Raw genomic sequence first — 57,671 nt, 5'->3', positions numbered from 1 at the left:
GTTCAAGCGCGTCTGCCGCAGCCATCAACCCGGAAGAGCCAGCAGCTAGATAACGCAGAACGCCTTCTGCCCGGATCGTTGCGGCCATGGTCACAGCCCCTTCGCAGATCGGGTCAACTGTGTCCAGCGGCGCCGATGCAGCCTTTGCTTGCGACTGTGCAAGAAGGGCGGCGACATCCGACAGCGGTCGCGCGTCCAGCCCGATCGCGTTTGGGTGCAACTGCTCTGTCACAGGCGTGTTCAAGTGATTCTCCCCCGGTCTATCGGCATCATACCTTTTAGATACCATTAGTCTACCACTTTGTTTACGGCATTAGAAAATACCAATTTTTCGATATCAGGTCACGTTTTGGCCTTCTAAATTTAAAAAAGGTATTATAAAGGTCTCTTCATGACTAGCGGCTCTGACAATCTGATTCTGGCAATAGATGGTGGTGGCACGCGGTGCCGCCTGGCCCTGTTCGATGGCGTTCAAACTTGGCGGGTTGAGGTTGGATCGGCAAACGTATCGACCGATTTCGAAACGTCCTGTGCGGAGCTTGTGAGTGGACTGGCTGTCCTTTGCAAACAGGCTGGTATTGAACTTGCAGAGATTGCACGAGCGCCAGCATACGTGGGCTTGGCGGGCGTCACCGGACAAGCCATTGCTGACCGTTTGGCCGCAGCCCTGCCATTTGCGCGCGTGCGCATAGAAGATGATCGCCCATCTGCTCTGCGTGGCGCGCTGGGGCCGCGTGACGGGTTTGTCGCGCATTGTGGCACCGGATCTTTTATAGCTGCGCAGCGAAGTGGAGCGACCGCCTTTGTCGGAGGATGGGGGCCGGTCTTGGGTGACCAAGCCTCGGCCCAGTGGGTCGGCAAGCGCGTTTTGTCGGAGGTGTTGGAGTGCGCTGATGGCATGCGTGCGGCGTCTGAAATGTCCGAACACTTGCTGCGCCAATTCAATGGGACCTCTGGTGTCGTAAAAGCCGCATCTATGATGACACCCACTGAGTTTGGCGCTTTGGCACCTGTCGTCACGCAGTTTGCAGGGCAGGGGGATACAGGTGCACAATCGATTATGCAGGCGGGCGCCGACTATCTGGCGGATAGGCTTGTGAAGATGGGTTGGAGCCCTGGTGCTGCAATTTGCCTGACGGGCGGAATTGGCCCGTACTATTCCACGTTTCTGCCTGAGGACATGCAGCAAGCCTTGGTGCAGCCATCAGGTGATCCACTGTCAGGCGCGATCGCTTTGGCGCAGGCTTTCAAAGAGGAGATCGAACATGAGCGTTGTTGATTTCCTAAGGCCCGAGGGATGGCTGGGGCAGACCGCCGGGCCACGTTATGTGCAGCTGCGCCAGCGGCTTGAGCAAGGCATCGAAGAAGGTATCCTGCCGCCCAACAGCTCTCTGCCGCCCGAACGTGAGATTGCAGAGTTGACCGACCTGTCGCGTGTCACTGTGCGCAAGGCCATTCAGGAACTGGTGCGCAAAGGGACGATAGAACAGCGGCAGGGTTCAGGCTCATTCGTGCGTGAACCAGTCGCCCGGGTCGAGCAGTCTTTGTCACACCTGACTTCATTTACCGAGGACATGGAGCGGCGTGGTTTTGAGACGACCTCAACCTGGCTGGAACGCGGAATTTTCCTGCCAGCACCGGACGAGATGCTGGCACTGGGTCTATCGGCCAATGATCAAGTTGCGCGAATTCACCGTCTTCGAGCCGCCGGAGGACGCCCGATGGCTCTGGAGCGCGCGGCGCTTCCTTTGGATATCCTGCCCAATCCGACCGAGGTGACCGGGTCGCTTTATGCCGTTCTGGAACGATCGGGCCATCGCCCGGTGCGTGCGATCCAAAAGATCTCGGCCATCAATCTTGAAGCAGCCGAAGCGCGTTTGCTGGACGTTGCCGAAGGAACCGCCGGGCTACGCATCCAGCGCACGTCATATCTGGAAAGCGGGCGTGTCGCAGAACTTACCCGATCCATTTATCGCGGCGATGCCTACGACTTCGTGGCCGAACTGCGCTTGTCAAACTGAAAGGCCGGACCTGATGTCCAACCAACTCACACTCATGCGACAGGAAATCAACGAAATTCCCACCGCCGTTGACCGTCTGCTGACTGACGGTTCCGAGGCGATCAAAGCAGCCGCACTTGAAGTGCGGTCGCGCGATCCGCGCTTTTTGATTTCCGTCGCGCGCGGTTCGTCCGATCATGCCTGCAGTTTTCTGAAATACACTTCTGAACTGCTGCTGGGCCTACCTATGGCCTCGGTGGGTCCAAGCGTCAAATCGATCTACGGTGTGGATATGCGCTGTCCCGATGCGCTGTGTGTCTCGGTTTCCCAATCCGGTCAGAGCCCCGACATCGTACGCCTTACACAATCACTGACCCAGGGCGGTGCCTATTCGGTTGCAATCACCAACGACACCGGCTCGGCCTTGGCGAATGTTGCTTCAGCCGCGTTGCACATTCATGCAGGGCCGGAACTGAGCGTTGCCGCGACCAAAACATTTGTGACTTCACTGGTTGCCGGGCTTTGGTTGCTGGCTGAGATTAAGGACGACGCCGCATTGTTGTCCGCGATCCGAAATCTGCCAAAAGACCTGGAACGAGCCATAACCTGTGATTGGGGAACGGTGATCGACGCGATCAATGGTCAATCGCTGTTCACTTTGGGGCGCGGAACGACTTGGGCGATCTCGAACGAAGCTGCGTTGAAATTCAAGGAAACCTGCCAGATCCATGCCGAAAGCTACTCCTCTGCAGAGGTGCTTCACGGCCCGGTTTCCATTGTGGATCAAGGCTTTCCGGTGCTTGCCTTTTCATCCGGCGACGCAGCTGAGGACAATTTAGCCGAAGTTGCCGATGCTTTGGCAGCCAAGGGCGCAAAGGTATTTGCAACAACGGATCGCGTGAAGGATGCGGTGTCGCTGCCACATGTTCGGACCGCGCATTGGATGACCGATCCTGTCGCCTCTATCGCATCTTTTTATAGTATGGTTGAAATCGTTGCCACCCGCCGTGGTATCAATCCCGACACACCTCGCCATCTTCGGAAAGTGACTGAAACGGTATGAGTGGCTCGATCATCACCTTTGTGGGCGGACCGATCTTTGACGGAAGGACGCTGTTTTCAAACCACGCCGCCCGGTTTGTAGATGGAACGCTTGACGCGATCGTACCTACAGATGATCTGCCATCGGAAACCCGGACCGAGGATCTGGCCGGTGACATTCTTAGCCCCGGTTATGTGGATCTACAGGTGAATGGCGGCGGCGGCGTGATGTTCAACGACGACCCATCGGTCGAGACGTTGCGGCGGATCGCTCGGGCGCATCGCGGGTTGGGTACGGTTTCTATTCTGCCGACCCTGATCACAGGCACGCCGGAAAAAACCACAGCTGCCATTCGAGCCGCGATACAAGCTGTACGCAGCCGGGTTCCGGGCATCGCTGGGCTGCACTTGGAAGGCCCGCATTTGTCAATACGCCGCAAGGGTGCCCATGATGGCGCACTAATCCGCCCGATGGAGAGTGCCGATCTGGACCAATTGTTGACAGCTGCCCGCGACTTACCTGCGCTGATGGTCACATTGGCTCCTGAAAATGTCGCGATTGATCAGGTCGAAGCTTTGACCAAGGCAGGGGTTATCGTCTCGCTGGGTCACACCGACGCCCCGTACGACACATGTGTGGCTTACGCGAAAGCCGGCGCAAGTTGCGCAACGCATCTGTTCAACGCAATGAGCCAGTTTGGCAGCCGCGAACCCGGTTTGGTGGGCGCAGTGCTTTCGACTGGGAACCTGTCTGCCGGGTTGATTGCGGATGCTGTACATGTGCATCCGGAAACGATGCGAGCCGCTTTTAAGGCCAAACGCGGGCCAGGAGAGATTTTTCTGGTGAGCGATGCGATGGCAGTGGCCGGAACGGATCTGAAAGAGTTTTACCTGGAAGGGCGGCTTATCCGGCGCGAAAAGGGCAAGCTGACATTGCAAGACGGCACTTTGGCTGGAGCCGATCTGGACCTGACCACGGCCATTCGAAACCTTACAACAAAGCTGGGTATGCCTTTGTCACAAGCGTTGACGGCAGCAACCCGTGTGCCGTCCAAATTGATTCATAAGGGATCATATGGGCAAAAGCCCTCGCTTTCCGAATTGATACGGATCGCGCCGGACCTCTCGAAAGCTATGCCGGTTCAGCCCCACTCTGCTGTTGCTCCAGCGGGTTCTTAGTTGTTGGCCGAGGCTTTAAGCCGAAGCATCGACGGACAACTGCTTCGTGGACAACAGCCTTGGTCATAAAGGCCGTGCTGAAACTAAGCCTCAACCGAAGTCTAAAGCGTTTCTTGCTGTTTTATATGTTCGATGAACAGTTTCAAAGGCATCATTGATCTGTACTCCCGAGGAAAATACAAGAAAATCCCGGGTGTTAGGCCAAGATGGTCTTCCAGAACAGGTTTCAAGAGGCCAGCATCGATTTCGGCCGCCACATAGGCCCTGAATGTGTACACCAGCCCCAACCCTAGCTTTGCCATATCGACCGAGGCAGGTAAGGTGTTTGTAATCAGATTTCCTTGTACTTGGACGGAATACGAGCCGTCTTTCGAGTTAAAACTCCAAGGCGCAATCTGGCCGGAGGAGTGAAACCTGTATCGGACACAGTTGTGTTCAAGAAGATCGCGCGGTTCTTTGGGCGTGCCGTGGGCGGTGAGGTACGCAGGGCTGGCTGTAACGGCAACGGGCAATGGTCGAGTAAGCCGAACCGCAACCATGTCTGGTGCAACACGGTCCCCTAGACGGAAACCGGCATGCAGTTCTTCGCCCAGAATGTCCGAAAGCGCATCCGTCAAAGACAGTTCCAACTCGATCTCGGGGAACTTGGCGCAAAAGCTGTTCAAGATCGGGCTCACGTACAGATGGTAGGCAAATTCTGGCATTGCCAGCTTAAGGGTGCCACGCGCGGCATGACCCGTCCTGCGCGCGCTTTCAACGGCCTCGGACAATTGGTCAAAGGCCGGGCCTGCGCCGCGTATAAGCGCACGTCCGGCTTCGGTCAGGCTGATCGAGCGTGTCGTTCGGATGAATAGTGCGGTGCCGAGCTGATCCTCCAGTGACTTCAACTGATGGCTCACTGTCGACGGTTTGACGCCAAGCGCTTCGGCTGCAGCTCGCTGCGACCCCTGTTGGGCTATGGCAGTGAAGACTTCGAGCGTCGCGAGCGGTAAGCGCATGGGATCTCCGTTCCAGAATATTATTCGAAATAATACATGAAAGAAGTGAAAGTTGAGGGAATTATCTTTCAAGAACGGAATAGTTAAATTCTCGTCATCACGGCATGGACCCGTAGAAAGCAGTGCTGTCGCCAAACGCCCGAGCGCCAGAGAGGACGAAAATGAAAACCCTGACCAAAACAGTAGCACTCACCATCGCAATCATAGCTGGAGGTAACGCCATGGCCGCCTCGCCGGAAGAGAACATCAAAGTGGTGCAAGATTTCTTTGCCGCCTATGGGGCAAATGATCTGGATGGCATCGCCGCCGTAATGGATGAAGAGGTCAAATGGCACATTCCCGGCCGTCATCCGTTGTCCGGCACTAAATCTGGGCGTGATGAGGTGCTTGCTTTCTTCGCGCAGTTGGGCGCAGCCGGGTTTCAGGCCGAGCCCATTTATTTCGGAGCGGATGAAACACATGTGGTCGATATTCACCGGGGTTGGTCAAATGCAGACGTCAAGCCAAATGTCGATACGACCTGGGCGCTGGTCTACCGTATCGAGGATGGCAAGATCGTCGAAGCGACCAACCTTTCCGCCGATCAGGATTCAGCCAACACGTTCTTCTGGTCGCAGTATAATCTAGCACCGTTGCCGGATCGGTTGGCTAAGTAACCCATGAAATGGCGACGCTCATGAACGACTATCCTGAAATTCGATCGTTTATAACAGATTGGTTCGCGGGGTTTGACCGGCTTGATCCGATTGATGCGTTTTTGCAAGACCTGCATCCTGACGTGGATTGGGACATGCCGGATATTGACGCTGCCCTTATAGGCCATGAACGGGTTCGCGCTTGGTACGCAAAAGTGCTTGCAACCCTGCAAAGCCCGACCGAACACCACGTGAGCAATATTGAGATCACGCCAGACGCGGCACAGTTCGAAGTTTTGTTTCGTGCCCAAACCATTGCAGGTGAGGCCATCGAAGCACGCGTTCAGGAAAACTGGCGGTTTGATGTGCGGCCAAACGGTCGCCCGTTTATCACATCTTATTCAGCGAAACTTCTGCAAGAGACAATCACATGAAAATCCTTGTCCTCACAGCACATCCGGACCTGAACACATCCCGCATAAACCGCGCCTGGTTCGACGCACTTTCGGACGCGAGCGACGTAACCGCACGTGATTTGACAGCCATCGGTGGTGCAGAGATGCGTTTTGACATTGAAACGGAACAAGCTTTGCTACTTTCGCATGACCGGATCGTGTTTCAGTTCCCGTTCTACTGGTATTCTGCACCTCCTGTCTTGAAAGCATGGATGGATCAGGTTCTGAGCTATGGCTTCGCCTACGGACCCGGCGGTAATCGATTGAAAGGGCGTGAGATTCTGATCCTGGTTTCTACGGGTGGCCCCGAGCACAGCTATCACGCAGGCGGTTACAACAACTATTCGATGGCCGAGTTTCTTAAACCTTACCAGCAGACTGCGAACCTTGCGGGTATGACGTATCTGCGCCCGTTTGTTGCCCATGGAATGGCTTTGGCCACCCAGGACCAGATTGAAGCGACCGTACCGGATATGTTGGCCCATCTGACTGACTCGGACCTGGACCCAAAAGTCAAACAGGCACACCTGTTGGAACAGCTTGAGGATGATCCGATCAAAGCTGCGGCCGTCAGTTGATCATGTACCCAGCAATCCCATTCGGGTCCTGCAACCCGCGTTGAATTTGCTGATCGTCTTTATGAGCGTCAGTGCGGGTTCTTTCCCGACGAAAGACATGTAAACTGCCTGCACGTCCATACTTGCCAGAGGGGACCGTGTCCGAGATTGACCCACTGAATCATTGGCTGATTTCCTAAGGGCGGCTGTTGGGGGATGAAACCGCAATCGTCAAAGGATATTGCGAAGGGCTTGTCCGGCTTGGTGTGCCGCTGGCAAGGGCGCGTATTGCGCAGAACTACTCGAACCCATTGCTCAGCGCTTGGGGTATAATCTGGACACCGGACAAAACCCGCCGTTACACGGTACCCACCACCGTGCTGTCGACAAGCGCATGGCATGGCAGCCCTTTTGAATACATCGTCACCCATCGTTGTCCGTTGCGTAAACGGTTATCGGATCTCAACCTTGCGACTGAGCACCCGATCTACTCCGAGCTTGCCGAGGCGGGTGCCACCGATTTTTTGGCCATTCCACTGGAACACGGAAATGGTTCGGTTCAAGGCACTAGTTTTACCTCGAATGCAGAAACAGGGTTTTCTGATGCGCATATCCGATACATTGAAGACTCTCGGTATGCCTTGGCGGCGGCCTTGGAACCCATCGCAATGCGTCAGTCACAAAAAAGCCTGCTGCAAACCTATCTGGGCCATGGTCCCGCTGAAGAGATCGGACAAGGGCACATAAAGCGCGGGGAACACAGAACCGTTTTTGCAGCGATCCTGTTTGCGGATCTCAGAGGGTTTACAGAAAAAGCCCAAGCCTGGCCCGAAGATCAATTGCTGGACATGATGGGCAACTATTTTGAAATGGTGGTTGCACCAATTCAGGATGAAGGGGGCGATGTGCTTAAGTTCATGGGCGACGGTATTCTTGCAGTTTTTGAGGCTGATAACGGCGACGAGGCGGCATGCCAATCCGTCGTCGCAGCCGCAAGTCAGGCATTGGTCAATCTTGATGCCTTTAACAAAACCGCAGGTGGCAGCGGCCGTAAGGAAATTGAATTTGTCATAGGTATCGATTTCGGGCAGGTCACATTTGGCAATATCGGCAGCCCTGACCGGTTGGATTTCACGGTCGTGGGGCAGACCGTCAACGTGGCCAGTCGCGTTCAGGACTTATGCAAGCAACTGGGCGAAAGGACGTTGCTGACCACACGTGTCACAAAGCACCTGAAAAACAGGGGTCAATCCGTCGGTTACCACGCTATCCGGGGATTGAGCGAAGACATTGAAGTTTTCAGAGTTCCCGCTCAGGTGTCCTGATGTCAAAGGCTTTAGACGTGAGTAGGCTATTCTATTAACGCTCGGAAAAGGCGTTGCGCATCGTCTGATGAATGGGTTTCAACATGTATGCGAGCAGAGTGTTTTCACCAGTATTCATTTCCGCCACCACCGTCATTCCAGCCAAAATTGGGCGCTTGTAAGCACCGGTTCCAACAAATTGATCGTTGAGTTGGATTGAAGCGCGAAAATAGGTGTCGCCGGTTTGATCATCTATCAGCGGAACCGGAGACACGGCGGTCACGCGACCCTTAGCTTTCCCGAAACGCCGCGCATCATAGGTATCCACCGTTACGCTCACCGGTTGGTCCAAGGTAACATGTCCAATCTCTCTGTTTGGGATACGTGCTTCAACCATCAGGTCCAGTTGGGACGGCAGCAGTTCGAAAACAGTTTCCCTAGGCGCTATGACTTCGCCTGCATTGGGGAAAGCGACCGATTGCACAATCCCCGCTTTGGGGGCGACAATGCGCAAGCCGTCGAGCTTTTGGTTCACAATCCGCAGTGAAACGTCCAATTCACTGCGCAAGTCGCGGAACTCTTCGACTTTGTTGAGGGTTTCTTCACGCAAGGTCAGGGTCTGTTCTGCAAGATCAGCCTTAGCTATCGTGAGAGCATTGCGCGCCTGTGCCAGGCGGACTTCGCCCTCAGAGGCCGCAGTCCGCAGCGCGTCCAACTGATCAGCGTCCCGAGCCAGGTCGCGGGCCGTCGTCAGCCCTTGATTGTGCAAACGGTGTGCACGGTCCAGTTCGGCTTTTTTTCGCGCGACTCGTTCCAAGGTAAACCTGTGCGACGCTTTGAGGATTTCTAGAGTCTCCTGCTGCTGCAAAATCGATACGCGTTTCATGCGCTGGCTTTCAGCGTAGATTTCCAAGGTCGCAGCCGCGCGGTGATGGTTCTGACGTCGCAGCGCGGCCAATTCTGCTACAGTGAGCGCATCATCATTCCCGAGCGTTTCTAGAATTGTGCGCCCATACGTCAGTTTGCGGTCCAGGGTCGCGATCTGTTCCTTTAGTCTTTGTTGCTCTTTGCTTAGATCCGGGTGCCTCAATTCAACCAGCACATGGCCGGCATGGACTTGGTCCCCGTCCTGTACGTGAACACGATCAACGATGCCGCCGTCCATAACTTCGATCTGGGTGTAGTCGCCCGTTGGGACGATGGCACCGGGTGCGCGCGTGACCTGGGGAACAGTTGCCCACCCAGCCAGTCCAATCAACGCGGCGACCATACCAGAGAAAACCACTGCAGTCAGCGCAGCAAACCGCGCAGGCCGCTGCTGAGACTTCTGCTTTGATTTGGCGAGCGGTCCTTCTGCCCGGTTCTTGTTCAACGTTATACGCATTGTTCAGCTTTCCATTGCTTTCATGACCGCCTGTACCTTTTTACGAGCCGCTTGACCGGTGTCGTTCACAACAACGCGGTCCCCATTTAGATAAATCAGCCGGTCAGCCATCTGCATCAAAGAGCGATCGGCGGTGGCGACCCAAACGGTTTTGTCAGCTTTTTGATCCTTGAGCCAAGTTTTGAACCTGTCACGACACGGTTGCGACAGTCCGTTGGTAGGTTCAGAGAATAGATAAACAGAGGATGACCGCGCCATGCTGCGGGCTAAAGCCAGAGATTTGAGCAACTCGCCGGACATGCCAAACATTTGCTGAACATTCAGTCGCGTGCGGTACCCGTCCGGCAAAGCCTTGATCTCATCACGAATACCCAAGGTGTCGAGCGCTTGCGCAATGTCACTTTCGCTGAGGGTCGGGGCAGCAAGGCAAAAATTTTGTGTTACGGTGCCGTGAAACAGGCATGTGTCATAGGTCGCATAGGTTACGGACTTGCGGAGCTCGTCGCGCGCGATTTGACGGATATCGATGCCATCATGCTCGATTACGCCTGCCACAGGCGTTGCCAAACCGCAGATTAGGTCAAGTACAGCGGTCCGGTTTGCTACACCCCGGCTCATGACGACAACAAGTTCACCTGGTTCGCAGTGGAAGCCAGCCGCCGTCAACAGCGCCGGGTTCAAAGGGTCGGGGCGATGGCTTACGCCCTGAAAACTGATTGCTCCGGTCATTGTTTTCTGATGAGACCGGCCCAGACCAAGTTCGAGTTCTTCTGGTAAGGCCAAAACCTGGTCCGCCTGTTTTTGGCTTTTCAAATGTCCGCTCAATTGTCCAAGCGAGGATTGAAACGCTTGCACTGGAGCCAGCACTTTCGACACCAGCGCAATCGAAGCGATCAAGGCGCCGAAACTCATGCTGCCCTCAACAGCGCCGTGGGCGCTGAGGATCGCACCGGCAGAACCAAGCGTGACAGTTGATTGTGAAAGGGCCTGTATAAAATTGCGCAATTGACGCGCACGAGCTGTCGCGTCTTCGGCTTTTTCGGCCAGCGGCATGCACCTCTCCAACCATTGGTCCTGCATCCCAAGATTGACCAGTGCACTTTGATGTGCGACGGCGTCCTCAATGCAGGACGTGCTGGCCCGAACTGCGTCGGCGGCTGTTTTGTCCAACTTCTGCTGAACAGGAAGTGACACAAAGCCAATCATCAGAAGAGCAACAGCAAGCCCCAATGTAAGTACCCCTACGGGTGGGGCAAGATATGCAAGCACGGCAAAGAAAAGCAGCGCAAACGGCAAGTCGATCAGAACGATCATGAGTTGACCGGTGAAAAGTTCGCGCAGGGATTCGAGCTGGCGAAAGCGGGCGATCTGTTGGTTTACGCCGGACTTTCGCAGCTGTGACAGTGGAAGGCGCATCAGTTTGGTAAATAGCCCAACAGCGAGTGCGCGTTCTCCGTTTTGGCCGACATGAGCCAGAGCTCTTGTTCGAATGTGCCGGAACATGAAATCCGAGATTGCAAGGATACCAACGCCAACGGCCAACGCGAACAAAAGATCCACCGAGCCTGAGGGGATCACCCGATCGTAAACTGCCATGATCAGAAGCGGTGCAAACAAGCCCAGCAGGTTGGTTAGAAATGCTGCGAGCAACAGACCAGGCAGCATTTCGCGCAATGCGCCGAATGCGGCCGCAACAGTTCTGAAAGCGGGTTGCGTGTCCTGGTACTTGTACTTCTCGATATGGATCAGCGTACAGGGTACGCGTCGTCGGAGGTGCTGGCGCATAGAGCCGGTGTTCAGGTCGGCAGTTTGCAGCTTGTCGCCGTTAAGGCCGAGAGCCACATAACAATCTCCGTGCGCGGGGATCACGAGTGCGGGGCATTCTGCCTTTGTAATATCGCTCTCACGGCAGGTTGCCTGAACATACGGAACGTTCAGGTTTTCAAGTGTCTGGACTAAATCCGCTGGGTCCAGTTCCTCGGACAGATGCGGGAAAGCCTCGGCGATTGCATCTGAATTGTTCTGCCAGCCGCCAACCAACAACAGTTGCTCCAGTAAAGCTGACGCGTCGCGCGTGTGGACCATGTTCATGCCACATCCTTTCTGTGCTGGGTGGCGATTTGGTCGGCCTGTGCGTCTGAAACCCAATCTGCAACGTTATCTCCTGCCTGAGGGGCAAGCTGAATCCTCAAATCTGCCAGTCGCTGCATGCGCGGATCTGGGCTGTCCATAAGGATGGTTGGCCTGTCAGGCAGTTTGGCAAGGCAGGCGGCAAAAGCATCACGTTCTGTAGTGTCGAGAACAGATGTCGGTTCGCTCATGATCAGGATTTTCGGGCGGAGTGCCAAAACGCGCACCAATGCTATGAGTTGGCGGTTTATGGGGTCATCCTCGAAGCTACTGCCTGACCCCAAGACGGTGTTGTAGCCCGTTGGCAGGCGATTGATCCGAAGGTCCAGACCCAACTGACAGACGAGGTCCTTGGCGCGCGCGATTTGTTTTTCGTCGCCAAAGGCGCTTAGGTTTTGCAACAATGTACCCGAAAGAATGGCTGGGTTCTCTTCCAGAACGACAATGGCATCATGCCCACGCCAGGAGATCAGGGATCTGCTGTGGATCTCGTCAACATAGGCTTCTTCGGAATGTAGTGTGGTTCGACCAGTCACTGAGTCATAGAACGCGCTGATCTGTCGGCGCGTTGGGCCGGTCACCAATGCAACTTGACCAGGCAATATCGTCAGAGTGTCCAACGCCATAGTTTTAGCCCCCTCTTGATCCGGTTTAAGGCCTTTAATCGTGATCCTGCCTTCGGTCGGGGTCGGCGTTTTGGTCACTGCCGGAACTGTCTCAAGTGCATCAATTTCGCGCAATTTCCGCCAGGAAAAGGCAACGTTTTCTGACTGGACCCACAGTGTCAAAAGTTTGGTCAGCGGCTGTACGATCCGTCCGTTAAGCAACATGCAAGCAGCCATCTCGGCTATCCCGATCTGTTGTTTGATCACCAGATAGGCACCCAGCAACCCCATGGCAGCCACTGAAACTTGACCAAAAACTGCCCCAAAGCTCTGCGCGAGCCCAGAGAAACGGATCAATTGGTGACTTACGTCCACTGTTTGGTCTTCGAGCATTTCGAACCGGCGGGTCATCTGCCGTTCCATCCGGTTGGCCTTGACCGTCTGGCCTCCGGAAAGCACTTCGGACAAAAATGCATACCTGCGATTGTCCAGCGTTTTGCGTCTGTCAAACAGCGCCCACTGCGCACGTTTGATCATCAAGGAGAACACGGTGACAGCTATCAGCCCAATGATCGGAACCAAAACCAGCCAGCCACCGATCAATGCGACCATCACTGCGAAAACTAAGGTAAATGGTAGATCGATCAGCAGCGCGTAGTTTTGCCCTGCGTTGTGATCTCGCAATTGTGCGATCGCGGAAAAGCGGTCGAGATAGTTCGAATTTGCCTGACGTGAAAACACAACCGGATTGGCATGTAGTATTTGGTTTATGAAACGACGGTAGTTTGAGACTGCTGCACTTTGTGACGTGATGTTCAGCAGAGTTGCCCTGCTCCAGCGCAGCGCCAGTTCTATTGACACTGACACCAACAGAATAAGTGTCAGCATGCGCAACGTCTCGACCGACTTAAACGGAATGACCCGGTCAAAGATCAGCAATATTGTGATAGGCATGATCAGCGCCACAGTGTTCAGCGACAGTGAAGCGGCGAGAATAGGCACTTTGGTTGCGAGAGAACTGTCGCGCCCTCTGAATACCTTGTCTTTCATCTCAGCTCCGTTTGATTGCTTGGAACAAGAGGCGTGGAAAACCTTTCTGTTTCATAAAGTTGAGGGCTGTTCATAGAAAGGAATCGACTAAAATTCGCGCGATTGGCGAAAGGGTGGATTAACACTTACCCACTACTGTTCCGCTCCAGTGGATTGGAAACGGGGGCCTGAAATGGGTAAAGCAACCAACAGTGGAGCGGGGCTGACTTCTGCCATGTCAAAGGACCCGAGCGACAAGGAGGCATTTGCTTCCGAAGTTGCCAAAACCGGACAGATCACACCCCAAGATCAAAGCCGAAGCACACTGCATACCGGCGACCACCAAGAGGGCAGCCTGCCAGCACGCGGAGCTACCAAAGGGGCTCAGTCGCAATCGACGGATCATGGCAGTACCCAGGTGCGCGAAAGCCAGAATGCGACGGAAAACCCAAAGACTGATTTATTGCCCGAGGCATTGGTGCCGGACGCGCTTCAGGACGCTCACGTCGAAAGTCCAAAAGCCACAAATACCGTTCTCCGACAAAAGGATGGTGACATATCTGGTCTTGAGCAGAAGGATAGGTTTTCAATCGATGCGTCAGAGTCAGCCCGCAGCACGCCCGCTCAGCGCGCGAAGCCGGTTGAACTGGAGAGCCACGAAGGCGCCGAAGAACCTTTAGCGGAGATCAAGCCATCCGATACTACTACCCCCGGAATTTCTCTTGGCGGCAATGTTGTCGCTGAAAATGCTGATGGCGCAGTGGTGGGCGTTCTGTCCTTATCAGATATAGGGGATCACCACAGCTTGTCTGTCTCTGATAACCGGTTCGAGGTTGTTGATGGTGAATTGAAGCTTAAGGATGGTATTTCGCTGGATTACGAAGTCGAAGCGCAGATTGGCATAGAGATCACCGTCACCGACAAGGCAGGTTTTTCGCGTACGGAAAATTTCACGGTCCAAGTCACAGACACCAATGATGCGGTCAGCGGCGTGACCCTTTCAGACGCTTCAGTTGATGAAGCCGTCAAGGGGGCCGTCGTAGGCACTTTATCACCGCAGGATCAGGATGAAGGGGACAGCCACATCTATTCCGTTTCCGATGAACGGTTCGAAGTTGTCGATGGCACATTGAAACTGAAAGACGGGATCGCGCTGGATCATGAAGCCGAAACGCAGGTCGATGTTCTGGTCACCGTCACCGATTCCGGTGGAGCTTCGCATACTGAAGAATTGACCATCGACGCAAGTGATCAGAACGAAGCGCCAACTGGTCTGAGACTGAACATAATCACTGACAACCTAGTTCAAGACGGCAGCTTCGATGAGTTTGACCTTGATCCAGGTCGATGGAGCACCTTCAGTAATAACGGTTCAGGTCCCTGGGACAGCCAGGCTGGAATGGAAATTTGGGATAATCTGGCAGGGACCAAGGCTTCGGACGGTCAACAGCTTCTGGAGATGGACGCAGGCCGCGGCGTCGACAGCTTCAGCCAGACGATCCAGACCAGTAAAGGTCAGGTCTATGACCTGGGGCTTGATCTAAGGGAACGTCTGGCCAACGGGACGGATACAGTAGAAGTCTACTGGAACGACGTTCTAGTGGCCGAGCTTAATCCGGATACCACGGACTGGACCTCGTTTGACATGCAGGTGATTGGTACCGGCGAAGACCAGTTGGAGCTGCGAGAGGCAGCTGACGAGAATGATACATACGGAGCGTTGGTCGACAACATTACCCTGACTGCAACACCAAATACCATTGCCGAGAATACCAGCAGTGTAATCGTGGGTGAGTTGCGCTTCAATGATCCGGACGTGAATGACATCCACACCTATACAGTGTCCGACGATCGGTTTGAAGTTGTCGATGGTGTCTTGCGCCTTAAAGACAGCGCGGCATTGTCCTACGAAGACGACAGCACTGTGGAGGTCACAGTGACCGTAACGGATGCAGGCGGCTCTTCCACGTCCGAAACTCTTGAAGTGAACTTGGTGGACACGCCTGAGTTGCTCATTTCGACCGGATTTCAGGCGCAGTATTTCGACGTGGATCATCGATTGTCTTCACTGGAAGATATCGATTGGGCGTCGGAACCTACGCATCAGGAACTGGTTGCTGAAATTGACTACAAAAACAGCAGTCATTCATTTTGGGAGGACGGTTCCCGAGACACTTTTGGTGTCCAGGTCAGCGGCGCGGTTCAGGTTGAGCAAAGCGGAACGTATCGATTCGACCTAAGCGGAGACGATGGAGCGCAACTGGTGGTCAATGGGAAGGTTGTGGTCGAAAACGATGGATTACATGCCTATCAGACCAAATCAGGTGAAGTTCACTTGGATGCAGGGGCGCATCACATCGAGGTGCGGTATTTCGAAAACTACGGCCGCGCTGGGCTGAAGCTGGAATGGGACGGTCCAGGCATGAATGGCCCGGAGCTTGTAGCACCTCCGGATATGGTTTCGGCTCAAACGGTTTCAGGCATGCCCATTGCGATAAATGTTGCCCACCCTGCTGCTGATCAGCATGCGGTTTCAACGCTTGCTTTGAAAGGGTTGCCTGAAGGTTCTGTCGTGGCATCTGGTCATCAGAGCGTGGTGGTGGGTGACAATGGACACGCCGAAATCACAGGGTTTGGCGCAGAAACGCTTTCCATCACTCCACCTTTCAATTTTGTTGGTCAAATTGACGTTCTCATTGTCATGTCGGGCGATGGACTGACCGAAATCAGTCAACCTGTCAGTTTCAATGTGGATGCGGCGCAGATTGCCGAGCCTAGCGCGGCTTTGAAAGGGGGATTCCACGCAGAGTTTTTCGACACAGACCATCGGATCGGGAAACTGGATGATGTGAACTGGGACGCCGATCCGACCCATTACGAGGTCACGCCGAACATCGACTACGATAATGGGCACGGGTCTTTCTGGGAAGAGGGTTCAACCGACACGTTTGCGGCCCGCTTTCAAGGGAAAGTGTCGGTTGAAGAGGAGGGTACCTATACCTTTTTCACGTCTGCGGACGACGGTGTCGTGCTTTATGTCAATGGGCATGAAGTTGTCAAAGACGACGGAAACCACGGCTATCGGACCGAATCTGGCCAGGTCGCATTGGAGCCCGGCACACATGACATCGAATTGCGATATTTTGAGAATTACGGTCGCGCTGGACTAAAGCTGGAATGGGACGGTCCAGGTCTAGATGGTCGCCAACCTGTTCGGGCAGATCAAGAGATCGCGGTTGATGTGAACGAAACAGCTTGGGTTGCAATCGATATTGGCCCCTCCAGCGAAGACACGACGGTTAGCGTTGAAGGCTTACCAGCTGCCACAATACTAAGCAGCGGAGAGGATGCCATGGTTACAGATGGGGGGCCTGCTGATCTGTCCGGCTGGAATCTGGATGCGCTGGAAATCTCTCCACCCCCCGGTTTTGCCGGAGTGATAGGCGGCGAAATCACGATTGATTCTGCAGCTTTTAACGGTGCTCCTGTTACGTCCACATCAAACTTCGCAATTGCGGTTGGAGACATGCAATCCAACCCAGAGGCCGACGTTTCAGGTGAAACCGAAACTTTGCCAGACACGGGTGTCGCTGCGTCTCATGTCGGTTCAGAGATTGCTTGGGATGTCGCATTGGACGACACCGACGCGGCAGTTCAAAAAGCTCTGGATGGATCGCAAACGGACGTCATGGCGGAACCGGTGCTGGTTCAAGAGAGTTCCGACGTTCTGCAAATCAGTACAGACACGTATGAACGCGTGGAGTGGTAGGAACAGAGCCGCCGAACAAGATCGAACCTTTAACCGCTTAGCAAAACAGGTTGTCTCTTTGAGTCGGTCGCTGACCCATTTGAGTTTGACAGTTATCCCTCAAACGGATGTGCAGGCGTTTGTTGCCTGTCTTGCGAGCAATGTCAAAAACGTACCTGCCTCTTCAAATAAGGGTCGGTCAAATTGCGTTCAATCGACAGCTACAAATGGATCGGCAATGGCAACATTCGATGGTTTGATCCCGCAGATTGAAACGGCTCTCGCACTCAAAACAGACGCAACTACGTTCAACTGCTGTGCCGGGTCTGGTCAGCAGGGCCAAATCGATTTATCTCGCGCTATAAGCATCGCAAGTTCGATGCGGGTGGATGCAACTCATCCAGCGATTTTCTTTAGTTGGTTACGATCAGCATGCCGAGCTTTAACGTCAATGCGGATGCCCCCGTATTCGAGTAGCGAGAGCGACCATGACCATTCCGATTTCAGCGCTTTCAATCGGTTCTACAGGTGGGCGAGTGCTGCGCTAACGTTCTATTGCTTCTTCCTCTTTAACTCTGGCCGAATTGCTTCCGTATTGTTTGCGGGGTCCTGACTGGTCGTTTCAGTGTCAGCCAGTTGGCTTGTTCCAGCTACATCTGTGGCTTGAGCCCTGATCCGCTTGAGCTTACCAATCAAACTGTGAGCGGTAGGAAAATGCGCAAATCCCAGGTTGGATGATCTGAAATACAAGGAATGAAGGAGGCGTACATGAGCTTTAACGTCAAACTGTCTGGCGTTATGCCAGCGTTGGTCACCCCCTTTGGGGCAGATGGCGGGATCGATTTTGTTGCTTTCGAAAACCTGCTGTCTCATTTTCGCGATGCGGGTGTCGCGGGTTGGGTTCCGAACGGCTCGACCGGCGAGTATTTCAGCCAATCGACACAAGAACGTCGTCAGGTGCTGCAATTTGTGAAGGATTTCGCGAACGCAGATGAGATTTTGATCGCGGGCACCAACGCCCCGGCCACCCGCGAAGTGATTGAGCAGACGGCGATTGCCAAGGATATTGGCTATGACATCGTTTTGCTGGCGCCACCGTTCTACACAAGACCTACTCAGGACGAACTGATCGATCATTATGAAACAGTCTTGGCCGAGGTAGATGTCAACATTGTGCTTTATAGCTATCCGTTGAAGGATGGGGCGGATATTTCTTTCGATCTGATGGACCATTTCGCTGACAACCCGCGTGTCATCGGCATCAAGGAAAGCTCTGGTGTTTTGCAGCGGGCTATTGACATCGTGTCGCGGTATGAAGGCAAGATCCAATTGATCTCGGGCTCAGACGACATTGCGCTGGATTTCATGTTCTGGGGTGCCGACAGTTGGATTTGCGGCCCATCTAATTGCATGGCCAAGGCTTGCTGCGAGTTAGACCGTCTGTACAAAGCAGGCGAGCTTGTGGCGGCCAGAGACCTGATGAAAAAGCTATACCGGGCCATGAACATTCTTGAAAGCGGCAAGTTCGTACAGAAAATCAAGTTTGGGGCCGAATTGCAGGGGTTGGATGTGGGGCAATGCCGTGCGCCGCTGGGGCCGCTGACCGAAGCGGAAAAGGCCGAGTTCACCGAGGCCATGCAGCCCATTCTGGCGATGTGAATCTTGTACGGGTCGAAGGACCAAAAACCTGAGATGACCGAATTTACAGAAATACCGGTGCTTGATCTGGCACCGCTGATCCGTGGCAAAGACACAACCCAACTGGCGCAGGCATTCCTTGAGGCCTATGGTCAGACCGGGTTTGGCTATGTGATTAATCACGGCGTGGATCCCAGTTTGCGCGCCGCCATCTTTGATGCGTCAAAGCGTTTTCATGCTTTACCAGTGGATGCGAAACAGTCGATCGCACTGGACAAAAACCATCGCGGTTATATTGCGATCAACACGTCAACAGATGTGAATTCCGATCTGGCCGAGGTCACAAAGCCTAACCAGTCGGCATCATTCATGATGATGCGCGAGGATGCAGAGGTTGACCCCGATGTCTACCTATCGGGGCCAAACCAGTGGCCCGATCTGGAAGGGTTTCGCGAAACCTGTGAAGCCTACGCGCGGGCTATGACTGAGTTGGGTCACAAGCTGCTGGGATTGGCGCTGGCTTCAATTGGGTCCGCAGATCGTTCGATCATGGCCGCGTTTGAAGAGCCAACGATTTGGTTGCGGCTTTTGCACTATCCGCCGCAGTCTGCGCACGCTCCGGAGGATCTTTTCGGATCGGCGCCTCATAAGGACTTTGGGGTGCTGACGTTGCTGGCGCAGGATGATGTTGGTGGCTTGCAGGTTCAGACTCCGGCGGGCCATTGGGTCGACGCGCCGCCGATGGAAGACGCGTTTGTGGTCAATGTCGGAGACATGTTGCACCGGTTATCCAATGGCAAGCTCTTGTCTACGCCGCACCGAGTAATCAATTCCAGCGGGCAAGAGCGCTATTCGATTCCATTCTTTTTTGACCCGCATGTCTCCGCTAATATCGCACCACTCGCCGGGACCGGTGCGCCCAACTTCTCGGCTTTGAACTTTGGCGATTTTCTGAAGAACGAACTGGAAGCCAGTTATGAGGCGCATCAAGAGGGCGCCCCTGGCACATCGGGTTGACCATGGCTTAAGAACACTTTACGCCCGGCGTCCTTTGCTCAGACAATTCGGAGATAAGCGCCATGGCACCTTTCCGCCCGTGGATTGGCATTGACTTTGGTACGTCAAATTCAGCCGTTGCTTACGTTGTCTCAGATGTGCCCCGTCTGGTGCATTTCGATGCCAAGGCGCAAACACTTCCAACCACTTTCTTTTTTGATTTCGAAACGCGCGAAAGCCTGATTGGCGAACCCGCCAACAGGGCGCTTCTGGATGGTCTCGAGGGGCGTTTCATGCGGGCGCTCAAACGGGTATTGGGCACCACGCTGATGCATGAAAAGCGACAAATTCTGAATGAGCGCCTGACATTTGTTGAAATTATTGGGTCATTTCTGCGCAAGCTTAAGGAACGGGCCGAGGCCGAGCTTGGCGTGCCATGTACCCGCGTCGTCTCTGGGCGTCCCGTGGTCTTTCACGGGCAGAACGATCCGCGCGAGGAGCAAGCCGAAGCCGACCTGCGAGCCTGCTACGATGCCGCTGGGTTCACAGAGGTTCGTTTCTGCCCGGAACCCGCTGCGGCGGCCATCGCAACTGGTGTGGCAGGGCATGGGGCTTTCACTGGCTTGGTTGTTGATATTGGTGGCGGAACATCCGACTTTTCGGTGTTTCACAGCAGCACTGCGGGGATTGAGATTCTCGCCAATCATGGCGTGCGAATTGGAGGCACCGATTTTGACCGTGCGATCAGCATAGACCACGTGATGCCCCTATTGGGCAAAGGCTCGATGATCCGGGATGTTTTTGGAAGTGGGAGTTCACAAGCCCCCAATGCTATTTTCAACGACCGTGCAACTTGGGAGGTGATCCCGTTTCTGTACACGGCGCAAAACCGACGCATGGTCGAAGATATGCTAAAACTGGCCGAGTCCCCTGAACGGTTGGCCCGGCTCGCCACAGTGCTTCAGCACGAGCTGGGGCATGAACTGGCTTTTGCGGTCGAGCGTGGCAAAATCGCGGTGAACGCAGGGGCGCAGGATCCTGCAATCAAACTTGATATGCTGGAGGCCGGATTGGCGGCTCGGCTCAGGGATGCTTTGGTGGCCGAAAGCCTTTCAGATCATGCACGGCGGCTGGCGTCTGGTGCGCATGCAGTGCTGCTTCAAGCTGGAGCGACCGCCGCCCAAATTGATCGGGTGGTCTATGTCGGCGGCTCCAGTCTGATGGGGGTCGTGCCGGAAACGATGCGAAACATTTTCCCTGCGGCTGAGCATTCCTTTGCCTCAGTTTTTACCGCCGTTGCGGAAGGGTTGGCCATCATGGCTGCTCAAGAAGCGGCATAGCTGTGACAGCAAGATTGCCTTGCAAGCGAAGATCCGGTTTGAACCAGACAACCCGCAATTCTCGAAGTTGGCACTGAGTTCTAAGTCTAAACCAATTGTCATCCAGCCCCGGAGGCAAAGTCAATCTGTGGTTGTGGACAGAAAGTAGTTGAGGTTAAAGCATCGCTTAGCGCTCGGGCCCCAAAGCTCTGAGAAATCGGAAAATATCAATTTGACATTAAAGATGTTGTAATTTCGCAATTGTATTAACAAAATGTATATGCGTGAACTAATTCACATTAATCACCTTTAAATTGTAGATATTCTTCACGAAATGGTGATGGGGAGCGCTCGATTTGCAGGTGTCTGTATTTCGGGAACGCACTTGGTCGCCGTGTTAATTGATTGCGATGGTTGTGAGGCTCCAGGGTGACTAAGAAATCGAATTTGCTGGTTGCCGTTTCGTTTTTAGCATTGATTTCAAATCCTTTGTTTGCTGCACCGACAGCATCATCAAAAGTTGGTGACACAGTCGCAAACCCTGTGACGGGTAAAGATACAACCGTAAGTGCACTGATCGTGGACCCTGCATCCACACCAACAGCGGGCACAACCGCTTTTGTTGAAACGGCGGACGGCTACGTTTTTTAGTCAAAAGCGCCGGTGACACGATTTACAATTCGGACAATCCTCCGCTTGCTTTTAGCATTGTTTCTATAAGCGGAACGACTGCTCAAATCAGCGGTGGCGGGGCAACAGGAACGGCAAGTCTTTCAACCCAACTGACGTTGTCGCAGTACAACAGCAAATTCAACAGTACCGGCACAGCAGGCACCGTTACGCCACCCGTGAATGTCTCTGGCCCCAACGGAGTGAGCCAAGTTGTTTATGGCCAGAATGGCAGCAATGGGCGCGACGGCGCATTGGTGGTTCCACCAAGCTCCGGAGGCGATGGCAAGGATGGCCCGCTTCAGTCTCAATCCTTAAGTAGCGATGTCAACGCCACCAGCAATATCGGGTGGGAAATCGGAAGCGTTGGAGGAGATGGCGGAGACGGTGGAGATTCCTACCTGAGCTTCTGGGATGGCCGTGATGGTGGTGACGGTGGAAAGGGTGGGACGGTTAATGCCACGCAAACCTCGAGCAGCACGATCCAGACGTCAGGTGTTGGCAATGAAGGTATTTTTGCGTTCAGCCGCAGCGGTCAGGCCGGTAATGGCGGAAGCGGCTTTGCAGCGCCCGGTGGCGGCACTGGAGGGCACTCGGCCGATGGCGGAAATGTGACACTCACCCAAAGCGGGTCGATTTCGACCAGCGGAGACTTTGCCGACGGTATCTATGCGCTGAGTGTGTCGAACAATGGCGGCAATGGCGGTTCGCAATGGGGATTGGTTGGATCCTCTGGCAGCGGCGGTTACGGCGGCAGTGGTGGCAACGTGGTGGTTAAAACGACTTCCACGGGTAGCATCCTGACCACGGGCAACTTCGCTAATGGTATTCTGGCGCAATCAGTCGGTGGTTCTGGCGGCTCTGCCGGGACAAATGGCAACCTTTTGGTCTCGTTGATTGGTGGCGCGGACAACGGCGGCAACGGCGGGCAGGTGTCGGTCTCGCATGGAGGGGCCCTTGAAACACGGGGCAATTTCTCTCGTGGGATCGTTGCCCAGTCCATCGGTGGCGGTGGCGGTTCCGGTGGAACAGCAGGGGGCCTTGTGTCCCTGTCGCTGGGTGGTGTCGGATCAAATGGGGGCAGCGGTAGCGCCGTCAGCGTGTCGGTGCTGGGTTCGGGCAGCATACTGACACTTGGTGCCGGAGCTGACGGGGTGATGGCACAGTCGATTGGCGGCAGCGGTGGTACCGGTGCAAATTCTTACGGTTTGGTGGCGATCGGCGGCACTGGGTCTCGCGGCGGTACAGGTGCGGCTGTCAGCGTCAGCAACTTCGGGCGCATCGTCACCCAAGGGGATGGCGCGCGTGGCATCATCGCTCAATCCATTGGCGGCGGTGGCGGTGACGGGGGATCGTCCGGCGGCATGGTGTCTGTTGGCGGCAACGGCAGCGGCGGCGGCAGCGGTTCGACCGTGACCATTGTAAACGATGGAATCATCACCACGGGTGGCGACGATGCGATGGGCATCTTGGCCCAGTCTATCGGCGGCGGCGGCGGTAATGGCGGTTCGTCCGGGTCCGTTGGGGCCTTTGTAGGCGTCGCCATCGGTGGCGATGGCGGAGCTGGTGGCAAAGGTGGTGACGTCAACGTCACCCTTTCCAACACAGACGGCAGCCAGCCTTCGGCGATCCAGACGTCGGGCGCGCGATCCACAGGTGTTTTTGCGCAATCTGTTGGTGGCGGTGGCGGCAACGGCGGCGGGGCCGTTTCGGTTGCTGTAGGCGCTTTTGGCGCTGCCTCAGTTTCCGTCGGCGGATCGGCGGGCAGTGGTGGGGACGGCGGCAATGTAACGCTTGCTGGCGGCGGTTCGGCTTCGGTGCAAACCGGAGGAGACGATTCAACCGGCATCATGTTACAGTCTGTCGGCGGTGGTGGCGGTAATGGCGGATACGCGGTTTCGGTTGCGGTATCCGGCGGTCCGGTTTCTGGCTCTCTGGCAGTTGGCGTTGGAGGTGACGGCAGTACAGGTGGCAAAGGCGGTAACGTCACGGTTGGTCAGTTTGACAGCAGTGGCGCAGCCGTTGCCGCGGGTTTCGAAGGTACGGTTGTCACAACAGGGAACCGGTCAACCGGCATGCTGTTCCAGTCTGTTGGCGGTGGTGGAGGCAATGGCGGTTTGGCTGTTGCGGCAACCGGCGGTGCGTCAGCGCTGTTTTCCGGCAATGTCTCGGTCGGAATTGGTGGCCAGGCTGGCAGTGCTGGGAATGGCGGGATCGTACAGGTCTCGACCAGTGCGGATGTGACCACGACCGGCACAAACTCAAGCGCGATTATTGCGCAATCCGTCGGTGGCGGCGGTGGTAACGGTGGCGGTAGCATCGCGGCCGGGATCAGTGCCAGCGGCGGAGCATCCGCTGGGGTCAAAGTCAGCGTTGGTGGAAATGGAGGCGGGGCCGGGACCGGGGGCAAGGTCACTTTGGTCGCGGGTGGCTCATACATCGAGACCAACGGCGCGTTTTCCAGCGGTGTTGTTGCGCAATCCGTCGGTGGCGGCGGTGGTAATGGCGGTTACAGCATCGGGGCCAGCGCCAATATCGGCGGCGCAGCTGCCGGGTCCGTGAACGTCGGCCTGGGTGGCAAATCCGGCGGTGGCGGCATCGGCGGCACCGTGACCGCGCAGGTCGGTGCAAATGTTACAACGCGTAGAAACGATTCCGGGGCGGTTGTCGTTCAGTCCATCGGTGGCGGTGGCGGCAACGGTGGGTTCAGCGTCGCGGCAGGTTTGGCGGCTGGTGGTGCGGGTGCTGGAACAGTCAACGTCGGGCTGGGAGGCTCGGGTGGCAACGGGGGCAACGGTGGCACTGTTTCAGGTATCCGTGTCAATGGAGATGTCCGAACCGAGGGTCTGCGTTCGACGGGTGTGGTGGTGCAATCCATCGGCGGCGGTGGTGGTAACGGTGGTTTCAACGTCACCGCAGGTGTCGCCGCGGCGGGGGCCGGAGCCGGTACGATTGGAGTCGGGCTGGGGGGCAATGGTGCCTCGGGCGGTGATGGCGGTATCGTAGAAGGCCAGGTTGCTGGAAACGTTACAACACTGGCTGATGCGTCAAGTGGTGTGGTGTTTCAGTCCATCGGCGGCGGTGGCGGTAATGGGGGTTTCAACGTCACAGCCGGAATAGCGGGTGCTGGTGCGGGTGGCGGTGCCGTTTCCGTTGGCTTGGGCGGCGGCGGCGCAGGCGGCGGTGTCGGTAAAACCGTGACCGGGCAAGTTACGGGTACAGTCCGCACAAGCGGCGAGGATTCTACTGCGGTTCTGGCGCAATCGGTCGGTGGCGGCGGAGGCAACGGTGGTTTCAACGTCAGCGCGTCCCTGGCAGGTGCAGGTGTGGGCAGCGGTGCTGTAAGCGTTGGTTTGGGCGGTGATGGTGGCACTGGTGCGATCGGTGGCACTGTCACCCTGACCACAACCAATTCAATAGAAACGGCTGGGGATCGTTCCTCGGGCGTGGTCGCGCAATCGATCGGCGGCGGCGGCGGCAATGGCGGCTTCAACGTTTCGGGCACCGGGGCTGGTGCGGGCGTCGGGTCAGGCGCGGTGAGCGTTGGCTTGGGTGGTACCGGCAGTGGCGGTGGCAACGGTGGCGCAGTTACTTTGACTTCTGGCGGCACGGTATTGACGCGGGGCAACGGATCAACGGCCATTCTGGCGCAGTCTATCGGCGGTGGCGGCGGCAATGGCGGCTTCAACGTCAGTGCGTCAGTCCAGGGATCGGGCACCGCTGGCGGCGGAGTGTCTGTCGGCTTGGGTGGAAATGGTGGTGGTGGAGGCGACGGCAGCACCGTCAAAGCCACGTCAAACAACGCTGTTGAGACGCGCGGAGATCAATCTTCGGGTGTCGTCGCGCAATCCATCGGTGGCGGTGGCGGCAACGGCGGGTTCAACGTGGCTCCTGTTCTCTCGGGTGCGGGTACCGCCAGTGGCGCGGTCAGCGTCGGTCTGGGTGGATCGGGTGATACCGGCGGCAATGGTGGTGCTGTCACTTTGACGTCCAACGGCACCATTTTGACCAAAGGTTTCGCGTCCAGCGGGTTTGTTGCGCAATCGCTTGGAGGCGGCGGCGGCAATGGTGGTTTTAACGTTTCTCCAACCGCCTCAGGCGCTGGCACCGGCGCGGGGTCGGTTTCGGTCGGTCTTGGGGGCTCTGGCGCGGGTGGTGGTGACGGTAGCACTGTCACGGCCAGTTCCACTGAAAACGTGGTGACCATGGGTGCTGCTTCGGTAGGTATCCTTGCACAATCCGTCGGTGGCGGCGGTGGCAATGGCGGCTTTAACGTCTCACCAGCACTGGCCGGAGCAGGCACAGGCGCAGGTGCGATCACCGTTGGATTGGGCGGATCCGGCGGCAGCGGCGGCACCGGTGGGGTAGTCGGGCTTACAGTTGCCAACAGTGTCCGCACCGAAGGCAACCAATCCAGCGCGGTTGTCGCCCAATCCATAGGTGGCGGCGGTGGCAACGGCGGTTTCAATGTTTCAGCTTCTGTAGGTGGCGCAGGTACCGGTTCTGGCGCGGCTGCAGTGGGCTTGGGTGGTCGCGGAACCGGTGGCGGCAATGCTTCATCGGTCACGGCGAACGTCACTGGTAACCTTGTTACCTTAGGCGAAACCTCTTCCGGGTTATTGGCTCAATCCGTTGGCGGCGGTGGCGGCAATGGCGGCATGAATATCTCGGTCGCGGTGGCTGCGGCTGGAACGGGTTCGGGTGGTGCATCTGTCGGTCTGGGCGGTGCGTCCGGCACTGGCGGCGATGGCGGAACGGTACAGGCAACGCTGACAGGCGACGTCTCGACCCAAGGCAATGAATCCGGAGGGTTCATTGCGCAAAGCCTTGGCGGCGGCGGTGGCAATGGCGGCATGAACGTCTCAGCGACAGTGACTGTCGCCGGAAAAGGAAGCGGGGGTGCATCCGTAGGGCTTGGCGGCAGCGGTGGAAGCGGTGGTGATGCCAACACTGCTACGGGCACTGTTGTGGGCAACGTGAATACGGCGGGCAACAACTCGGGCGGTGTTCTGGTGCAATCTGCTGCTGGTGGAGGCGGCAACGGCGGGCTGAACGTCTCTGCGGCTGTCAACCTCTCGGGCACAGGCGGCGGCGCTGTTGGCGTCGGCATTGGCGGGTCCGGTGGCAGTGGCGGAAATGCCAATGCTGCAACCGGTACGGTCACGGGCGATGTGACAACGACGGGCGACACGTCGACCGGCGTTTTGGTGCAATCCGTTGGCGGTGGAGGCGGCAACGGTGGCGTCAATATCTCGGGCGCGCTTAGCATTGCGCGTACAGGTTCTGGTGCTGCAGGCATCGGCGTTGGCGGCTTTGGGGGCAGCGGCGGAACAAGTGGCACAGTTAACAGCACGGTTGCGGGAAACATCAGCACCTCTGGCACACGGTCTGCGGGTGTCATCGCCCAGAGCCTTGGCGGCGGCGGCGGCAACGGCGCAACCAACGTTTCTGGTGCGATTTCAGTGGCCAGCAACTATTCGGGCGGCCTCGGTGTTGGCGTTGGCGGATTTGGCGGCAACGGCGGTGCGGCGGACAATGTCACGCAGCAGGTCACGGGCAATGTGACAACTGCTGGGGATGATTCAGTTGGTATCCTGACGCAGAGCCTTGGCGGCGGCGGTGGCAATGGCGGTGTGAACATATCATCCGCGCTGTCCCTGTCCCGGTCGACCAACGCGGCCGTGGGTATCGGGGTGGGCGGCTTCGGCGGCGGCGGAGCAGACGCAGGGGTATTGACTCAATCGACTGTGACGGGCGGCGTGCGCACTGACGGCGACCGTAGCACTGGTGTTTTGACCCAAAGCCTTGGCGGTGGTGGTGGCAATGGCGGCACCAATGTTTCGGCATCCGTGAGCATTAGCCAGCAGAACGGAGGCGGGATCAGCCTTGGCGTTGGTGGCTTTGGCGGTGGTGCTGGGAATGCCGGAGATGTGATCAGCACCCTGCGGTCCAGCACAAACGCTGGCGGAACCAGTTCGATTGTCACAACTGGTGCGGATAGTATCGGGGTTATTGCGCAATCCGTTGGTGGAGGCGGCGGCAACGGCGGTCTGAATGTTTCCGGCGCGGTAAGCTTGTCAGGCAAATCCGGCGCGGCCGTGGGTCTGGGCCTCGGCGGTTTCGGCGGCGGCGGCGGAGACGCAGGCACCGTTAAACTGGACGTGCAAAGCGACGTCGTCACGGCCGGAGACGGCTCGCATGGTCTGTTTGCGCAAAGCGTTGGCGGTGGTGGCGGAACCGGTGGCACGAATGTCTCGGGGACGCTGTCGCTGACCAAACCTTCGGGTTCCAGCACGATCTTTTCGGTCGCGGCGGGTGTTGGTGGTTTTGGTGGCGCGGGCGGCAACGCACAATCTGTCGATCTGGATTACACCGGCAATGTTCAGGCGGTGCCAATGGTCATATCCAACGGCACTTCGACTGTTGATCAAAGCAAAGGAGCCAGTGGCATCATTGCGCAATCGCTTGGCGGCAGCGGCGGCGATGGCGGGATAAATGTATCCGGCGGTTTGGCGATTAGCGGCAAACCCGGCGCGGGTCTGACCGATCAAAGCAAGTCCTACGCTGCTGTTGTTGGGGTTGGCGGTTTTGGCGGTGGCGGCGGCGACGCTGGGGGCGTCTCGATTGATATTGGCGCCGGCAGCACGATCCGGGCGCATGGTACGGGGCAGTCCGGTCTGCTGGCACAATCCGTTGGCGGCGGTGGCGGCAATGATGGCATGAACGTTTCGGGTGGGATCGTATCAGACAGTTCCCTGATCGTGGGTGTCGGCGGGTTCGCGGGCAATGGCGGCAAAGCGGGTGACGTCACTGTCACGTCGCAGGCAAACATCACGGTCACGACAAACCCTGATGACATCTCGATCCCCAACACAACGACGTTCGAGGACAAGCTGCGCGATTTCCTGGGCAACACTATTGTCGATCAAACTCAGGAACTGACCTCGACTTTCGGGCTTGAGCGTCTGTTTATCGACATGGGTGTCTTCAATGAAGAAAAGCAGGATACAGACGGGTCGGCTGGTCTGCTGGCGCAATCCATTGGTGGCGGCGGTGGCAATGGCGGCTTGAACGTCTCGGGCGGTATCGCGCTGAGCAAAGACGGCAAGATCCCCTCGGTCACATTCGGGGTTGGCGGCTTTGGCGGCAACGGCAATATCTCTGGCAATGTAGCGGTGGATCATGCGGGCGCGGTTTCGGTTGCGGGCAACTGGAAGCACGGTGTTCTGGCGCAATCCATTGCGGGCGGCGGCGGTAACGGCGCGCTGAACGTGACCGGGCAGTTGAACTATGGCGATTCCAACAATTCCAGCGGCAAGACCGATCTCAGCATCGTTGGCGGCCTTGGCGGCCACGGTGGCACCGGCGCAGATGCGGGCGACGTAACTGTCACGCAAACCGGCAATATCTCGACAAACGGGTATCACGCACGTGGCCTTTTTGCGCAAAGCATTGGCGGCGGTGGCGGAACCGGCGGGATCAACGCGACGTTCGTGGGCACCAAGGATAGCTCGCCAATCGCGATGGGCATTGGTGGTTTTGGTGGCGGCGGCGGTGACGCGGGCAATGTCACCGTAGCGCGCGGAACGTCGACAGCGGCAGCGGGTACCATCACAACCGATGGGGCCGGATCGCACGGGATCGAGGCGTCCAGCATCGGTGGCGGCGGCGGTGACGCCGGGATCAACGCGGTTGTTGGTATCAGCAAGACTACCGGCAGTCAGAGCAACGGCGGCACGGGTGATTCAAGTGGCCGTAAAACGCCCACGAACACAGGTGTCGATGACTCAGTCATCGCAAACTACAATGCGGTACTTGATGAGCTTGAGGGAAAGGTGAACCCGGCGGATTCCTCGGGTAATAAGACGGGTGTGTCGGCTGTGGTGGCCATTGGCGGGTCTGCCGGAACTGCGGGCGATGGTGGCACGATTGATGTGGACCATTACGGCAATGTCCTGACCAAGCAGGACGGCAGCCACGGGATTTTTGGGCAATCCATCGGTGGCGGGGGCGGTAACGCAGCCCTGAACCTGGGGATGACCTACGAGTTGGCCTCGGACGCGACCAACAAGGGCTTTGGGCTAGCGATTGGCGGCGGGGTCGGCAACGGTGGCGACGGCGGCACGGTTGATCTGCGCCATACCGGTGACATCACAACACAAGGGGCAAATTCCCACGGTCTGTTCGCCCAATCAGTTGGTGGTGGGGGCGGCAACGCCGGATACAACTCTGCCTCTACCTCGGTGGACGGAGGCAACGTCAACATCCAGATCGGTCGCGTTGGCGGCACGGGTGGAATGGGCGGCAACGTCTATGCCAGCTCGAACGGAATCATCGCTACGCAGGGCAACAGCTCTTATGGCTTCTTTGCACAATCGATCGGTAATGGGGGCGGAAACTCGACCTCGACCTCGGTCAGCATCGGTACGCCCAAAACCGGCGACAGCAAAGGCAACAAGGCCAGCTTGTCTGTCGGGCTTGAAGGCGGCACCGGAGGTGAAGCGGGCGATGTCACGGCTGTTGTGGCCGGTACGGTCTCAACCCAAGGTACGGATGCCCATGCGGTGTTTGCCCAAGCCGTTGGTGGCGGAGGCGGCACCGGCGGCAAGGCCAGCAACTCGGCTGGCAAGGGCACATCGATTGCCCTGTCCATCGGCGGCAGCGGCGGCACGGGTGGCCTGGGTGGCAAGGTTGACCTTACCAATACCGCGCGGATCTTGACCTTCGGCGACCGGTCGAACGGGCTGTTGGCGCAATCCATTGGCGGCGCGGGCGGCACCGGCGGTATGGTTCAGGCAGGGCAGTCGAACCTCGACACCATCAAGGCTGTGGTCAACCCGTCGACGGTTGGCACAACCGCTTCGATCAATGTCGGCGGCACCGGCGGGGACGGTATGACCTCGGACACTGTAACTGTGGACAGCGATGGGATCATCACGACCCAAGGCATAATGTCTCACGGCATATTTGCGCAATCCGTTGGCGGCGGCGGCGGTATGGGGGGTGTTGTCGAGAACCGCATCATCAGCCTGCGCAAAGACATCGGCAACACGGCAACGCTGTCAATTGGCGGCAATGGCGGTACTGGCGCGACCTCGGCGGCGGTTGCGATCACGAACCGGGACCTGATCCAAACCGTTGGTGACAAATCCGTTGGTGTCTATGCACAGTCGGTCGGCGGTGGCGGAGGAGACGCGCAACAGATCCGCAACATCATATTGGGCCGATCCTCGGATGGGGCAACGACGAATGCCATTCTGATTGGTGGCACAGGCGGTACTGGGCGCGCTGGCAGTACAGTAACGGTTGTGAATACAGTCGATGGTACGATCCTGACTGACGGCGCTGAAAGCCACGGAATATTCGCTCAATCCGTTGGCGGCGGCGGCGGCACGGGCGGTTCGACCATTTCGGTTGACGGCCGCTATGGCGGTGCCGAGGCCAGCACACGAAGGGCACTGCAATTCGGCCTGGGCGGATCAGGTGGCACGGGCGGCATTGGCAGCACCGTTTCGGTAACCAATGCGGGTACAATTTTGACCAAGGGTGCGGGCGCACACGGAATTTTTGCACAGTCCATTGGCGGCGGCGGCGGTAACGGTGGCAGCTCCATCACCGGAACACTGCGGTTGAAAACCGGCGATAACAGCTCGTCGACAGCACAGCTGAATATTGGCGGTTCCGGTGGCAGCGGGAATGCTGCGGGCAATGTGATCGTCAGCAACAGCGATGACATTCAGGTCGATGGCGCAGGGGCTTATGGTGTCATGGCGCAATCCGTCGGCGGCGGTGGCGGCAGCGGAGGGCTGGCCGTTTCCATAGATGTGAATGACCTCAAGAACACTATGACCGGCAAGTCTTATTCCAAGATTGCCATTGGTGGCTCAGGCGGATCGGGCGCCGATGGAGGAGATGTCACGGTCAAGCATACCGGCAACATTGTGGTGAACGCCCAAAACGGGTTTGGCATCAATGCGCAATCCGTTGGCGGTGGTGGCGGCAATGCAGGCTATTCGATTTCCTCCCCACTGATTTCAGCACTGGATTACACCATCTCGCAGGTGCTGGGTGCCCGCACGGGAACGGCCGGTTCTGTCGGCGCTGTAACGGTAAATTCAACCGGAGATATTCTAGTTAACGGTGAAGGCGCGCAGGCGGTGTTTGCCCAGTCGGTGAACGGTGGCGGAGGCAATGCCAACACTACGGTCGATTTTACAGCGCGGACATCGGGCGCGACTGGCTCGGTCGTGCATAGCGATATCGCTCTTGGTGGTGACGATGTGTCGGGCACGTCAGGCAATCAGGTTGCGCAGACGCACGACGGCAACATCGCCACGACGCGTGACAGATCGACGGCCTTGATACTGCAGAGCGTTGGTGGCGGTGGCGGAGCCGCAGCAACCAATGTGGATGTCGAAGACGACGACGCCATTGACATCTCGGCACGTCTGGGTGCGATAAACACTAATGATGCGAGTGGCGGTGATGTGACCGGCAGCAGAACCGGCGATGTTGGCACCGGTGGGGCATTCTCGTCGGCGGGCACAGTACAATCCATCGGCGGGGGCGGTGGTAAACTGGTGCTGAACAGCAACGGCAGCGGTGTGGCAGGCACCGAGAGGGCCGCTTCGGTAATCCTGGGCGCGGATCCCAGCTTCAACAACGATGGTGGCGCGATCAGCCTGTCGCTGGACGGTGATGTCTTTACCAGCGGAGACCGCGCGTTTGGTCAAACGGTACAAAGCATCGGTGCGGGCGGTGGCGAGGTTGTGATCTCGGGGCTTGGTGCCACCGATGTGACCTTGGGCGCGCAGGATGGTTCAACCGGGGATGGCGGCAATGTCGATTTCACCAATATCGGCGATATGACCACAAGCGGCCAAGGCTCTCATGGCTTCGTCATTCAGAGCATTGGCGGCGGCGGCGGTATTGTCTCGACCAACATGGCGCAAAGCCGGATCACCGTGGGTTTGTCGACTAACAATGGCGGTATTGGCGGCGATGTCGATTTCACGCAAACCGGGAGCATCGTGACCACCGGTCAAGACGCGATTGGTGTGCTTGCTCAGTCTCTGGGCGGCGGTGGCGGCATGGTGGACTCGGTCTTCCGTGGTGCCGCAGGCGGTGCAGGTTCCGGTGGGGCTATCAACATGGCGTTGAGCGGCAATATCATGTCGGTTGGCGCAGGCGGTATCGGTGTTCTGGCGCAATCCGACGGGCGGGATGGTGCAGGTGCCATTACCCTCGGCTTGGATGGTGTGGTCATGGGTGGCACTGGGCAGGCGGATTCTGTTGCTTCGATCATTGTAGATGGCGGAACGAACAACACGCTGTCACTGTCGGCGAACAGCGTCCTGTTGGCCGGGAACAACCAGTTGCTGAATGGGGGTGATGGGAACGATCAGGTCACGCTCTCGGGCGCGGCCCTTGGCAACCTAAACCTTGGCGCAGGCTCTAATGGACTAACCCTTGCAAATGGGGGTGCGCTTTATGCGCTGGATGTAATCGATCTGGGTTCCGCTGGTTTCATGCAAGTGAACGGCGATTTCGTTCTGGGTGCCAACTGGGGGCTGAACACAGCCTTCACTTCGTCCGTGCAAGCCAGCAACTTTGCCTTTTATGGAAATGTCAGCCAAACGCTGGACCTGATCGGCAGCCTGGCCTTCGGCAACACTGCAACGTCGACCTTCGATGTGTATTTCCTGACCTCAGGCGCGTCAGGCGGCAACAGCGATCTGATCAACGTGACCGGAAACGCAACAATTGGAGGTAAGTTGACGCCGCAGTTGAACACGCTGCAACGGGCCTTGCCTTTGGTGATCATCAACCCGAATGGCGCCGCAGCAGATGCGGGGACAACAATTCGGGACACTGTGGTTCTGGACTATTCAATTGGCCTGAATGGTTCGACGTCTGACGGCAGCTCAATCGATTTGGTGGTTACGCCCGATTACTCGACCCAGGGAATGAACGTCAATCAAGCGGCCATTGGTGACTATATCAACCAGGTACTCAACGGGCAGGGTTCGGTTGCACAGGGCGAGCTGTTCGCCCTAATCGGGAACATGCAATCCGAGGCCAACGTCATCGCCGCGATAAACTCTCTGTCGACTTCTGATTATGCCTCTGATCTTGTGGATGCCTATTACGGTACCCGCGTGTTTGCCGACACGCTGCACAATTGCGAGCGGTTTACCGATTATCAAATCGGAAATAACCCGCGCAATTGCGCATGGTTCTCAGGCGGGAGGTCCTTTTTGGACCGAAACCAGACTGGCGTCTACGATGCTCTGGACATCAATGCGACCAACCTGTCCGCCGGGGTTCGTATGCCCGTGGGTGATGAGCTTTATGCGGGTTTTGCAGTGGGTCACGACCAGATGAGCCTGAGCAACGGATCGTCTTACAACGCAACCGGCGATCGATTCAATCTGGGTGCGTCGCTGACCAAATACACCGGCGCGTGGTCCTTCGCGGCGCAGCTGTCTGCCGGTTGGTCAGACTACGATACGCTGAGCGCAGGCGGGATTGTTGGAGTGCTGCCCGGTGGCACGGTTGTCAACACCACTGGGGTCAGTGAGATCACCCATAAGACCAACCACCAAAACCTGCGGTTGAGCTTTGCCTACGACCACCGGTTTGACGGTGGTCGGTCTTACCTGCGGCCCGAACTGTCTTTTGATGCAATGCGTCTCGCAACCGAAAGCAACGGCCAGGCGACCCTGTCTGGTGTTACTTTGCAAGACGACAGCAACATGATCTATTCGTTGACGCCGACAATTGAGTTGGGGACCGAGCAGATCCTGAGCGGTACCCAAAAACTGCGTGCTAGCCTGCGCGCGGGTGCCATTCTGTCGTCAGATGATACAGTCTCGGTTACGGCTGGGTTCGCGGGGGCCAGCGCGGCTGATGGCGGATTTGTCAATACCAGCTATGTAGGGGACAGCCATGGGGTGATCTCGGCCCGGCTGGGATTGTTTGCCTTGGATGACAGCCGCTTTATCAATCTGAGCGTCGATCATATGTTCGGTGATTCAACCGAGGCCTTACAGGTTGGGCTTGGCCTTGGAGTACAATTCTAATCCATGAGGAACAGAAGAATGAAAACTTGGATTTGCGCTTTTGGTTTCTCGCTGGGGCTGGCGTTTCCGCTCGCGGCGCAGGAAAATGAAGCACCGCTTTGGTCGGTCAATTGCAGCAATCTGGTCAGCGATGGTGAATTGGTCTGCGAAATGACGCAGAGCATTGTTCTGACCGAGAACAATCAGCGTCTGACTTCGATCGCTTTTGTAAAATCCGCTGGAAAAGACGAGGTTGAAGCTGTGTTATCCTTGCCGTTTGGCCTGCTGTTTGCCGAAGGATTGGTGGCAAGCGTGGATGGTTCCGAAGTTGCGCAGCCAGCGTTTTTGACGTGTGAGGCGCAAGGGTGTTTTGCCCGGTCGCCCGTGTCCTCGGACTGGATGTCCGCTATGCGCGCCGGGGATCAGTTGACGATTGCAGGTGTCAATCGAGTTGGCGAGCCTATCTCGTTTACCTATGATCTGGCTGGTTTCAGCGCGATTTCTGATCTTTTGCCGTAGGGTCAGGACGCATTGATTTTCAACGCGCTGCAAGCCTGACGGCTGGGAAACCAGAGCTGTGACAAAAACGATCTTTTCTGGCCGACCGACGAGCAGATGGCTAGGTTTTTCCTTTCTTCCTACAGTCGCCCTCGCAGGAACTGTCATCTATTGGTTTAGATCCTGACCTAAACTTGGAATGGTCTTTGGGTTCGGTAGTTTGTCTGCATTCTGCGCAGCCCACTCGTGCATTTCATGCAGCAACGGGATCAGGTTTTGGCCCAGTGGTGAGAAGCTGTATTCTACGTGTGGCGGAATAGTCTCAAAGTCTTTCCGCAAGACAAATCCTGTCTCCTGCAACTCGGTGAGTTGGCGCGTCAATGTGCGATGCGTGATGCGCCCGAGGTTGCGTTGAAGCTGGTTGAAACGGCAGCTACCCTGATCGAGCAACGCGAAGCCTTTGTGCAGCCTCCGGCAGCAATCCGTGCGCTGGTAGAACCCACCTTGCTGGATCAGATCATTTTACCTTACGACAACTTGCTGAAATCAGGCGATGTTGTGCGGGGTCGTGCAGTGTCAATCTGTCAATCAGAGGTCACGTTAGACTCTGGCACATCCTGTCCGGCGGACTTGATCGTGATTGCCACCGGATCGTCATATGCCGCCCCTTTCAAACCATCGGGCGACAGTATCGCTGATTTTCGTCAAGCCAGCAAAGAGGTCAGTGCTCGTTTGGCCAAGGCGAATTCAGTGGTTATTGTCGGGGCGGGGGCCGTAGGAACGGAACTTGCGGGCGAGATTGCCTCAGCGCAGCCAGGTAAACTCATTACATTAATCGCGTCAGACGATACCTTGTTTCCAATGTATCCAATCAAGTTTGGCGCACAACTCAAACGCAAGCTGGAAGGCCTTGGTGTCACGGTCATTCTTGGCCAAAGAGCGCAAGACCTTCGCCATTTGGATAGGCCTTACGAAGGATCGGTGACACTTACGGACGGCCGGGTGATTGCGGCTGATCTTGTATTTCCGGTGATCGGATCAAAGCCTCAGACGTCATTGGTGCAATGCCTTCCGGGGGTGACTTCGGGATCTGGGGGTAGGGTCAGGACTGATAAGTGGCTGCGACCGTCCGACTATCCGAACGTTTTTGTGGCAGGCGACATCGCCGACGTGGGAGACGGCATGACGATTGTAGCCACGACTAGGCAAAACCCATGGCTTATCAAAACACTGAAAAAGGTGTCGGAGGGTTCATCCTTTGAAAACCTGAAACCATACAGCCCTTGGAAAAAAGCGCCAATTCTGGTGCCTTTGGGTCCAATGATCGGCAATAGCTGGCTGTTTGCAACAGTTGGTGACTGGATCACTCGTAAAAAGAAGGGGCAAATCTTTTCATTCCCAAATATCGAAAGGCATTTGGTGTTGTTAATACGAGAAAGTAGTTCTGATTATTGGAAACGAATTGTCCGCTCGCTCATAAAAAACCGGCATGCCAAGACAACGAAATTAGGCAAATCGTGTGTCACGAAGACCTCTTGAGGTTGCGTGCAATGGCGTGCCCGCACGGAAGAGCCCAAAAACCAGTCATTCCTTCGATTCAGGCACACCCAGTTTTCGCAGATCTTCTACCCATCGATTAAGATACGCCTCGCTCTCGAATGGCGCATTTTTCGCCTCTTGGATAGTGAATTCTGGATTGGCCGTCAGAAACTCATCGATAACGATCTGCGCATCACTGGAAAGGCCAAGACGCAAAAGAACTGGCGCGTAGGTGCGCTTCAATCCGTCCGGTATTTCGTTCATCTGTTCAATCGAAGCCTTTGCCTCTTCATACCTTTCAGCGAAGTACTGGGCCCAACCCAAGTTCCAAAGATACCAGTCTTGGTGGTGTGGGTTCAGTCGGATCGCCAGTTTCATGCGCTCAACGGCCTCAGGTGCTTTGCCGTCATAGACGAGTGGGTCAATGGAATCTGCAAGAACGGATGCCGAATTTGGATTCAGCGATATGGCCTTGTCATAAAGCGAAGCAGCCCGCTCGAGGTTTCCACTCTGAGTAGTTGCATTGGCCAAGACCCAATGACCCTTGAAATTGAAGGGTTCCAATTCAATGGCTTTCCGCGCCATCTCAAACGCGCGGTCCAGCGACTCCTCGCGTGTCAAAGAGTTCGTCCATCCCCAACGATACCCGTTGATGTGGGCCCAAGCGTTTTCGACATACGCCCCGGCAAAGTTCGGATCGAGCGCAATCGCTTTTGCACTGAGCTCCTCTGCCCTGATGTTTCCTTCTTTCGTGAAGGTAAACCACTCCTCTTGTGCGCGTTTGCGCAATTCATATGCACCAAGGCTTTCGGTTGGTTGATGCTTGAGGCGGCTATATTCCGCAAGATCAATGTTCGTAGAGAGAAGCGAAGCCACCGTTCGCGTTATCTCATCCTGTACTGAAAAGATGTCCTGTAGGTCTCGGTCATAGCTGTCTGCCCAGATGTTCTGGCCTGTCGTCGCATCAATGAGTTGGGACGTTACACGCAAGCGATCACCAGCAATCTGGACGCTCCCCTCAACGATGTAGCGGACACCTAATTCTTCTGACACTTTCTGTATATCCGCCGGAGTGTCCTTGTACGAAAACGTCGAGTTTCGGGCGACCACGAAGAAATCGGAAAAACGGGACAAAGCGGTCAGGATGTTCTCACTAAGTCCGTCGCTCAGGTAATCTTGGCTCGGGTCGTTGTTGAGATTGTCGAACGCCATGACCGCGATGGAGGGTTTGCCAGACAGGGCCACGGCGTGTTCATTCGAGTCCGGAAATTGCACCGCGGACCAAGGTTGCAGCCATGCGGTGACCAACAACGCCAGGAAAATTACGGCGCAACCCAACATGATCAGGCGATTAGTTGGCCTTTTCGAAAGTGGCACGATAGGAGAAACGATGGCTTGCGCCTTGTCATCCAGTTTTAGGCTGTACACGTGAACGGGGTCCGAGATGTTCTTGACCTCTCGCTTCCCCAAATCTTCGATAGTGAGATCAAGCTTGGAATGGACTTGTTCGAAAATACTGGCTGACATGTAAATGCCATCCGGAACAGCCAGACTTTCAATGCGTGCGGCGACATTTACACCATCCCCGTGAATGTCATCCTGATCTACAACGATATCGCCAACATTGAGACCGATCCGGTATCGCACTTGTGAGTCTTGAGGCAGGTCCGCGTTGGCGATCCCTATATAGTGCTGCATGTCCACTGCACACCGAACGGCCTCAACTGCACTTGCAAACTCAAGGAGCAAGCCATCGCCCATCAATTTAACGATGCGCCCATGTCGTGCAGCAACAACTGGTTCAAAGATCTGCTCGCGATGGGCCTTGACCCTTGCAAGCACACTCGCCTCGTCATTTCGAATAAGACGACTATAGCCAACCACATCGGCGGCAAGTATCGCTGCCAGACGTCTTTCCAAAGACTGAACTCCCAGAGTGGGCATCACGCTAAACAGGTTATTACATCTATGCCAGACGCACTAGTCGAACACATATCTCCGATGAGGCGATTTTTCAGTCGTTTGCAGAATTGTCGGCCGCAAAGTTGCGCCTGATAACGACGAGCGGTTATTCAATGAATGTCGGTTTCGGGACTGCCTATAGTCTATGACGGGAGGCAGTCGAGAACGGTGCTGCCGAGACCAAAGCCAACGTGCTTACCCCGGCCAAGCGAAAGTTTGCGACGACCTCATTAGGGCTTCAAGTGCGGGCGAGTGTTTTCGACCTGGAACTGTGAAAGCTGCAATCGTTCTTGAAACTTCCGGCTCTACAAGCGGGCGCTGTAACAAGCCCGGTAAACTAACCGAGTACTCAGGCATAAAGGCAAAACCAATGCCTGCAGCGACCATCGCTTGCACCCAATCTTCTCGCTCAGAGCGGAAGCGAGCGTACAGTTCCACGCCCTTCGACTGGCAGACCGACATCACCATCTCACGCAGCTCACAGGCCAGGCGATCCACGTAGTTTTCTTGCGATAAGTCTTGCAGCGAAACCGAATTGAGTTGTCCAAGACGGTGCTCGGGAGGGAATACAACCACATATCTTTCGACGTATAGTGGTCTCGCCCTGAACTCTTCTTCCAACTCTTCAGTCAGCGTCATCAAAGCGACATCGATATCGCCATCTGAGAGTTTTTTCTTTAAGTCAGGCGCGCTTGCTTCATTGACTGACAACTCCAAGCCGCTGTGGTTTTTCTCGAATTGAGCCAGAAACCGAGCCAGGCGAACATGCCCAATTGTGGATAGGACACCCAAGCGCAATGGCACCTTTTCGAGTAAGCGAAAATTCTGAGCCAGTGCTTGTGTAGCTGCTGCTTCGTCAACGATGTGCTGTAGATGCGGCAGCATTGACTTCCCAAAGTCGCTGACCAAAATTTTTCGACCTTCCCGATGAAAAACCTGTGCACCTAGTTCTGCTTCCAGAGACTTGACGCCCTTGGTCAACGCTGGTTGGCTCACGTTGCACTCTGCGGCAGCTTTGGTGAAATTCAGGTGTTTTGCCGCGGATAAAACGTATCTAATCTGAGACATCTCCATTTTGAGGCACCTCGTCACTTATGGCGATAGTCAACTATACCGCAGAATACACCGATTTATCCAAACCTGGAGTTATTAAGTCATAAGGTATCGATAGTTCCCTGCGTTACAGACCCGTGATGCAATAGACGCACTGGTTTTGACAGTTTGGAAAGGGAGCGAGATGTCTGTTTTTATGGTCGAAAGAAACCTCAAGGGTATAAGCATGGATGACTTGGGTGCTGCCCAGAAGGCAGCGATAGCGACAGCACAAAAAATGACCGCAGAAGGGGATAAGATAAGCTATGTCCGCTCAACTTTTGCCCCGGAAGACGGTCGTTGCATGTGCTTGTTTGATGGCGAAAGTGCTGAACAAGTTCGTCGACTGAACGATACCGCAGGTCTGCCATACGAGAGTGTTGTTGCAGCCATGGACTTGTCTGCATAACGACCATCTGGGTGTAAAATTCTTTTTTGATTGGGCCCAGAGCAAATGCTCTGAGGCCCTTAGAAAAGTTTAAACGGCTCGACATAGTACGGCAGGTTCGTCCGCTGAGCTGCTCGCCCCTGAACTGTCCAATGAAGCCGTCGTGTCATCCATTCTCATAAGGGTTGCCAGTTTCGACGTAAGTCGTCTTGGCGCTGACGGCGGCAATCCAGTCGCGGACAGCCTGGATAACAAATTCCGACCGGTGACACTTTGGGAATGAAGTTGTGTCAGAGACCATGGCTGCCTGCGAATGCATTGGAACCTTACGGGGCGGGGAACTGTTCTGAGAAAATATTCAGTTCCTTTATTTACCTGCTTGTTGCGCCGCAATCTGGGCAAGCGCACTGATAATGTCTTCGGCGTGGCGCTGATCTGCAAACAGCGCACGAAGCAAAGACGGCAAAGGGTAGTCAGGCCAAGCCTCCTCCAACAGAAGGACTGTTGCCCTTGCGCGGTCGTGTTCTCCCATCTTTTGATAGGCGGCGGCGAGGTACCCGATTGATATGGCGCTGACAGGATCACCCAGCCTGATGGACGTGTTGAACTGGTCAACGCAGCCCTGATAGTCCCCTAGATGAAAACTCGCTGACGCCAAAACGCTTCGGTAAGGGAACCTCCGATTGGTCGTATCGTCGTTTTGCGCGCGTCTGGCTGACGCGATGGCGCGTTCGAAGTCGCCGCCAAACAAGGCAAACAACGCGTCAAAATTTGTGACATGGATGTCTTCAGGTGCAAGGCTGACCGCGCGGTTTGATTGGGCGAGGGTCGTGTCGAAATCCCGCTGGGCAAAGGAGATAAGTGCAAGGGCAGAGTGGCTCCACCCTTCATCCGGTGCCAGTTCGACGGCTTTGTCGGCATGCGTTTTGGCCAGATCCAGCAAAGTGCGCCTTTCTTCGCTGGGCGGAGTGGTAATCGCAAGAATACCCAATGCTTGTGCTGACCCCGCGTAGCCACCAAAATACGACCCGTCCAGCGCAATGGCGCGCTTGAACATACCGCTGACGGCCTGCAACCGTGCGCGATCCAGAACCGGAAACATCAAGGGGCGCGCTTCTTCAGCAAGGTTAACCGCCTGTAGTTTGATGGGATTGGTGGAAAACAGCGCTTCTCGGACTGCTTGCTGTTTCCTTTCGGTTTCAGATTGGGAAGTGGTCACCGTTGATGCCTGAGGTTTGAGCTGAAGGTAAAGGCCGGTTGCGCACAAAGCGAATACGGTTGCTACAGCGGCACCGTGCCACCAATAGCGTCGTAAAGGACGTGGCGATCCGTTTTCCTGATCAGGTGAAAGTACCTCAAATCGGGGTACATACCCTCCGGGATCAACATGAATGCGCAAACACTCATCCTTGCCGGAGTTCGAATAATAGTTGGCTAATCGTCTGCGCATACGACCGGCATCGACACGTACAACGGCCATTGGATCGCCGCGCCCACCCAATGTTCTGCCGTATACGTCCTCGGCCACAGACTTGGCCCGGATGTCGTCGGCGTGGCCAGCTAACATAGTTTCAACAACATAGCGCAGAAAGGACTGAAGACGTTCAGCGCCGTCAAACTCCGGGCTGTTCAAAATCGAATCCAACGCCTGTTGGATCTGGATTTCAGTCAGGTTTTTCGGGATGGGATTGGGCCCCGATTCTGAACGCAAGCCTCTTGAAGTCATCGCATCTGTCGCTGTTGATTGTTTCGTAAGCACCTGAAAATAAACATGTTACGTCGTAACATACGTTAAGATACCTGAATATGTAAATGAATTTTGTGTATACTCGTTTTTAAAGGAGGGGGACTTGCCTTTTCGCTGAGGCCTGACCGAGATCAGACAGCTTGGGGATGGATATGAACTCATTGACATTAGTATTTCCAAACCAAGCGAATGAAATCGGTCGATTGCGCAGTTCGGACACGGTGTTTGCTCAAATCTGTGCAGATTATGAGAGTTTGATAGCACTGCTGCCCTGTGATGCTAGCGATCCAACTTATGCAGACTTAACCGATAGCCTTCGGGGGCTTGAGGACGAAATTCGGCTTTACCTCGCGTCCAAGTCCAAATCTCCCGAGGGCTAACCACACGTAAGAAAGGCGATCTGAATGCTGGCCAACATTTTGTTTTATTTGGGTCTTGTCGTTTCGCTGACCATTGGGTTCATGTATTTTCGCGACCTTGGAGACATCAGCCAGATGGTTTTGAAGGTAAAGCGGAACAACATGATCCGTTTCATTCGAAACGAAAACGCCTATATCGCTGCGGGCGTAAGTGGGTTGGCTTTGATGCTGGTTGGCCATTTTATGGGCGGCGGACCAGGCTGGTTGTTCTTTCTGGGTGTGCCTGCAGTAACTTTATTAATTTTATTCCTGTTCGTCTTCCCATGGGTCTGGGTTCACGTCGGTTTGCGTAACCAGCAAGACAGCGCCCGGTATTATCCGATCTCGGAAGCTAAGGACTTCATTAATCCGTCGGCCAGCGTTTTGGTGATCGAAAACAACGGCCATGCCCGCGCGCATTCCGACGGGCAGTTGATGCGCCCCCACCTGGCTGGCAATGCCGATGGACTTGGAGGCGATGACATCGTCATGACGTATTGCGCCATGGCGAACCTGGGTCTGGCCTACAAACCGCAGATCAATGGTAAGCGGCTTGATCTGGAAGTCATGGCCCAGCACGGCAACAACCTGATCCTGCGCGACAACCTCACTGGCGAACCCATTCAGCAGATCTATGGTCACTTTGATAGCGATACGTCCAAACAATCCGCCATGCAGCCCTGGCCCACTTTCCGGATGAGCTTTCGGGGATTTCAAAAGGCTTATCCGGACGGCGAGGTGTTTTTGAACAAGCCTTCTTCGAACCCTTTTCTAAAACTCTTCGATCTATTCACAGAAACTGTGTTCGCCTCGGGCATCGCGAAACAGCATCAAGAGGCAGCACCGGTCATGGATAACATGAGCCACAGCGACGACCGGTTGCCCAATAAGACCTATGTCTGGGGCGTAACAGTGGGTGACGATGCTGTGTGCTGGACCGATGAGTTCATTGCCGAGCATAAGGGTTTGATCAACGCCACTGTGGGCGGTCGTGATCTCGTCGTTGCCTATGATCCAGCCTATGAAAGCGTAGGGGTCTGGTACAATGACAGCGGTGAAGCGGTGACCGAAATCGACTTCTTCGGCAATTCGGATCGAGGAAAGCTCAGTCGCGTCGAGACCTTAAGGTCCGGAATGTTTTGGCATGTCTGGGTCGAGTTCTTCCCGGACACCGACATCAATTGCATCGGACCTCAGACCTTGGATGCAGAGGAGATGCAGAAACCCCCAAAACCCGAAACGCACACAGAATCGGAATAGAGCCAATGAGCAGGAGCGACATGAGACAAGTTGTTTACCTTTCGGCAAGCCTTTGTATTGCAGCCCAAATGGTGACGGCGCAGGAAGCGCCCATCATTCACGACGCTGAGTTTTACATACTGCAAGCCCAGCACGCCGAAAAATGGGCCGAGGATGATGCTGCGGTTGACGCGCTACTTTCCGAGTTTCGGGAGCGCAATAATGGCAATCCGCCAAATATCGTTTCCATCCTGATTGATGATCTCGGTTTCGGAGATATGGGCATACCGGAACTCAACGCAGTACGCGGCATCGAAACTCCGAACATCAACCAATTCTCGGACGAAGGTATGCGGATGGTGCGAATGTACACCGAACCATCCTGTACTCCGACACGGGTTGCTCAAATGACTGGGCGTCTTCCAGTACGCATGGGAATGGGGAACACGACTGTGGATATAGCTGGCTTCGGTCTTCCAGGAAAGGAAGTCACTCTTGCTGAGGTTCTTAAAGAAGCTGGCTATGCTACCAGCCATGTAGGTAAATGGCACATGGGTGACATCGCTGAGAGCTGGGCGATGAACCAGGGTTTCGATTACGCACAACATGCGATCCACCAACAAGGTCAGCTTACGATTTTCAACGACGATGCCATTCGCGAGCAAGTCTCAGTTGGTATCGGAGATTTTGTCCCTGAGTACGTACTCGACGAATGGTTCCGCCCAGACGCTTCAGCAATGATGACCGTCATCGAAGGCGAGGCAGGTGGACCAATCCGGGAGATTAGAATGCAACCTGGTGAACGTTGGGGCGCATTGAAATACGATGAGATGAACCAAGCGTATCAAGACAAGACGATAGAAGAGCTAAGACGTCTTGCGACCGGTGAGCAACCGTTCTTCCTTCAATACTGGCCGATGATCCCACTACATAACACGCGCACCGGAAGAACTGGGCCAGAGTCACCCAATGGTGGCCTCTACGCCGATAAGCTCCAGTTGCTCGATGAATACCTCGGGGAAATCTTCGCCGAAATGGAAAATCTGGACGTCGCGAAAAACACTGTCGTTGTTGTCATGGGTGACAACGGACATTTCACCAAATACTCACCTCAATCCGGCTTTACACCAATGATCTACAAAGGTGGCAAAGGCGACACCACCGAAGGCGGGGTTCGAGTTGACGCCTTTATTCGCTGGCCTGGTGTTATCGGCCCAGATTCAATGGTTAATAACATTTTACACGTCTCCGATCTCTATACGACACTGTCACGTATCGCTGGCGCAGATGGGTTCATCCCGCGCGATCGGCTGGTAGATGGCGTCGATCAGTCAGCTTCGATTCTGTTCGCTGATGAATCCAAAGGTCGCCGAGACTCGTTGATTGTGTATAACATTGATAAACCCGGAGCCATCATTAAGGATAAATTCCGAATGAACCTGCCGAAGGACCTCACAAACGGTATTTTGGCAGACTTCATAGACATTTATCGCGACACTCATGAAAAGTACCCTGTCTCGACTGAAGTCGGTGCTTGGGGAGGTCAGGAATTCGTTCGAATTCTCGCTCGTCACCAAGCCCGGAAGGAAAAATTCCCTGACGAGAAACCCGCATTCGGCATACCTTACGAGGGGATTGAAAACATTCGCCCTGAAACCGCCGCGGCAGTTGAGGCATTCAAAATCAAGCAATCCTCGGTCAGCAAATGAGGTGCGATTTGTCGAAGCATCACCAGCGTGGCCTGTTCCTGTGGAAGTGAAAAGCTAGGAGATTGGCACATGAACTTCAAAAAATCTGCTTGCGGCGCAAGCACAATTACTCTGACCTGTCTGCTGGCTTCTGCAGCGTCCGCTCAATCCTTGCCCCCGCCAGGGCAGGATGACGAGGGTTGGCGGCACACGCTTGGCTTTTACCTATTCACACCACTCAGGACCACCGGAACGTCCACCGTTGCGGGTGTCTCGGCTGATCTTGATCTTGATCTGGGTGATGTTTTGGAGGTTCTCGATTTCGCCGCCGCCGGGCGTTACGAGTCATGGAATGGCGATTTTGGTATCATTGTTGACGCCAATTATGTGGGCATAGAAGAAGACGCGACACTGCCCGGACCGATTGGGGCCTCGGTGAACGTAGATGTACGTCAAAAATGGTTCGGAATCTTGGGGGCTTATCGTATTGCGGATGGCACCTATGGCGCGGCCAATCAACGCTATACCATCGATCTTCAGGGGGGCATTCGGTACAACTCGATCCGGCAGGAGATTGACATCACAACACCGGGCCCAACAACACCACCGGTATTGGGCGGTGATCCGGGATGGGTCGAGCCCGTTATCGGTGCCCGCGGCATGTGGAGACTGAACGACCGTTGGACGGCTATCACGTCCCTTGATCTTGGTGGCTTCGGTGCGGGTGGTAACGATCTGCAGATCGGGGCGAATATCGGTTTTGACTACCAGCCGTGGGAAAGAACAGCGATCACATTTGGCTATCGGTACTTCAGTGTTGACTTCAGCGACACGCTGAGCACCGGTGCTTTCGCCTATGATGTTACCCAACATGGACCGTATTTTGGATTGAAAGTCTTCTTCAATTAAACGCCAAATGGCGAGGCCGACACGGCATCTTGCCTATTCATTTCACAAACCGCGCGGGGCAGGTGTATGGACTGGCGCCGCGTGCAGTTACGTTTTGCTCTCTTGAAGCAAAAATTGCGAACGATCCAGGCTCTGGCCAAGCTGAGCCGGTCTGGGTGTTGTTGCGCCAATCTGGGCAAGGGTCAGGCTCGTCTCCTGCGACAGCACATCCCAAAGGGTTCGCAACCCAGTCTCTCCTCCAGCAGCGATTGCATATAACAGAATGCGCCCCAGAAAGGCAAAATCAGCACCTGACGCCAGCACCTTCACAACGTCTTCACCGCTGCGCAGCCCACTGTCGTAGAACAATGGAAAATCCGAGCCAACCGCCTGACGAATGGCGGGCAGCGCGAGAGCGGGAGGGATTGCAGCATCTAGCTGCCGACCACCGTGGCTGGACACCTGTATGGCATCCACTCCCGCTTGTTTGAGGCGCTGTGCATCTTCGGCATCCAGAACGCCTTTGACGACCAGCTTGCCTGGCCATCGGTCACGCAACCGACTGAGATAGTTCCAATCGGCACGCGCGCGGGATTCGGTGCGATCAAAGGTGCCGTCTGGAAAATTTGCCATCTGTGGCTTGCCGCGGAACAAAGTGTTCAGCGACCAGCGTGGATGCAGCGCGAAATCGAAAAACTGCCTGGGCCCGATCCGAAACGGCATCTTGAAACCGTGGCGCAGTTCGCGCGGACGTCTGCCAACTTCTGGTACATCCAGTGTCAGAACTAGTGTGCGATAGCCTGCCGCTTCGGCCCGGTCCACAAGACCCATAGCGCTGCTGCCGTCGCCGCTGAAGTACAGTTGGAACCAGGCGTGCCCTTCAGCCACTTCGATGATCTTTTCCAACGGCGTCGAGGCTACGGTCGAAACCCCGTGCGGGATTTCGTAGTCAGCTGCCAGGCGCGCCAGCATAAGGTCCGCGTCGGGCGCAGCCAGATTGCACATCCCCATTGGAGAGATACCAAAAGGCCGTTTGGCAGCATGGTCAAAGACAGCCAAATCCAGGCTGCGCTGGCTGACATCCACCAGAACCCGCGTGCGCAGGCGAATGTCCTGCAAGGCGCGCCGGTTTAACTCCGCGCCGTGTTCTTCACCCGCGTTGCCATCCATGTAATCAAACACCATCCAAGGCAGACGCCTGCGGGCTATCCGCCGGGCATCTGCGCTAGAATGGATCTGGCCGGACGGCAACATGTTCGGGACCTCAGGCCTGAACAGCTTTCATGAACCGATCACGGATTACCACCGGGTCCATGGTGATGACGGGCATCTTGGCATTGCCGCTTTCGCATTTGGCCACGATGATGGTCATCTTGTTCCCGGCCAGAGCGTCTTCGATCGCCTGTTTTGTATCCTCGGCCCGGCATTCGACAACGTTTTCGCAGCCGCAGGCCGAAGCGACTGCCGCTAACGAGGTTTTCTGCCCCGCATAGGTCGGCTGATCACCGGTCGAACCATATGATCCGTTATCAACGATCAGCAGGATGAAATTGTCGGCCACGTTGTTCGCGATCGTGGGTAGAGTGCCGAAATTAGTCAGAACCGAGCCGTCACCGTCGATGGCAATCACCTTTTTGTCCTGAGCCAGCGCCAAACCCAATCCGATGCTTGAGGCTAGTCCCATTGTGCCCAGCATGTAGAAATTGGTGGGCTGGTCGTCGATGGCGTGCAGTTCCTGACTGGGGATGCCGATATTGCAGACCACCAACTGGTCGCGGATAACAGGGGCGATTTCTTTCAGAATCTCAGAGCGGATCATTGGTCTCCGTAGCCTCCCCAGAAGGACGCGTCGGTCAGGATGGCGACCGGCTTGTTGCACATGAAGGTGTATTTCAGGATTGTATCCAGCTCATCCGCGTCACTTTCCTTGTGGAAGTGATAGGTCGGGATGTTGAGTTGGGCCAGCAGAGCCTTGGTGTGCACCGCCATTTCAACCTGGCAGGCTACCGGTTCGCGCAGTTCACCCCGGTATGAGATCAGCATCGGCAGCGGCATCCGGTAGTACTGGATCAACGTGGCCAGCGTATTGATTGTCACGCCGATCGCGGTGTTCTGCATGATGATGGCGGGTCGCTTGCCCCCCATCCAGGCCCCGGCGCACAGACCCATGCCTTCGTCTTCTTTGTTTGAGGGGATGTGAAAGATCTCGGGGCGCGCTTCGACCTCGTCGATGACACCGGCCAACTGCTTGCAGGGCACGGTCGTCACGAAACTGATGTCATTGGCCACCAGATCATCAACGATTTTGCTGTGGATGGACATTCTCGATTCCTCTGTTCACTGACACTCATATCGCCCAAAACCTATGCTTTACTCAATGTAATAATACTTTATTATGAATAAAGTTTTGGTTTAGTTTAGTCATGCGCCGCGAAGAAATGGTTTCATGAGCATCACGCTGTACAAAACCCTGATTGCAATTGCTGACACAGGCAGTTTTGCTGCCGCCGCCGACAAGGTCTATGTCTCTCAGGCGGCGGTTGGTCAGCAGATGAAGCGGCTTGAAGATCACTTGCAAATTGCCTTGTTCGACCGAGGCGAGCGCACTCCCAAGCTCAATCAAACCGGCTGGGCGCTGGTACCCAAGGCCAGAGATCTGGTGCGCGCCTATGACACAATCCTGGAAGGTGTGGTTGGTGACACGGCTTTCGGCGGTGAGTTTAATCTGGGCGCTGTGTCATCGACCATTCGCAGCTTGATCCCGGTCACCGTCCGGCGATTGCTGGAGGCCTATCCGGAGCTACGAGTCCATGTGACGTCGGCTCTATCCGGAGATCTTCAGACGCAGGTAGAGCGTGGCGTGATCGATGCGGCGGTGCTGAGCGCGCCAGAAACTATGACCCCGGATCTGGAATGGCATCCTTTTGCGACCGAAGAACTGGTTCTGGTGACATCGCCCGAGGTGACCGAAACTGATCCGATCCAAATCCTTGCAACACAACCTTTCGTCCGACACGCCCGGGATGGGATGGTCGGTGTTCTGGCCGACACGTGGCTTGCCCAGAGCGGAATCCGGGTGAGCTATGCCATGGAAATGAAATCGCTCGAAGACCTCACGAGTATGGTGGCGCATAACTTGGGTGTCTCAATCGTGCCCAACCTGTGTATGCCCGATCCGGAATTCGGCCGATTGCGAAAATTCCCGCTAGGTGGCAAACCCGTTTCCCGCGCGCTGGGCGTTTTGCTGCGCGCCGACAGTCCCAGAAAGCGGTTGATTGATCTGTTCGTTGACGAAATCCGGACCTCTGTCGCGTACCATCCGGCTGTGTCCAAGGATTAGCCAAACTTTCTAATTGTATTAAGCACGGCCCTCTATGCCAGCTTCCTCATTAAAACTTGCTTCCTCTTCCTGTACCAAGGTTTCCGCTTGCAAGACGCCGGGTTGTGTCGCGCCGATGATGCCCACAACCTGCACTTCTCCGGTCTCGGCAGGCGCGGCAACCTTGACGCGCCGGATCAATGCGATCACGGCAACAGAAAGCCCGATGCCGGCTAAAAGAAACTGTAATCCCCTGCCTCCGAACAGGGAAATGGCGTTTGGACCCAATATGGTTCCGATGAGAAGTCCGATGTTCAGCAGCAAAACCATGGTGCCACTGGCGGGTACGATCTGAGACAGGCGGAGCTGATCATTCGCATGAGCGGTCAGGATTGAGTAGGTCGGGTACAAACCGATTGCAATCACGACAAAGCCGAAGACAATGTATTCGGGTGATGTGTTGGCTGCCATCCAAAGACCCGACACCAAGACGATAACGCCCAGACCAATAACAACATAACGCCTGTCGGTGTGGTCTGAAATCCAACCCACCGGATATTGCACGACGGCACCGGCAATCAGGGCAGCCACCAAAGCGCCTGATGCCTGCGCAGCCGAGAACCCCTGTTGCAGGGCATACAAGGGCAGGGTGATATAGTGTGCGGAAACACCGATACTGACCAACACAATCCCAATAACCGCGATGGGAGAGACCTTGTACAACCGTGTGACTGGCATGCGCTCAGGGACGGTATAGTCCGGTGCTTTGTTGCCTGACAAAAGCAATGGCACGATCGACAGCGAAATCAGGATCGAGACGGTTCCGAACAAGAGATTGCCAGTAGGATCAGGAAAGCCAACAAGAGCCGTACCCAACGCTGGTCCCGCAAGTTGGATGATGAAATAGAGCGACAGCACCTGCGCCCGCGTATTGTTTTCGGATTTGGCGTTCAGCCAGCTTTCGGTGATGACGTAAAGACCCGGGTAACAAAACCCTCCCAAAAAGCGCATCACGCTCCAACTGATGGCATCGCTGGTCAGCAGGTGTACGATCGCCGCGATAGAAACCAGTGACGCAAGTGCGGAAAATGCCCGGATGTGCCCGACGTTTTCCACCAGACGCGGCGCCATGGCCGTTCCGGCCAGCGCGCCCAGCGGATAGCTTGCTTGCATGACCGAGATGGTAAAATCACTGAACCCAAGACTTGCGCCGCGAATTGTAAGCAAGGTCGCCAACAGGCCATTGGCAACCATCAGCATGAGCATCCCCAAAAACAGGGCCCAGTTTTCATTTAATGCGCGTATCATGCCCCATGCCTATTGCGGGCCGGATCAGCAGTATATCAATCCCGCGACAAGCTGATGTCGCGACAAGCCACAGCAAGGCACCTGAAACGGGCCTTGCGAGATTGCCGATACTTTCAAAGAAAGTTCAGGCTGGCAGACAGCAGAGATCTAGGTGTCTCTTGAAACCAGCACTGCCCAAACCGTTGAATCGAGGCGGGGACCTCGCGCGCTGGCGAGAAATTCGGTGTCTCACATTGTGTCGGGAAAGGATTGGCGCGACGCCCAAAGCGCCACTACGGGCAGATTTTCGCATCGCAATTCCATGGCGAACGCGTCAAAGCGCTGGCGCAAGCGTTGGTGCCCTCGAACATACAAGCCATGGCAGAGCGACCGTTACTGCGCGCAGACCGGTAGACAAGATTTCTTTTGTCAAAAAGAGCGGCAACCGGCACTGATCTGAATTGCGCGTCCTGCACCTTGGCGGGCCAAGGTGGGTTCACTCCAGCGAGACCCAAAGCACCTTTGCGTCTTCTTTGCTGGTCGAAATGCAACCATGCCCCATTCCGCTGTCATAATAGAGCGAATCCCCGGCCTTCATTGGAAGTGGACGGTAATGCTCGGACAGGAAAATTAGCTCGCCGCTGAGGACATACATGAATTCTTCGCCCGAATGGTGAACCAGCGGATCGAATTCTGATATGTCTCGCGCCCGGATTGTTGCGATATAGGGCAACATGCGTTTGCTGGTCAGATCCGAGCACAAAAGTTCGTGCAGGTAAGTGGCGGTTTCTCGCGTGTCGCCCTGACCTTTGGCGGTGAAATCGCGCCGCCCTGCTATGCCTGACTGACCCGACTCCAAAAACAATTGTGGGGGGTTCATGTCCAGCGCCTGGGTCAGACGGCGCACGATCTCGAAACTTGGTTTGGTCTGGTTGTTTTCAATCTTCGACAGAGTCGAGCGACCGATTCCCGCAGCGCGCCCGGCCTCTTCCAAAGTCCAGCCTTTTTCCCGCCGTGCATCGCGAATGGACCGGCCCAACGCCGCGCCTTCGTCCTCTTCGTCTTGGACAGAACCTTCATTCCAATGGTCGTCGCCCATCATTTTCCTCCCAATTTACCACAGGTTACAGGTTCTCCTATACGCACGCAATATCGCGAATATGAGAAATATGTTGCCATTAAGAGCGTAGTTCCACTATAGGAAACAAAGTTTCGAATACAGGATTCGAAAGTGGAGGAAGAAACCATGTTCAAAACGTCGCTGAAAGATGCTGATCCTGTCATCGCTGCGTCGATTGACCGTGAGGGCGTGCGCCAGGCCGAGCAGATTGAGCTTATCGCATCCGAGAACATCGTCTCTCAGGCCGTGATCGAGGCGCAGGGCTCGGTCCTGACCAACAAATACGCCGAAGGATATTCGGGTCGCCGCTATTATGGCGGGTGTGAATATGTAGACGAGGTCGAATCCGAGGCCATCGACCGTTTGAAGAAACTGTTCGGGTGCGAATACGCCAACGTGCAACCGCATTCCGGTGCGCAGGCAAATGGCGCAGTCAAACTGGCACTGTTAAGCCCGGGCGATACAATTCTGGGCATGTCTCTGGATGCTGGCGGTCATTTGACCCACGGGGCGAAGCCGGCGCAATCAGGCAAATGGTTCCGGCCTATCCAATATGGCCTGACCGAGGCTGGCCTGATCGACTATGACCAAGTCGAAGCCTTGGCCAAGGCTGAAAAACCGCAGTTGATCATCGCAGGTGCGTCGGCTTATTCGCAAAAGATCGACTTTGCCCGTTTCCGTTCCATCGCGGACGAGGTCGGCGCATGGCTACTGGCCGACATGGCCCATATCGCGGGTCTGGTTGCAACCGGTTTGCACCCTTCACCTATTGGTCATGCGCATGTTGTCACGTCGACCACGCATAAAACCCTGCGCGGCCCGCGCGGAGGCATCATCCTGACCAATGACGAAGCGCTGGCGAAAAAGATCAACTCGGCCGTGTTCCCCGGTCTTCAGGGCGGCCCGTTGATGCATGTGATCGCGGGTAAGGCGGTTGCGTTTGGCGAGGCGCTGAAGCCTGAATTCAAAGAATACATGCAGCGCGTGGTCGATAGTGCTTCGACGTTGGCCAATGTGATGATCGCACGGGGATGTGACATCGTTTCTGGTGGTACCGAGAACCACCTGATGCTGGTCGATCTGCGCCCAATCGGCGTAACCGGCAAAGATGCCGAAGCCGCGTTGGAGCGTGCCGGGTTTACCTGCAACAAAAACAGCGTTCCGGGTGATCCTCAGAAGCCAACCGTTACCAGCGGTATTCGACTGGGTACCGCTGCCGGATGCAGCCGTGGCTTTGGGGCGGAAGAATTCAAACAGATTGGCAACCTGATTGGCGATGTTCTGGACGCATTGGCTAAGTCGCCCGACGGTGATGCCGCTGTCGAACAGGCGACCCATGCAAAAGTCCGCGCTCTCTGCGCCAGCTATCCGATTTACTGAAAGACGACGAAATGACTTACGACCTGATTGTCATCGGCGGAGGGCCAGGCGGCTATGTCGCCGCGATCCGTGCGGCCCAGCTGGGTATGAAAGTGGCTTGCGTCGAGGGGCGCGGGGCTCTGGGTGGCACTTGTCTGAACGTCGGGTGCATACCCTCCAAAGCGTTGCTGAACTCCTCGGCGAAATTTGCCGAACTCTCCCATCTCTCCTCCCATGGCATTGCGGTCGGGGAGGCCAGCATTGATGTACCCGCGATGATGGGGCGCAAGGACAAGATCGTTGGCGATCTGACTAAGGGCATTGCGTTCTTGTTTCAGAAAAACGGAGTTGATCTGATCGAAGGCTGGGCCACCATTCCCGCAGCCGGTCAAGTCAAGGTGGGCGACGAGGTTCATGAGACTAAGAACATCCTGATTGCTACGGGGTCCGAGCCTACCCCATTGCCCGGCATCGAGATTGACGAACAGAACGTCCTGAGTTCGACCGGTGCGATTGCGTTGGACAGCGTGCCGGATCATCTGGTGGTGATCGGAGCTGGCGTTATTGGTCTGGAACTGGGTCAGGTCTGGGCACGTCTGGGAGCCAAGGTCACAGTTATTGAGTATCTGGACCGCATCCTGCCCGGCATTGACGGTGAAATAGCCAAATTGGCGCAGCGAGCGCTCAGCAAGCGCGGCTTGAAGTTCCAGTTGGGGCGTGCGCTGAAATTCATTGAAGAAACCACGACTGGTCTGAAATTGACCGTGGATCGTGTGGGCAAGGACAAAAAAGAGGTGATCGAGGCCGACAAGGTTCTGATCGCCGTCGGTCGCCGCCCCGTTACACGCGGGCTGGGTCTTGAAGACCTTGGCATCGCTGTGAGCCCGCGCGGCTTTATTGAAGTTGACGGCACGTTCCAGACCTCGGTTCCTGGCGTCTATGCGATCGGTGACTGTGTTCCCGGCCCGATGCTGGCGCACAAAGCCGAAGAGGACGGCGTTGCCTGTGTCGAAATGCTGGCCGGTGAAACGGCTCACGTCGATTACAACACTGTTCCGGGTGTGGTTTATACCGACCCCGAGGTCGCCTCGGTGGGCTTGACCGAAGAAGCGCTGAAAGACGCGGGTACCGAATACTCGGTTGGCAAATTTGCCTTCATGGCCAACTCGCGGGCGCGTTCGACCGGCGAAACCGATGGTGCGGTCAAGGTTCTGGCAGGTCCCAACGGCAAAATTCTGGGTGCACATATCTGCGGTGCACATGGTGGTGATCTGATCGCCGAACTGGTTCTTGCGATGACCAAAGGCGCCACCGTGTCCGAGGTCGCCTCAACCTGTCATGCACACCCGGCTATGGGGGAGGCGGTCAAAGAAGCCTGCCTGGACGCCCTGGGCCGCGCAATCCACGCGTAAGAAAGAGCAGACAGATGACTATCCAGCTTCGCCCTCGCCACCCTGAAAAGGCCAAAAAGGCTGACAGTGTCATCCCGCGCAAACCCAAGTGGATCCGCAAGAAAAAGGGCGATAGCGCCGAGTATTACGAAACCCGCCGCCTGATGCGCGAACATAACCTGGCGACCGTTTGCGAAGAGGCTGCCTGCCCCAACATCGGCGAGTGCTGGTCCAAGCGTCACGCCACCATGATGATCATGGGAGAGGTCTGCACACGCGGTTGTTCCTTCTGCAACGTCTCCACGGGCCGTCCCGATGCGCTGGATGCGTTTGAACCGGGTAGGGTTGCCGCGGCGGTGAAAAAATTGGGCCTGCGCCACGTGGTCATCACCTCGGTCGACCGCGATGATCTGGACGACGGCGGGGCCGAACATATCGCGCAGACCATTCGCGCCGTACGTCATAAGAATCCGGGCACCACGGTCGAGGTTTTGACCCCTGATTTTCTGGGAAAAGGTACTGCCTCAAATATCGTATTTGACGCGGCACCGGATGTTTTCAACCATAATCTGGAAACTGTGCCGCATCTTTACCCAACGGTACGTCCCGGTGCGCGGTATTATGCTTCGCTGCGTCTTCTGGATGATGCGAAACGCGCCAATCCCGAGATTTTCACCAAATCCGGCCTAATGGTGGGCTTGGGTGAAAGCCTGAATGACGTGCGGCAGGTCATGGATGACCTGCGCGCCGCTCAAGTCGATTTTCTGACAGTCGGCCAATACCTGCAACCGACCCCGAAACATCATCCAATTGACCGGTTCTGGTCACCGGAGGAGTTCGCCCAACTGGAACAGATCGCACGTTCCAAGGGCTTCCTGCACGTGTCGGCAACCCCGCTGACCCGTTCATCGTTCCACGCGGACGAAGACTTCGCTGCTCTTAAGCAAGCCCGCCAGCGGGCCATCGCAAACAGGGCATAACCAAACGCAAATGGGAGGGAAACCATGGAAGCGTTAACTTCAATCACAGGGGCCATTAATGGCGTCGTATGGGGGCCGTGGATGCTGGCGCTCATCCTTGGCGTCGGCTTCTTCCTACAGGTTGGTCTGAAATTCATGCCGATCCTGCGCATTGGCACGGGCTTCAGCCTGCTGTTCAAAGGGCGGGAAGGTCAGGGCGAAGGGCAGATCAGCCCGTTCAACGCGCTGATGACCTCGCTGTCGGCGACCATCGGTACAGGTAACATTGCCGGTGTGGCCACTGCTGTCTTCCTGGGCGGTCCAGGCGCCTTGTTCTGGATGTGGATGACCGCCCTGGTGGGCATGGCCACCAAATATGCCGAAGCTGTCTGCGCGGTGAAATATCGCGAAAAAGACGAGCTGGGCAACTATGTCGGCGGCCCGATGTACTACATCAAAAATGGTCTGGGCGCGAAATGGGCCTGGTTGGGCGTTGCCTTCGCTCTGTTCGGCGGCATTGCGGCCTTCGGCATCGGCAATGGCGTTCAAGCCAACGGTGTGGCGCAAGTTCTGGAAACAAACTTTGGCATCAATGAATCGATCACAGGCATTGTGCTGATGATCCTGACCGCCGCCGTTATTTTGGGTGGTATCACTCGCATCGGTGCTGTTGCAGGTAAACTGGTTCCGTTTATGGCCATTGCCTACATCGTTGCGGGCCTGCTGGTTCTGCTGATCAACATCGGTTCAATCGGCTCAGCGCTGAGCGATGTGTTCACTTATGCGTTCACGCCTTGGGCTGCCAAGGGCGGCGCAGCTGGTGCAGCGGTGTGGCTTGCCATCCGCTTTGGTGTGGCGCGCGGTGTCTTCTCGAACGAAGCTGGTCTGGGTTCTGCCCCGATCGCCCATGCCGCAGCCGAGACCAAGGGACCTGTAAATCAGGGCCTGATCGCGATGCTGGGGACGTTCATCGACACAATCATCGTGTGTTCGATCACGGGTCTGGCGATCATCGCTTCGGGCGCATTGGATGCGTCGGTTGCGGATTTCGTGGCCAATGGTGAAACCGAAGGATACAAAGCGATTTCCGGCGCAGCTCTGACGTCGCTGGCCTTTGAAACCACTCTGCCGGGTATCGGTGGGTACCTGATTGCAATCGCTCTGTCGATCTTTGCGTTCACCACTATCCTGGGCTGGTCCTTCTATGGCGAGAAATGCGTTGAGTTTCTGCTGGGTGTTAAATCCCTGCTGCCTTACCGCATCCTGTGGATCGTCGCGATCTACTTCGGCGCAACAGCAGATCTGGGCTTTGTCTGGCTGCTGGCAGATACGCTGAACGCCATGATGGCTATCCCGAACCTGATCGCTCTGGCCTTGCTGAGCCCGATCGTCTTCAAGCTGACGAAAGAGTTCTTCGCGTCGAACGGTCAATCGGAAGAGCCCGGCGGTCAAGCTGCCGAATAAGCTCGGCCCTGACGAATGCGGGGGGCCAAACTGGCCCCCCGGTTTTGAAACAGAAATCCATATCTCGAGGAGAGACGTGATGGCCACGAAAATCCTGCTGCCAATTGATCACACCGACGACCGCTCGTGGAAGAATGCCCTGCCGCTCGCACTTGAACAGGCCAAGTTCTATGGTGCCGAGCTGCACGCAGTTGCCGTCATCCCCGAGATCATCCAGCTGCCGAACCTGCCCGCCAACTATGGTGCGGGTGCCCGGGATCATGTGCGCAATGCAGTTCAGGCTATCCTAGATCATGGCAATGCCTCGGACGTGAACGTTCACATCGAAGAAGGCAGCGTATACCGCGAAATCCTGAAACTCGCTTACAAGGATGGCTTTGACCTGATCATCATGGCCTCGACCAAAGGCGATTTCCCGAATTACGAGATCGGCCCGAACCTGGCCCGTGTGGTGCGCAATGCGCATTGCACAGTCACAGTCGTTCGCGACCAATCCCGCTGATCGAAAGGTGAGAACTATGTCCGACATTAAACGCACTCCCTTGTATTCGTTGCATGTTGAGTTGGGAGGTAAGTTGGTTGATT

General features: G+C 55.9%; 40 protein-coding genes (1 of these 40 running past the window's edge). 26 read left to right on the top strand and 14 right to left on the bottom strand.

The window, feature by feature from the left end:
* Positions 1 to 244: the 5' portion of an N-acetylmuramic acid 6-phosphate etherase gene (locus tag GOV89_RS17550; RefSeq protein WP_254451545.1), read on the bottom strand. The gene continues 680 nt to the left of window position 1, outside the view; the window shows 244 of its 924 coding nt (coding positions 1–244); it begins with the start codon at positions 242 to 244; its stop codon lies off the left edge, out of view.
* A gap of 147 nt (positions 245 to 391) precedes the next feature.
* Between GOV89_RS17550 and GOV89_RS17545 the strand changes: the two genes are divergently transcribed.
* Genes GOV89_RS17545 through nagA form a run of 4 tightly spaced genes read left to right on the top strand, consistent with a single transcriptional unit; the run spans position 392 to position 4,220 of the window.
* Complete coding sequence (locus GOV89_RS17545; RefSeq protein WP_171180629.1) at positions 392 to 1,279, top strand: BadF/BadG/BcrA/BcrD ATPase family protein; 888 nt, start codon at positions 392 to 394, stop codon at positions 1,277 to 1,279.
* Positions 1,266 to 2,021 (top strand): GntR family transcriptional regulator, encoded by a 756-nt coding sequence (locus GOV89_RS17540; protein WP_171180631.1) that lies wholly within the window; start codon positions 1,266 to 1,268, stop codon positions 2,019 to 2,021. Before GOV89_RS17545 ends, GOV89_RS17540 begins: the two co-directional genes overlap by 14 nt.
* Positions 2,022 to 2,034: 13 nt before the next feature.
* Positions 2,035 to 3,063 carry an SIS domain-containing protein gene (locus tag GOV89_RS17535; protein WP_171236644.1) on the top strand — a complete coding sequence of 343 codons (1,029 nt, stop codon included), beginning with the start codon at positions 2,035 to 2,037 and terminating at the stop codon, positions 3,061 to 3,063.
* Positions 3,060 to 4,220: an N-acetylglucosamine-6-phosphate deacetylase gene (nagA, locus tag GOV89_RS17530; RefSeq protein ID WP_171180635.1), complete on the top strand. Its 1,161-nt coding sequence runs from the start codon at positions 3,060 to 3,062 to the stop codon at positions 4,218 to 4,220. Before GOV89_RS17535 ends, nagA begins: the two co-directional genes overlap by 4 nt.
* A gap of 101 nt (positions 4,221 to 4,321) precedes the next feature.
* Here nagA and GOV89_RS17525 read toward each other — a convergent pair whose 3' ends face one another.
* On the bottom strand, positions 4,322 to 5,218 hold the full coding sequence (locus GOV89_RS17525) for a LysR family transcriptional regulator (RefSeq protein WP_171238735.1): 897 nt from the start codon (positions 5,216 to 5,218) through the stop codon (positions 4,322 to 4,324).
* Between the two features lie 161 nt (positions 5,219 to 5,379).
* Between GOV89_RS17525 and GOV89_RS17520 the strand changes: the two genes are divergently transcribed.
* The 4 genes from GOV89_RS17520 (at position 5,380) to GOV89_RS17505 (ending at position 8,190) form a co-directional block, all read left to right on the top strand.
* Positions 5,380 to 5,874, top strand: coding sequence for a nuclear transport factor 2 family protein (locus GOV89_RS17520; protein WP_217352178.1), 495 nt, complete (start codon positions 5,380 to 5,382; stop codon positions 5,872 to 5,874).
* A 20-nt stretch (positions 5,875 to 5,894) separates the two neighbouring features.
* Positions 5,895 to 6,287: a nuclear transport factor 2 family protein gene (locus GOV89_RS17515; RefSeq protein ID WP_171180639.1), complete on the top strand. Its 393-nt coding sequence runs from the start codon at positions 5,895 to 5,897 to the stop codon at positions 6,285 to 6,287.
* Positions 6,284 to 6,886: an NAD(P)H-dependent oxidoreductase gene (locus GOV89_RS17510; protein ID WP_171180641.1), complete on the top strand. Its 603-nt coding sequence runs from the start codon at positions 6,284 to 6,286 to the stop codon at positions 6,884 to 6,886. The genes GOV89_RS17515 and GOV89_RS17510 overlap by 4 nt, the downstream gene beginning before the upstream one ends.
* A gap of 188 nt (positions 6,887 to 7,074) precedes the next feature.
* Positions 7,075 to 8,190: an adenylate/guanylate cyclase domain-containing protein gene (locus tag GOV89_RS17505; RefSeq protein WP_171238734.1), complete on the top strand. Its 1,116-nt coding sequence runs from the start codon at positions 7,075 to 7,077 to the stop codon at positions 8,188 to 8,190.
* Between the two features lie 34 nt (positions 8,191 to 8,224).
* Here the strand turns inward: GOV89_RS17505 and GOV89_RS17500 are convergent, their stop codons facing one another.
* The 3 genes from GOV89_RS17500 to GOV89_RS17490 are packed head-to-tail and all read right to left on the bottom strand — an operon-like array spanning position 8,225 to position 13,338.
* On the bottom strand, positions 8,225 to 9,553 hold the full coding sequence (locus tag GOV89_RS17500) for an HlyD family type I secretion periplasmic adaptor subunit (protein WP_171238733.1): 1,329 nt from the start codon (positions 9,551 to 9,553) through the stop codon (positions 8,225 to 8,227).
* A gap of 3 nt (positions 9,554 to 9,556) precedes the next feature.
* Entirely contained in the window at positions 9,557 to 11,644 is a 2,088-nt protein-coding gene (locus GOV89_RS17495) for a peptidase domain-containing ABC transporter (protein WP_171238732.1), read from the bottom strand.
* Complete coding sequence (locus GOV89_RS17490; RefSeq protein WP_171238731.1) at positions 11,641 to 13,338, bottom strand: ABC transporter transmembrane domain-containing protein; 1,698 nt, start codon at positions 13,336 to 13,338, stop codon at positions 11,641 to 11,643. The genes GOV89_RS17495 and GOV89_RS17490 overlap by 4 nt, the downstream gene beginning before the upstream one ends.
* A 172-nt stretch (positions 13,339 to 13,510) precedes the next feature.
* On the opposite strand from GOV89_RS17490, the gene GOV89_RS17485 reads away from it, so the two are divergent.
* The 7 genes from GOV89_RS17485 to GOV89_RS17455 all read left to right on the top strand — a co-directional run bounded on the left by GOV89_RS17485 (position 13,511) and on the right by GOV89_RS17455 (position 35,267).
* The gene (locus tag GOV89_RS17485; protein WP_171238730.1) at positions 13,511 to 17,086 is read left to right on the top strand and encodes a PA14 domain-containing protein; all 3,576 of its coding nucleotides are present in this window, start codon (positions 13,511 to 13,513) and stop codon (positions 17,084 to 17,086) included.
* Positions 17,087 to 17,833: 747 nt separating this feature from the next.
* Positions 17,834 to 18,724, top strand: coding sequence for a dihydrodipicolinate synthase family protein (locus GOV89_RS17480; RefSeq protein WP_171180659.1), 891 nt, complete (start codon positions 17,834 to 17,836; stop codon positions 18,722 to 18,724).
* A gap of 33 nt (positions 18,725 to 18,757) precedes the next feature.
* The gene (locus GOV89_RS17475) at positions 18,758 to 19,720 is read left to right on the top strand and encodes an isopenicillin N synthase family oxygenase (protein ID WP_171238729.1); all 963 of its coding nucleotides are present in this window, start codon (positions 18,758 to 18,760) and stop codon (positions 19,718 to 19,720) included.
* Between the two features lie 62 nt (positions 19,721 to 19,782).
* Positions 19,783 to 21,039: an Hsp70 family protein gene (locus tag GOV89_RS17470; RefSeq protein ID WP_171238728.1), complete on the top strand. Its 1,257-nt coding sequence runs from the start codon at positions 19,783 to 19,785 to the stop codon at positions 21,037 to 21,039.
* A 408-nt stretch (positions 21,040 to 21,447) separates the two neighbouring features.
* Positions 21,448 to 21,669, top strand: coding sequence for a hypothetical protein (locus GOV89_RS17465; protein WP_171238727.1), 222 nt, complete (start codon positions 21,448 to 21,450; stop codon positions 21,667 to 21,669).
* Between the two features lie 221 nt (positions 21,670 to 21,890).
* Positions 21,891 to 34,769: an autotransporter outer membrane beta-barrel domain-containing protein gene (locus GOV89_RS17460; protein ID WP_171238726.1), complete on the top strand. Its 12,879-nt coding sequence runs from the start codon at positions 21,891 to 21,893 to the stop codon at positions 34,767 to 34,769.
* Positions 34,770 to 34,787: 18 nt separating this feature from the next.
* Complete coding sequence (locus GOV89_RS17455) at positions 34,788 to 35,267, top strand: invasion associated locus B family protein (RefSeq protein ID WP_171238725.1); 480 nt, start codon at positions 34,788 to 34,790, stop codon at positions 35,265 to 35,267.
* Between the two features lie 147 nt (positions 35,268 to 35,414).
* Here the strand turns inward: GOV89_RS17455 and GOV89_RS17450 are convergent, their stop codons facing one another.
* Positions 35,415 to 35,696, bottom strand: a complete 282-nt coding sequence (locus tag GOV89_RS17450; RefSeq protein WP_245223356.1) for a helix-turn-helix domain-containing protein — start codon at positions 35,694 to 35,696, stop codon at positions 35,415 to 35,417.
* Here GOV89_RS17450 and GOV89_RS17445 point away from each other — a divergent pair.
* Positions 35,658 to 36,785: an NAD(P)/FAD-dependent oxidoreductase gene (locus GOV89_RS17445; RefSeq protein ID WP_245223357.1), complete on the top strand. Its 1,128-nt coding sequence runs from the start codon at positions 35,658 to 35,660 to the stop codon at positions 36,783 to 36,785. The two genes, GOV89_RS17450 and GOV89_RS17445, sit on opposite strands and share 39 nt — an antisense overlap.
* Positions 36,786 to 36,830: 45 nt before the next feature.
* Here GOV89_RS17445 and GOV89_RS17440 read toward each other — a convergent pair whose 3' ends face one another.
* Together GOV89_RS17440 and GOV89_RS17435 are read right to left on the bottom strand one after the other, a co-directional pair.
* Positions 36,831 to 38,705 (bottom strand): adenylate/guanylate cyclase domain-containing protein, encoded by a 1,875-nt coding sequence (locus GOV89_RS17440; protein WP_171238723.1) that lies wholly within the window; start codon positions 38,703 to 38,705, stop codon positions 36,831 to 36,833.
* 237 nt (positions 38,706 to 38,942) lie between these two features.
* On the bottom strand, positions 38,943 to 39,821 hold the full coding sequence (locus tag GOV89_RS17435) for a LysR family transcriptional regulator (protein ID WP_171180665.1): 879 nt from the start codon (positions 39,819 to 39,821) through the stop codon (positions 38,943 to 38,945).
* Positions 39,822 to 39,984: 163 nt separating this feature from the next.
* On the opposite strand from GOV89_RS17435, the gene GOV89_RS17430 reads away from it, so the two are divergent.
* On the top strand, positions 39,985 to 40,248 hold the full coding sequence (locus tag GOV89_RS17430; protein ID WP_171180667.1) for a DUF4242 domain-containing protein: 264 nt from the start codon (positions 39,985 to 39,987) through the stop codon (positions 40,246 to 40,248).
* A 346-nt stretch (positions 40,249 to 40,594) separates the two neighbouring features.
* Here the strand turns inward: GOV89_RS17430 and GOV89_RS17425 are convergent, their stop codons facing one another.
* Positions 40,595 to 41,938: a lipopolysaccharide assembly protein LapB gene (locus GOV89_RS17425; protein ID WP_171180670.1), complete on the bottom strand. Its 1,344-nt coding sequence runs from the start codon at positions 41,936 to 41,938 to the stop codon at positions 40,595 to 40,597.
* Positions 41,939 to 42,378: 440 nt separating this feature from the next.
* Between GOV89_RS17425 and GOV89_RS17420 the strand changes: the two genes are divergently transcribed.
* The 3 genes from GOV89_RS17420 (at position 42,379) to GOV89_RS17410 (ending at position 46,208) form a co-directional block, all read left to right on the top strand.
* Positions 42,379 to 43,632, top strand: a complete 1,254-nt coding sequence (locus tag GOV89_RS17420; RefSeq protein WP_171180672.1) for a DUF3179 domain-containing (seleno)protein — start codon at positions 42,379 to 42,381, stop codon at positions 43,630 to 43,632.
* 20 nt (positions 43,633 to 43,652) lie between these two features.
* Positions 43,653 to 45,320 (top strand): sulfatase-like hydrolase/transferase, encoded by a 1,668-nt coding sequence (locus GOV89_RS17415; RefSeq protein ID WP_171180674.1) that lies wholly within the window; start codon positions 43,653 to 43,655, stop codon positions 45,318 to 45,320.
* A 69-nt stretch (positions 45,321 to 45,389) separates the two neighbouring features.
* Complete coding sequence (locus GOV89_RS17410; protein ID WP_171180676.1) at positions 45,390 to 46,208, top strand: hypothetical protein; 819 nt, start codon at positions 45,390 to 45,392, stop codon at positions 46,206 to 46,208.
* Positions 46,209 to 46,295: 87 nt separating this feature from the next.
* Here GOV89_RS17410 and GOV89_RS17405 read toward each other — a convergent pair whose 3' ends face one another.
* The 3 genes from GOV89_RS17405 to comD are packed head-to-tail and all read right to left on the bottom strand — an operon-like array spanning position 46,296 to position 48,509.
* Positions 46,296 to 47,441 carry an alpha-hydroxy acid oxidase gene (locus GOV89_RS17405; protein WP_371809128.1) on the bottom strand — a complete coding sequence of 382 codons (1,146 nt, stop codon included), beginning with the start codon at positions 47,439 to 47,441 and terminating at the stop codon, positions 46,296 to 46,298.
* A gap of 10 nt (positions 47,442 to 47,451) precedes the next feature.
* The gene (gene comE / locus GOV89_RS17400) at positions 47,452 to 48,006 is read right to left on the bottom strand and encodes a sulfopyruvate decarboxylase subunit beta (RefSeq protein WP_171180678.1); all 555 of its coding nucleotides are present in this window, start codon (positions 48,004 to 48,006) and stop codon (positions 47,452 to 47,454) included.
* The gene (gene comD, locus GOV89_RS17395) at positions 48,003 to 48,509 is read right to left on the bottom strand and encodes a sulfopyruvate decarboxylase subunit alpha (RefSeq protein WP_171095649.1); all 507 of its coding nucleotides are present in this window, start codon (positions 48,507 to 48,509) and stop codon (positions 48,003 to 48,005) included. Before comD ends, comE begins: the two co-directional genes overlap by 4 nt.
* 124 nt (positions 48,510 to 48,633) lie before the next feature.
* Between comD and GOV89_RS17390 the strand changes: the two genes are divergently transcribed.
* Positions 48,634 to 49,527, top strand: coding sequence for a LysR family transcriptional regulator (locus tag GOV89_RS17390; protein WP_171238722.1), 894 nt, complete (start codon positions 48,634 to 48,636; stop codon positions 49,525 to 49,527).
* 18 nt (positions 49,528 to 49,545) lie between these two features.
* Here the strand turns inward: GOV89_RS17390 and GOV89_RS17385 are convergent, their stop codons facing one another.
* Positions 49,546 to 50,814, bottom strand: coding sequence for an MFS transporter (locus tag GOV89_RS17385; protein WP_171180682.1), 1,269 nt, complete (start codon positions 50,812 to 50,814; stop codon positions 49,546 to 49,548).
* A gap of 475 nt (positions 50,815 to 51,289) precedes the next feature.
* Entirely contained in the window at positions 51,290 to 51,892 is a 603-nt protein-coding gene (locus GOV89_RS17380) for a helix-turn-helix domain-containing protein (RefSeq protein WP_171180684.1), read from the bottom strand.
* A gap of 147 nt (positions 51,893 to 52,039) precedes the next feature.
* Between GOV89_RS17380 and glyA the strand changes: the two genes are divergently transcribed.
* From glyA to GOV89_RS17355, 5 genes are all read left to right on the top strand, one after another.
* On the top strand, positions 52,040 to 53,293 hold the full coding sequence (gene glyA / locus GOV89_RS17375; protein WP_171180686.1) for a serine hydroxymethyltransferase: 1,254 nt from the start codon (positions 52,040 to 52,042) through the stop codon (positions 53,291 to 53,293).
* Between the two features lie 11 nt (positions 53,294 to 53,304).
* Entirely contained in the window at positions 53,305 to 54,684 is a 1,380-nt protein-coding gene (gene lpdA, locus GOV89_RS17370) for a dihydrolipoyl dehydrogenase (RefSeq protein WP_171238721.1), read from the top strand.
* A gap of 14 nt (positions 54,685 to 54,698) precedes the next feature.
* The gene (lipA, locus tag GOV89_RS17365) at positions 54,699 to 55,643 is read left to right on the top strand and encodes a lipoyl synthase (RefSeq protein WP_171180691.1); all 945 of its coding nucleotides are present in this window, start codon (positions 54,699 to 54,701) and stop codon (positions 55,641 to 55,643) included.
* A 24-nt stretch (positions 55,644 to 55,667) separates the two neighbouring features.
* Positions 55,668 to 57,086: a sodium:alanine symporter family protein gene (locus GOV89_RS17360; protein ID WP_171180693.1), complete on the top strand. Its 1,419-nt coding sequence runs from the start codon at positions 55,668 to 55,670 to the stop codon at positions 57,084 to 57,086.
* A gap of 79 nt (positions 57,087 to 57,165) precedes the next feature.
* Positions 57,166 to 57,588: a universal stress protein gene (locus GOV89_RS17355; protein WP_171180695.1), complete on the top strand. Its 423-nt coding sequence runs from the start codon at positions 57,166 to 57,168 to the stop codon at positions 57,586 to 57,588.
* Positions 57,589 to 57,671: the final 83 nt, after the last annotated feature.

Source organism: Ruegeria sp. HKCCA5763, from assembly GCF_013034545.1.
Taxonomy (GTDB): domain Bacteria; phylum Pseudomonadota; class Alphaproteobacteria; order Rhodobacterales; family Rhodobacteraceae; genus Ruegeria.
The sequence above is the reverse complement of the archived record's forward strand: the minus strand, read 5'-3'. Positions and strand labels throughout refer to the sequence as shown.

Bases quoted from the DNA above. Each gene is read 5' to 3' on its own strand.
- lipA (WP_171180691.1), top strand. From the start codon at position 54,699: ATGACTATCCAGCTTCGCCCTCGCCACCCTGAAAAGGCCAAAAAGGCT.
- GOV89_RS17405 (WP_371809128.1), bottom strand. From the start codon at position 47,441: ATGTTGCCGTCCGGCCAGATCCATTCTAGCGCAGATGCCCGGCGGATA.
- GOV89_RS17535 (WP_171236644.1), top strand. From the start codon at position 2,035: ATGTCCAACCAACTCACACTCATGCGACAGGAAATCAACGAAATTCCC.
- GOV89_RS17500 (WP_171238733.1), bottom strand. From the start codon at position 9,553: ATGCGTATAACGTTGAACAAGAACCGGGCAGAAGGACCGCTCGCCAAA.
- lpdA (WP_171238721.1), top strand. From the start codon at position 53,305: ATGACTTACGACCTGATTGTCATCGGCGGAGGGCCAGGCGGCTATGTC.
- comE (WP_171180678.1), bottom strand. From the start codon at position 48,006: ATGATCCGCTCTGAGATTCTGAAAGAAATCGCCCCTGTTATCCGCGAC.
- GOV89_RS17410 (WP_171180676.1), top strand. From the start codon at position 45,390: ATGAACTTCAAAAAATCTGCTTGCGGCGCAAGCACAATTACTCTGACC.
- GOV89_RS17495 (WP_171238732.1), bottom strand. From the start codon at position 11,644: ATGAACATGGTCCACACGCGCGACGCGTCAGCTTTACTGGAGCAACTG.
- GOV89_RS17470 (WP_171238728.1), top strand. From the start codon at position 19,783: ATGGCACCTTTCCGCCCGTGGATTGGCATTGACTTTGGTACGTCAAAT.
- nagA (WP_171180635.1), top strand. From the start codon at position 3,060: ATGAGTGGCTCGATCATCACCTTTGTGGGCGGACCGATCTTTGACGGA.
- GOV89_RS17485 (WP_171238730.1), top strand. From the start codon at position 13,511: ATGGGTAAAGCAACCAACAGTGGAGCGGGGCTGACTTCTGCCATGTCA.
- GOV89_RS17430 (WP_171180667.1), top strand. From the start codon at position 39,985: ATGTCTGTTTTTATGGTCGAAAGAAACCTCAAGGGTATAAGCATGGAT.
- GOV89_RS17385 (WP_171180682.1), bottom strand. From the start codon at position 50,814: ATGATACGCGCATTAAATGAAAACTGGGCCCTGTTTTTGGGGATGCTC.
- GOV89_RS17525 (WP_171238735.1), bottom strand. From the start codon at position 5,218: ATGCGCTTACCGCTCGCGACGCTCGAAGTCTTCACTGCCATAGCCCAA.
- GOV89_RS17490 (WP_171238731.1), bottom strand. From the start codon at position 13,338: ATGAAAGACAAGGTATTCAGAGGGCGCGACAGTTCTCTCGCAACCAAA.
- GOV89_RS17390 (WP_171238722.1), top strand. From the start codon at position 48,634: ATGAGCATCACGCTGTACAAAACCCTGATTGCAATTGCTGACACAGGC.
- GOV89_RS17435 (WP_171180665.1), bottom strand. From the start codon at position 39,821: ATGGAGATGTCTCAGATTAGATACGTTTTATCCGCGGCAAAACACCTG.
- GOV89_RS17545 (WP_171180629.1), top strand. From the start codon at position 392: ATGACTAGCGGCTCTGACAATCTGATTCTGGCAATAGATGGTGGTGGC.
- GOV89_RS17540 (WP_171180631.1), top strand. From the start codon at position 1,266: ATGAGCGTTGTTGATTTCCTAAGGCCCGAGGGATGGCTGGGGCAGACC.
- GOV89_RS17480 (WP_171180659.1), top strand. From the start codon at position 17,834: ATGAGCTTTAACGTCAAACTGTCTGGCGTTATGCCAGCGTTGGTCACC.
- GOV89_RS17380 (WP_171180684.1), bottom strand. From the start codon at position 51,892: ATGGGCGACGACCATTGGAATGAAGGTTCTGTCCAAGACGAAGAGGAC.
- glyA (WP_171180686.1), top strand. From the start codon at position 52,040: ATGTTCAAAACGTCGCTGAAAGATGCTGATCCTGTCATCGCTGCGTCG.
- comD (WP_171095649.1), bottom strand. From the start codon at position 48,509: ATGTCCATCCACAGCAAAATCGTTGATGATCTGGTGGCCAATGACATC.
- GOV89_RS17520 (WP_217352178.1), top strand. From the start codon at position 5,380: ATGAAAACCCTGACCAAAACAGTAGCACTCACCATCGCAATCATAGCT.
- GOV89_RS17415 (WP_171180674.1), top strand. From the start codon at position 43,653: ATGAGACAAGTTGTTTACCTTTCGGCAAGCCTTTGTATTGCAGCCCAA.
- GOV89_RS17515 (WP_171180639.1), top strand. From the start codon at position 5,895: ATGAACGACTATCCTGAAATTCGATCGTTTATAACAGATTGGTTCGCG.
- GOV89_RS17475 (WP_171238729.1), top strand. From the start codon at position 18,758: ATGACCGAATTTACAGAAATACCGGTGCTTGATCTGGCACCGCTGATC.
- GOV89_RS17510 (WP_171180641.1), top strand. From the start codon at position 6,284: ATGAAAATCCTTGTCCTCACAGCACATCCGGACCTGAACACATCCCGC.
- GOV89_RS17360 (WP_171180693.1), top strand. From the start codon at position 55,668: ATGGAAGCGTTAACTTCAATCACAGGGGCCATTAATGGCGTCGTATGG.
- GOV89_RS17455 (WP_171238725.1), top strand. From the start codon at position 34,788: ATGAAAACTTGGATTTGCGCTTTTGGTTTCTCGCTGGGGCTGGCGTTT.
- GOV89_RS17420 (WP_171180672.1), top strand. From the start codon at position 42,379: ATGCTGGCCAACATTTTGTTTTATTTGGGTCTTGTCGTTTCGCTGACC.
- GOV89_RS17355 (WP_171180695.1), top strand. From the start codon at position 57,166: ATGGCCACGAAAATCCTGCTGCCAATTGATCACACCGACGACCGCTCG.